We start from the raw sequence: 57,284 nt of genomic DNA, 5'->3' as shown, positions 1-57,284 counted from the left end.
GCGCACCTACGCCGCCGGCAAGATTCCGGGGGGCTTTTTCAAGCGCGAGGGCAAACAGTCCGAGAAGGAAATCCTGACCAGCCGCCTGATCGACCGCCCGATCCGCCCGCTGTTCCCGGAAGGCTTCTACCACGACGTGCAGATCGTCGCCACGGTGATGTCGCTGAACCCGGAAATCGATTCCGACATCCCCTCGATGATCGGCGCTTCCGCTGCGCTGGCGATCTCCGGTCTGCCGTTCAACGGCCCGATCGGCGCCGCCCGCGTCGGCTACGCCAACGGTGACTACATCCTCAACCCGACCAAGACCGAACTGGAAACCTCCCAGCTCGACCTGGTTGTTGCCGGTACCCATCGTGCCGTGCTGATGGTCGAATCCGAAGCCAAGGAACTGCCGGAAGCCGTGATGCTGGGCGCCGTGGTGTTCGGCCACGACCAGATGCAGGCCGCGATCAAGGCCATCAACGAGCTGGCCGACGAAGTCAATCCGGTAATGTGGGACTGGTCCGCCTCGGCCCAGAACAACGAGCTGATCGCCAAGGTGCGTGAAGTGTCGGGCGAGAAAATCGCCAACGCCTTCCGTATCCGCCAGAAGCAGGCGCGTACGCAGGTGCTGGCTGAAGCCTGGGCCGACGTCAAGGCCGCGCTGATCACTGAAGAAACCGACACCCTGACCGCCAACGAGATCAAGGGCATCTTCAAGAGCCTGGAAGCCGAGATCGTGCGCGGCCAGATCCTGGCCGGCGAGCCGCGCATCGACGGCCGCGACACTCGCACCGTGCGCCCGATCGCCATCCGCACCGGCGTGCTGCCGCGTACCCACGGTTCGGCGCTGTTCACTCGTGGTGAAACCCAGGCCATGGTGGTAACCACGCTGGGCACCCAGCGCGACGAGCAGATCATCGACGCGCTGGCCGGCGAGTACACCGACCGCTTCATGCTGCACTACAACTTCCCGCCGTACTCGACCGGTGAAGCCGGTCGCATGGGCCCGCCGAAGCGCCGCGAAATCGGCCATGGCCGTCTGGCCAAGCGTGCCCTGGCGCAGGTGCTGCCGTCCGCCGACGAGTTCGGTTACTCGATGCGCGTGGTGTCGGAAATCACCGAGTCCAACGGCTCCTCGTCGATGGCGTCGGTATGCGGTGGCTGCTTGGCGCTGTTGAACGCCGGCGTGCCGCTGAAGGCGCACGTGGCGGGTATCGCCATGGGCCTGATCCTGGAGGGCAACCGTTTCGCCGTGCTGACCGACATCCTGGGTGACGAAGATCACCTGGGCGACATGGACTTCAAGGTGGCCGGTACTGCCGAAGGCGTGACCGCGCTGCAGATGGATATCAAGATCCAGGGCATCACCAAGGAAATCATGCAGGTCGCACTCGACCAGGCCAAGGAAGGCCGCCTGCACATCCTCGGCCTGATGAAGGAAGCCGTGGAGGGTCCGCAGCAGCTGTCCACCCACGCTCCGCGCCTGTTCGTGATGAAGATCAACCCGGACAAGATCCGTGAAGTGATCGGCAAGGGTGGCGAGACCATCCGCTCGATCACCAAGGATACCGGTACCGAGATCAACATCGAGGAAGACGGTACCATCACCATCGCTTCGGTGACCCAGGAAGGTGCCGATGCCGCCAAGAAGCGCATCGAGGAAATCACCGTCGAAGTCGAAGTGGGCAAGATCTACGAAGGCACCGTGGTGAAGATTCTCGACAACAACGTCGGCGCCATCGTATCGATCCTGCCGGGCAAGGATGGTCTGGTACACATCTCGCAGATCGCCAACGAGCGTATCAAGAACGTGTCCGACTACCTGAAAGAAGGCCAGGTGGTGAAGGTCAAGGCGATCGAGATGGACGACCGCGGCCGTATCCGCCTGTCGATCAAGGCCCTGCTGGAAGACGAAGCCAAGACGGCGCGCGAAACCGCCGACTCCTTCGGTCTGAAGGCCGGCAGCTGAGTCTGATCGCTGCCAGTGAAAAGCCCGCGCATGCGCGGGCTTTTTTGTTGCCTTGGGTGTGAGGGCGCCGCCGTATCGCGCTCAGTCCTCCGCCGGACGGCGCAGGTGCAGCAGCACACCGCCTTCGCTGCCGGTTTCGAAGCGGTACTCGAGTGCGGCATACTCGTCCAGCATCGGGATCAGCGGGCCGGGAAAGTGCGGTAGGATGAAGGAGGCTTCGCCTCCTGCTTGAAGCTCATCGGCCGCATTGAGGATGATTTCGATCGGCCCGGGCGGGGCCATGTTTCTCAGGTCTTGGGCTGGCATGATGGGTCTCTTGGTCGGGTGGTCGGGTCGGTAGGTGCGCTACGGAGAAAATCGATACTTAGCCGGGCTTGCCGTCCTCGCGCCGCTTCAAGTAGGCCGGGATGAACAGCCTACCCCAGCATAGCAGCGTGAGCAGCCAGCCGCCGGCGGCGACCACATACAGCACGCTGGTCAGCCCAGCGGGGAGGAGGTCGGCGAGCACCCGCGCCAGCGCCATCCAGTGGGCGGCGAGGTAAAGCCGCCATATCCCAGGACTGGCTTCCAGCGGCCGCCCTGAATGGCCGAGACTGACCCGTGTCACGAAGGCGATCATCATGGTCAGGAAGAAGCCGGTGGTGATGGCGTGCAGCGGCGCGAGCCCCAGCAGGGGTTGGCCGAAGAGGGCGGCCCCTTCTTGCAGGACGTACAGGGTGAAACCGATCGCCAGCCAGGCAAAGGCCAGGTGCAGCATGCCCAGCAAGCGCACCGACAGGCTGGCACGCAACTGCCAGCGCCACGAGGTGTAGGCCAGCAGCAGGGCGAATGGCAGGTCGGCGGGCAGGGTGGTGACGCCGGCGATGTGCAGCAGGCCGTGGCCGAACGAGCCGGCCAGCAAGGCATAGAGCAGCCAGTTCGGTCGCCATACGGTATAGCCGGCAAGCACGCTCGAGGAAAAGAACGGTACCATGCGATGGCTGACGGTCAGGAAGACCGGCAGCAAAAAGCCCCATAGCGCCAGGTCACGCATCACCGCCCAGCCGAGGGTGTCGCCGCTGAGCAGCCAGTAGAGGGCGGCCATCAGCCCGGCGAGGCCGACGATGAAGGCCAGTTCCACCGCGATGGCGTGGCGCCGGTCAGGTTGTGGACTGGCCAGGATGATCTGGCCGAAGACCAGCACCAGTCCGGAAAAGCCCAGCGCATAACTCAACAGGCCGGCCACGGCCAGGCCCGGGCCCAGCGCCAGGGCGGCGAGCCACAACACCAGGCCGCCCGCCATCAGTGCCGGAATGGCCAGGTAGCGGGCGCGAGACGGTGCATCGACGTTGAGCCAGCGTGGTCCGGCGGTCAGGATGAAGCCGGTCATAAAGAACGGAAAAATGCCGTACAGCATCAGGAAACCGTGCGCCAGCGTGGCGGGGATGGATAGCGGCAGGGCAAAGCCTGTCAGACGGCGGCTCATTTCCAGTGACCAGCCTGCCAAGAGCGTGATGGCGAACACCATGCCGGGCAGGAAGGCCACGCGGTGCGGTGCCTGCAAGAAGGCCGGTAGCGTGACTGCCGGCGATGGTTTTGGAGCCAGGCCGGGGCTGGGAGTGGGGGTGGGGGATAGCGGTCGCATCTTCATACAACTCCGGATGGGGTATTAGGGAGTATCGGACGCACGCCGTCCGAGCTGAATGATCAGAGTCAAGAATCGAGGGAGAAAATCATGTCTGGGCCGTCAACGCACGCCTTTCTCAAGCACATTCCATTGTTCAGCGTTTGCCACGAGGACGAACTGGCAAGGTTGGCCGAAAGGGCGATCGAGCAGCGCTACGAAAAGGGGCAGATGCTGTTCCAGCGTGGCGACCCGTGCCAGGGCATGTACGTGCTGGTGTACGGCCGTATCAAGATCGCCATCGTCGCGCGCCAGGGAACCGAGAAAGTGATCGAAATCATTCACCCTTCGCAAAGCTTCGGCGAAGCCGTGATGTTTCTCGAGCAGCCCTACCCGGTGATGGCGCAGGCGGTGGAAGATTCGCTGGTGCTGTTCATCCCAGCCGAAACCCTGTTTACCGCGCTGGATGACGACAGCCGCCTGGCACGGCGCATGCTGGCGGGCTTGTCGATGCGGCTGCGTACGCTGCTCAAGGATGTCGAGACCTACACGCTGGAGTCGGCCGTGGAGCGCGTGGTGGGCTACCTGCTCAACAGCCTGGAGGACAGCGACGACAATGTGGTCAACCTGCCGGTCAACAAACAGACGCTGGCCTCACGCCTTAACCTGACCCCGGAAACGTTCTCCCGGGTTCTGCAAAAACTCGCCGAGCAAGCCGGGATCGTGGTGGAAGGCCGGGAAATCCGCGTTCCTGACCGTAATAAGCTATCCGAAATGCGCAATCTGGCCTGATTTGCGCTGAATTCACGCTCTTTCGGGCTCCGAGGTTTTTGTAATCGCATGTCGCAAACCGGATATGGGGCTGTTTGCGGATTCGATTAGAATGATTCGGACAATTATCCAAAAGTACCCGTTACTGCACGAAGGAACTATCAAGATGAGCAACGCTGTTACCCGCGCTACCTTCGACCAGGTCATGGTCCCCAACTACTCTCCCGTCGAGTTCATTCCGGTGAAAGGGCTGGGTTCCCGTGTATGGGATCAGCAGGGCAATGAGTACATCGATTTCGCTGGCGGCATCGCCGTCAACTCGCTCGGTCACTGCCACCCGGAGCTGGTGGCCGCGCTGACCGAGCAGGGCAACAAACTGTGGCACCTGTCCAACGTCTTCACCAACGAACCGGCGCTGCAACTGGCGACCCGTCTGACCGAGCTGACCTTTGCCGAGCGTGTGTTCCTGTGCAACTCCGGTGCCGAAGCCAACGAAGCGGCCTTCAAACTGGCCCGCAAGTACGCCACCGATCACTTCGGTGCCGACAAGTACGAAATCATTTCCTGCAAGAACTCGTTCCACGGTCGTACCGTGTTCACCGTCAACGTCGGCGGCCAGCCCAAGTATAGCGAGGGTTTCGGCCCCAATCCGGCTGGTATCACCCACGTCGAGTTCAACAGTATCGAGTCCCTCAAGGCCGCCATCTCCGACAAGACCTGCGCCGTGGTGATCGAGCCGGTGCAAGGCGAGGGCGGCGTGCTGCCGGCCGACAAGGCCTACCTGGAAGCGGCCCGCGAGCTGTGTAACCAGCACAACGCGCTGCTGATCTTCGACGAAGTGCAGACCGGTGTCGGCCGTTGCGGCACGCTCTATGCCTACCAGTCTTACGGTGTGACCCCGGACATCCTGTCCTCGGCCAAGGGCCTGGGCGGCGGCTTCCCGGTTGGTGCCATCCTGACGACCGCTGCCATCGCCAAGAGTCTCGGCGTCGGCACCCACGGCACTACCTACGGCGGTAACCCGCTGGCATCCGCCATCGCCGGCAAGGTAGTCGAGATCATCAGCCGTCCGGAAGTGCTGGAGGGTGTGCGCGCCAAGCATGATCGTTTCGTGGCCGGCCTGAACGCCATCAACGCCAAGTACCACGTGTTCAAGACCGTGCGCGGCATGGGCCTGTTGATCGGCTGCGTGCTGGCCGACGAGTACGCCGGCCGTGCCAAGGACTTCCTCAAGGCCGCCGAGAAAGAACGCCTGATGGTATTGGTCGCAGGGCTGAACGTGGTGCGCCTGGCGCCGTCCCTGGTGGTTGAGGACAAGGACATCGACGAGGGCCTCGCCCGCCTCGATGCCGCCATCGCCAGCCTGGTTAGCGTCCGCTAAACCCGCCCCCTTTTCTTAACAATTGACGTTTTTCACCCGCGACCTGCCCAGCTGAGCAGGTCGTAGGGGACGGCTGCGCCTGAAAAACGTCGTGACAATGATTTGACATGCTTGGGAGGGCTTGCCCATGTTAGTCGTCCGTCCAGTCCGGACCTCCGATCTGCCTGCAATCGAGCGCATGGCAGTGGCCAGCGGCATCGGCGTGACCAGTTTGCCCAATGACCGGGACAAGCTGTTCGAGCGTATCCAGCAATCGGCCAGCGCTTTCGAGCACGAGGCGGTGCCGGATACCGGCCGCGAATTCTATATGTTCGTGCTGGAAGAGCACGGCGAGGTGGTGGGGACCGCCTCGATCAGCGCTTCCGCCGGTTTCGATGAACCGTTCTACAGCTATCGCAGCGAGACCTTCGTGCACGCCTCGCGTCCGCTCAAGGTCAACAACCGCATCCATGTGCTGAATATCTGCCACGACCTGACCGGGATGGTGCAGTTGTGCGGTTTCTATTCCGACCCGGCCTACGGGGAGTTGGGCAGTGAATTGTTGTCTCGTGCCCGTCTGTTGTTCATCGCCGGGCAGCGTGAGCGCTTCGGCAAGCGCATCCTGGCCGAGATGCAGGGCATCCACGACGAGCAGGGACAGTCGCCGTTCTGGAACGCCATCGGCCGGCGCTTCTTCAATATGGATTTCATCCAGGTGGAGCAGGCCTTCGTCTCGCACAGCAAGACCTTCATCGCCGAACTGATGCCGGCCTACCCGATCTACGTGCCCTTGCTGCCGGACGAGGCGCAGAACGCCATCGGCCAGGTCCACCCGGATTTCGAGCGGCCGTTCATGCTGCTGACCAGCGAGGGCTTCGAGGCCGACAACTACCTCGACATCTTCGATGGCGGCGCGGTGCTGACCGCCGACGTCGACCGGCTGTGGACCGTCGAATGCAGCGGTACCTATCCGGTGGAAGTGTCGGCCAGCCTGCCGCCGTCCGCCACCACCATGTTGCTCAGCAATGGCGGCACCGACCGCTTTGCCGCGGTGGCGGCCCGCGTGGCCTTGGTCAACGGGATGGCGCTGATTACCCAGGATGTCGCCCAGGCGCTGGCGCTGTCGAACGGCCAGCCGGTGCGTGTGGTGCCGCTGCACGAGGCCAAGGAGAAACAATCATGATGGTGATCCGTCCCATTACCCGCGATGACCTGCCGGGGCTGATGAAATTGGCGGCCAGTGCCGGCGTGGGCCTGACGTCGCTGCCGATCAACGAGGAACGCCTGGCCAAGCGCATCCTGCGCTCGGTGCGCTCGTTCAGCGGTGAGGCCGAGTTGGCCGAACAAGGCTACGTGTTTGTGCTGGAAGACGGCAGCAACGGCACCGTCGCTGGCATCTGCGCCCTGGAGGCGGCGGTCGGCCTGCACGAGCCTTGGTACAACTACCGTGTCGGCACCATCGTGCACGCCTCGGAAGAGTTGAACGTCTATTCACGCCACGACACCCTGTTCCTGTCCAACGACCACACCGGCTATTCGGAATTGTGCACGCTGTTCCTGCACCCGGATTACCGCGTCAACCGCAACGGTGGCTTGCTGTCGAAGAGCCGCTTCCTGTTCCTGGCTCAGTTCGCCGACCTGTTCGGCAAGATGGTGGTGGCCGAAATGCGCGGGGTCTCGGACAGCGATGGCAAGTCGCCGTTCTGGGAGGCACTGGGCCGGCACTTCTTCTCCATGGAGTTCGCCGAAGCCGACTACCTGACCGGGGTCGGGCAGAAGGCTTTCGTCGCCGAACTGATGCCCAAGCACCCGGTGTACATCGATTTTCTGTCGCCCGAAGCCCGGGCCGTGATCGGGAAGACTCACGAGAACACCCGGCCGGCGGTCGCCATGCTGGAGTCCGAGGGCTTCCGTTACGAGGGCTACGTCGACATTTTCGACGCCGGTCCGACGGTGCAGGCCTATACCAGCGAAATTCGCGCCGTGAAGCAGAGTGTCATGGCCAGCGTCCGCGTCGTGACCGCTCCGGTCGAGGGCGAGCGCAAGAACCTGCTGGTGTCGAACACCCAGTTTGAAGGCTTCCGCGTGATCCTGGCGGAAACCACTGTCGTCGATAACGAGATTCTGCTGACGCCCGAAGAGGCGCACGCCCTGCAAGTGGGCGAAGGTGACCCGGTGCGCTGTGTCACGCTCTCGCCCAAGGAGACTATCTAAATGACAACGCTGTGTATCAATGGAACCTGGCTGGCCGGTGACGGCGAGCCGTTGAAAAAGACCAACCCGGCCACGACCGAGCTGATCTGGGAAGGCAAGGGCGCCTCGCCGGCTCAAATCGACGCCGCCGTTGCCGCCGCTCGCGCCGCCTTCAAGAGTTGGTCGCGCACTTCTTTTGACGAGCGGGTAGCCATTGCCCGTCGTTTCGGCGAGCTTCTGGCCGCCAACAAGAATGCTTTGGCCGAGGTGATCGCAAAGGAAACCGGCAAGCCGATGTGGGAAGCGCTGACCGAGGTGACCACCATGGTCAACAAGGTCGACATCTCGGTCAAATCGTACAACGAGCGCACCGGCGAGCGCGCCGCCCCCATGGGCGACGCTCAGGCGGTATTGCGCCACAAGCCCCACGGCGTGGTGGCGGTGTTCGGTCCGTACAACTTCCCGGGCCACCTGCCCAACGGCCATATCGTGCCGGCACTCTTGGCCGGCAACACCGTGATCTTCAAGCCGTCCGAACTGACGCCGTGGACCGCCGAGGAAACCGTCAAGCTGTGGCAGCAAGCCGGCTTGCCGGCGGGCGTGATCAACCTGGCCCAGGGCGCCAAGGAAACCGGCATCGCCTTGGCCAACCATGCCGGCATCGACGGCCTGTTCTTCACCGGCAGTTCCGCCACCGGCAACCTGCTGCACAAGACCTTCGGCGGCCAGCCGGAGAAGATCCTGGCGCTGGAGATGGGCGGCAACAATCCGCTGATCGTGGGTAAGGTGGCCGAGGTCGATGCCGCCGTGCACCACGTGATCCAGTCTGCCTTCATCTCCGCCGGCCAGCGCTGTACCTGCGCCCGCCGCCTGCTGGTCCCGGCAGGGGAGTGGGGCGATGCCTTCGTCGGACGTTTGGTCGAGGTCGCCGCCAAGCTCAAGGTGGGGCTCTACAACGAAGAACCGGCTCCGTTCATGGGTTCGGTGATTTCCAACACCGCGGCCGATGTGCTGCTCAAGGCGCAGGCCACGTTGCGTGAGAACGGCGGCAAGGTGCTGCTGGAAATGCGCCGCCTGTCCGAGACTGGCGCCATTCTGTCGCCGGGCATCATCGACACCACCGATGCCCAGCGTCCGGATGACGAATTCTTCGGCCCGCTGCTGCAGGTGATCCGCTACACCTCGTTCGACCAGGCCATCGAGATCGCCAACGACACCCGCTTCGGCCTGGCTGGCGGCGTGCTGTCCGACGACCGTGCCGAATACGAGCGCTATCTGCTGGAAAGCCGTGCCGGCGTGGTGAACTGGAACAAGCCGCTGACGGGTGCCTCCAGCGCCGCTCCGTTCGGTGGCATCGGCGCCTCGGGCAATCATCGCCCCAGCGCCTACTATGCAGCCGATTACTGTGCCTGGCCGGTCGCTTCGCTGGAGTGCGACAGCCTGACCGTTCCGACTCAACTTTCTCCGGGGATCGTACTGTGAGCAACGCTTTTGAAGTGAACTTCGACGGCCTGGTTGGCCCGACGCACAACTACAGCGGCCTGTCCTACGGCAACGTCGCTTCCACCGGCAACCAGAACGCCGTGTCCAACCCGAGGCTGGCCGCCAAGCAGGGGCTGGCCAAGATGAAGGCGCTTCACGACCTGGGCTTCAAGCAAGGCGTGCTGGCGCCGCACGAGCGCCCGGATGTGGCGAGCCTGCGTCGCCTCGGCTTTGGCGGCAGCGATGCGCAAGTGATCGAGCGCGCGGCCAAGGAGGCACCGGCCATCCTGGCGGCCGCCTCGTCCGCCTCCTGCATGTGGACCGCCAACGCGGCCACCGTCAGCCCGTCCGGCGACACCGCCGACGGCCGCGTGCACTTTACCCCGGCCAACCTGAACAACAAGTTTCATCGTTCGATCGAGCACCCGACCACACGCCGCATCCTGCAGGCGATGTTTGCCGACCGCGAGCGCTTCATGGTGCACGAGGCGCTGCCGGCGCAGATGCACTTCGGCGACGAAGGCGCAGCCAACCATACCCGTTTCTGCGACCGTTACGACGGAGCCGGTGTGGAGTTCTTCGTGTTTGGTGCCGCTGCTTTCGACAGCCGCTATCCGAAACCGGCCCGGTTCCCGGCACGCCAGACGCTGGAAGCCTGCCAGGCGGTGGCCCGGCTGCACGGCCTGAAGGAGGAGGGCGTGGTCTACGCTCAGCAGGACCCTGACACCATCGATGCCGGCGTGTTCCACAACGACGTGATCTCGGTCGGTAACCGCAACGTGCTGTTCCATCACGAGAAGTCCTTCCTGAATCAGGCCGAGGTGCTGGCCGAGCTGGACCGCAAGCTGGCGGCGGCAGGCGGCAACTTCATCGCCATTGAGGTGCCGCAGGCCGAAGTGTCGGTGGAGGAGGCGGTGAAGAGCTACCTCTTCAATAGTCAGCTGCTGTCCAAGCCGGGCGGCGGCATGATCATCGTGGTGCCGGAAGAGTGCCGCAATATCGAACGTGTCTGGGCCTACCTGGAGAAGCTCAAGGCCTCGGGCGGCCCGATCGACGAGGTGCGCGTGTTCGATCTCAAGCAAAGCATGCAGAACGGCGGCGGGCCGGCCTGCCTGCGTCTGCGCGTGGCCTTGTCCGAGTCGGAAATCGCCGCGGTCAACCCGCGCGTGATGATGTCCGAGCAATTGTTCGGCACGCTGAACGCCTGGGTGGACAAGCATTATCGCGATCGCCTGTCCCCGGAAGACCTCGGTGACCCGCAACTGTTGCTGGAATGCCGCACCGCGCTCGATGAATTGACCCAAATCATGGGACTTGGCGCGGTGTACCCGTTCCAGCTGGTTTGAGTCCGGTTCTGGTGCAAAAAAGGCAGCCCGATGCGGGTTGCCTTTTGTATTTTGTATACAACAAAAATTGCCGTTGCTCGACGCGAGTAGCAACGGAAAGAGCTTGTTTTCACGGCGTTTTCTTGCCAGCCCATCAGAGCTCATGACGGAAAATCGCTATTTGATCGAAAATCTGCAGGAAAATCGTCGGTTCAATCCGGGGCGTGCGATGTTTTGTTCTGGTGCAGTGCAGTGCGTTTCGGTTGTGTTTCGAGATTAATAAAAAAAATACATAAAAAACAATAACTTGCGACGTGTTTGGGAGTCTATTCTTTAGGGGTTTTTGGGGCTCTTGTTAAGATTGACAGTCGATTGTAGACACACGCATAATCCGCCGAAGTTTCCGGATAGTGACAGCAAAAGTCATCAACCGGACGCTAGATGGACGATAACGAAAAGAGGGCCACCCCCGTCGTGTCGTCGGGTCTTCAATCAAAGGAGAATTCCCACCGTGGACATTTTTTTGCAACAGATACTCAATGGCCTCGTGCTGGGTAGCATCTACGCGCTGATCGCGCTGGGCTACACCATGGTGTACGGGATCATGGGGCTGATCAACTTCGCCCATGGCGAAGTCGTCATGATGGGGGCCATGGTCACCATCACCGTCGTGACCTCGCTGATGGGGGCCGGAGTCAACCTTCCGGGGCCGATACTGGTTCTGATTGGTCTCGTTATCGCCATTCCGGCCTGCGCGCTGTTGGGCTACACCATCGAACGCGTCGCCTACCGTCCGCTGCGCAACGCGCCGCGCCTGGCGCCGCTGATCACCGCGATCGGCCTGTCGATCGTGCTGCAGCAGGTGGCGATCCTGATCTGGGGCCGCAACTACATCCCGTTCCCGTCGATCCTGAGTCATGACACCGTCGAGATCTTCGGCGCCAGCATCACCGTGCTGCAGATCATGATCATCGTGCTGTGCCTGGTGATCATGGCTGGTCTGTTGATCATGGTCGAGAAGACCAAGCTCGGCCGCGCCATGCGCGCCACCAGCCAGAACCCGGGCGTGGCCTCGCTGATGGGCGTCAACGTCAACACCATCATCTCCTCCACCTTCATGCTGGGCTCCGCGCTCGGCGCCATCGCCGGCGTGATGGTCGCCACCAACTACGACCAGGCCCACTACTACATGGGCTTCCTGATCGGCCTGAAGGCGTTCACCGCGGCGGTCCTGGGCGGCATCGGCAACCTCGGCGGCGCCGTGGCGGGCGGTATCCTGCTCGGCATCATCGAGAGCCTGGGCGCCGGCTACATCGGCACCCTGACCGGCGGCTTCCTCGGCAGCCACTACCAGGACATCTTCGCCTTCATGGTGCTGATCCTGGTGCTGATCTTCCGTCCGTCCGGCCTGCTGGGCGAAAAAATGGCCGACCGTGCCTGATCGAAGGGGAGAAACAAACATGACCATGGCACTAGAAATGAACAAGCTCGACACCAACAAGAAGGTCGGCCTGTTCCTCGTGTCGGCCATCGTGCTCGCGGTGCTGCCGTTCGTCGTCGGCGGCCTGCTGGGCAACTCGTGGCTGCGCATCATCGACTTCGCGCTGCTGTACGTGATGCTGGCGCTGGGGCTCAACATCGTGGTCGGCTTCGCCGGCCTGCTGGACTTGGGCTTCATCGCCTTCTATGCCGTCGGCGCCTACACCTTTGCGCTGCTGGGTTCGCCGCACTTCGACATCCACCTGCCGTTCTACATCACCATCCCCCTGGGGGCACTGGTGGCAGCGTTCTTCGGCATCCTGCTCGGTACCCCGGTGCTGCGCCTGAAGGGCGACTACCTGGCGATCGTGACGCTGGGCTTCGGTGAGATCGTGCGTATCTTCATGAACAACCTGAACGCACCGATCAACATCACCAACGGCCCGCAGGGTATCAACCTGATCGATCCGGTCAAGATCGGCGGGCTGTCGTTCGGCAAGCCGCTGGAGATCGCCGGCCACAGCTTCAACAGCGTTTATCTTTACTACTACTTCTTCCTGGCGCTGACCGTGCTGGTGGTGATCATGGCCTGGCGCCTGCAGCACTCGCGCATCGGCCGTGCCTGGGTGGCGATGCGCGAAGACTCGATCGCTGCCGCCGCGATGGGGCTCAACATCCGCAACATCAAGCTCTTGGCGTTCTCGCTGGGCGCGCTGTCGGGTGGTGTGGCTGGTGGCCTGTTCGCCTCGTTCCAGGGCTTCATCTCGCCGGAATCGTTCGGTCTGTTGGAGTCGGTAATGATCCTGGCGATGATCGTGCTGGGCGGCATGGGCCACATCCCGGGCGTGATCCTGGGGGCGGTGGTGCTGACCGTGGCGCCGGAAGTGCTGCGCGACGTCATCGGCCCGCTGCAGATGCACACCTTCGGTCGCATGCTGATCGACCCGGAAAACGCCCGCATGCTGATCTTCGGCCTCGCCTTGGTCATCATGATGCTGCTGCGTCCGGAAGGCATGTGGCCGTCCAAGCGCCGCAAGGCCGAGTTCGACGACGCGAAGAAAGGTTAAGCCATGGCACACGCTCTGCTGAAAATCGAAGGCATCAACAAGCGCTTTGGCGGCCTGCATGCCCTGAACAATGTCGGTCTGACCATCAACAAGGGTGAGATCTACGGCCTGATCGGCCCGAACGGCGCCGGCAAGACCACGCTGTTCAACGTGTTGACCGGTCTCTATCAGCCCGACGAAGGTACCTTCACCTTCGACGGCCAGGACCTGTTCCGCGCCAAGCCGCACGTGGTGGTCGGCACCGGCATCGCCCGGACCTTCCAGAACATCCGCCTGTTCGGTGAGATGACCGCGCTGGAGAACGTCATGGTGGGTCGCCACATCCGCTCCAAGGCCAACGCCCTGGGTGCGATCCTGCGCGACAAGAAGACCATGGCCGAAGAGAAGGCGATCGAGGCCAAGGCGTGGGAGCTGCTGGCCTACGTCGGCATCACCGACGTCGCCTTTGAACGCGCCCGCAACCTGTCGTACGGCCACCAGCGCCGCCTGGAGATCGCCCGTGCGCTGGCCACCGAGCCCAAGCTGTTGGCGCTCGACGAACCGGCCGCCGGCATGAACCCGAGCGAAACCGAAGACCTCAAGGTGCTGATGGAAAAGATCCGCAAGGACGGCGTGACCGTGCTGCTGATCGAACACGACGTGAAGCTGATGATGGGCCTGTGCGACCGCATCGCCGTACTCGACTACGGCAAGAAGATCGCCGAAGGCGTGCCGGAAGTGGTGCGCAAGGACCCGAAAGTGATTGAAGCCTACCTGGGAGCGGCCCACGCATGAGTCTCTTGGACGTGAAGAACCTGCAGGTGTCGTACGGCGGCATCCATGCGGTGAAGGGGATCGACCTGCACATCGAGCAGGGCGAACTGGTGACGCTGATCGGCGCCAACGGCGCCGGCAAGACCTCGACGCTGCGCACGCTGGTGGGGATGGAGAAGAAGTCCGGCGGCAGCATCGTCTACGACGGCAAGGAAACCGCCGGGATTCCGGCGCACAACTTCGTGCGCAACGGCCTGGCCATGGTGCCGGAAGGTCGCGGCATCTTCGCCAAGCTGACGGTGGAAGAGAACCTGCTGATGGGCGCGTTCTACCGCGACGACAAGGCGGCGATCCAGAACGAGCTGGAACACGTCTACGAGCTGTTCCCGCGCCTGAAGGAACGCTTCAAACAGCTGGCCGGCACGCTGTCGGGCGGCGAGCAGCAGATGGTGGCGATGGGCCGGGCGATCCTGTCCAAGCCCAAGCTGTTGCTGCTGGACGAACCGTCGATGGGCCTGGCGCCGATCATCGTGCAGAAGATCTTCGAGATCATCCAGATGATCTCGGCGCAGGGCGTGACGATGCTGCTGGTTGAGCAGAACGCCAAGCTGGCGCTGGAGATCAGCCAGCGCGGCTACGTGATGGAGAGCGGCCGCATCACCATGAGCGGCCCGGCGCGCGAGCTGCTGGACGACGAGCGCGTGCGCAACGCCTATCTGGGCGGCTGACCCGAGCTGACAATGAATGCGACTCTTGGCCCCGGCGTGCTGGTTCACCAGCTCCTCGGGGCTTTTTTCTTGCCTCCGCTCAACGTCATCCTGCTTGTCCTACTGGGGCTGTGGCTGAGGCGGCGCCATCCGAGGACGGGGAGTGTGGCCGTTGCGCTCGCGCTGGGCTTGTCGTATGCCCTGGCGACCCCGCAGATGGCGATGTGGCTGAACCGTCCGCTCGAGCGTTTTCCGCTGGTGGCGCTGTCCCAGGTGCGGGAGACCGGTGCCATCGTGGTATTGGGGGGCGGCAAGAAGCCGGCGCCGGAATACGGCCGTAACGAGCCCTCGGCCGACACCCTGATGCGGCTGCGTTATGCCGCCTACCTGGCGCGGCACAGTGGCTGTCCCGTGCTGGTCAGCGGCGGTGCGCCGCTAGGGGGCGAGGCGGAAGCGCCGGTGATGGCCCGCACCTTGGCGAGCGATTACGGCGTGCAGCCGCGTTGGGTCGAGCAGGGCTCGGATACCACGTTCGACAACGCGCGCCTGTCGGCGCAACTCCTCAAGGCCGACGGCGTGCGCTCCATCACGCTGGTCAGCCAGGGCTGGCACCTGGCTCGGGCCGTGCCGCTGTTCGAAGAGCAGGGTCTGAAGGTGCTGCCGGCACCGACCGGACTCGTGCGCTACGATGGTGGCGGCGTGATGTGGTACCTGCCTTCCGGGCGGGCGATGCAGGAGACGCACGCCGCGCTGCGCGAATGGGTGGGGCGGCTGTATTATGCCGTACGCGAGCGGGGTACCGCGTTGCTCGGCTCGGTCTCGCATCTCAAATCCTGACCGCGCCGGAGTACGGCATTGCCGTCAGTGCCGAAGCACCGTCGGCCGGTGGGCGGCGTGCCTCGCCGGGCCGGATGGGGCGCGCAGCAGATTGATTCACGAACACTCTGACAGGAGCCAGTCATGCAGGTAGCAGCCATCATCATCGGCGACGAATTGTTGTCTGGAAAGCGCCAGGACAAGCATTTGCAGGCGCTGATCCGTATCCTGGCCGCGCGCGGCATGCCACTTGTGGCGGCCGAGTACCTCGGAGACGATCCGCGTCGGATCGAGGCGGCGTTGAAGCGTGCCTTCGCCAGTGGCGACCTAGTGTTCAGCTTCGGTGGCATCGGCGCCACCCCGGACGACCATACCCGTGGCTGTGCTGCCCGTGCGCTGGGGGTGGAGCTGGCGGTGCATCCGGAGGCGCGCGCCATTATCGAGGAGCGTTTCGGCGACGAGGCCTATCCGCACCGCATCAACATGGGGGCGTTCCCGCTCGGCGCGCGCCTGATCCCGAACCCGGTCAACCGCATTGCGGGTTTCTCGGTGCATGACGTGCATTTCGTGCCGGGCTTTCCGGCCATGGCGTGGCCGATGATCGAGTGGGTGCTCGATACGCACTACCCGCACCTCCGGAACGATGTGCCGGATGTCGAGCGTAGCGTGATCGCCATCAACGCCCGCGAGGGTGACCTGATCGGGCTGATGGAGGCGTTCAGTGCGCGCTACCCGGCGCTGAAGCTGTCCAGCCTGCCCAACTTCGGCAACGACGCCATCCCACAGATGCACATCGAGTTCGGTTTCAGCGGCCAGCCGGCGCTGGTCGGCATCGCTTTGTCCGAGCTGGAGAAGGAATTGGTCAAGCGCGGCTACGAGGTGCGAAGCACCACATGATTTGCAAGTATTTGTTTTGAAATAAACCATCTATTTAGCATTATTTTAAATTGTTTATATTTGTTTCCTGCGCTTGAGTTGTCCTGAGCGGGCGGGCTAGGGTGGCGGTTTTTTGCCTGCCACCCGCCATGAAACGCTTACTGTTTTTGCTGTTGCCCCTGCTGCTGAGCGCCTGCCTCGGCCATGACCGTCCATCCCCCGTCGCCCGGGACGTTTCCTCGTACACTCCGCCCCCCGCCGAAGCGGTCACGTTGGTATCCGGCAAGCACAGCGTGGGTCACCGCGACTTCAATAACGCCAAGAAAGTGTTGCCGGAGGTCTTTGCCGGCATGGAGGAAGACTTCTACTGTGGCTGCAAGTACAGCGGCAAGGACGTCGATTTCGCTTCCTGTGGGTATCAGCCGCGCAAGAATGCCGCGCGTGCCAGTCGCATCGAGTGGGAGCACGTGGTGCCGGCGTGGGTGCTGGGGCATCAGCGGCAATGCTGGCAGCAGGGCGGGCGCAAGAACTGCGTGGCCACCGACGCGGCGTTCCGCATGGCCGAGGGCGATCTGAACAACCTGGTTCCGGCGGTGGGCGAGGTCAACGGCGATCGCGGCAACCTGTCGTACGGCGCCTGGACGCGCAATCCGACCCCGATGTACGGCCAGTGTCGGACCATCGTCGACTTCAAGAACCGGCGCGTGCAGCCGCGCGAAGAGGTGCGCGGACGCGCCGCGCGCATCACCCTCTACATGCACGACCAGTACGGCCTGCGCATGAGCAGCCAGGATCGTCAGCTGATGTGCGCCTGGGCCAAGACCTACCCGGTGGACGAATGGGAGCGCCAGCGCGAAGCGCGCATCGTGGCGTTGCAGGGCAGCGGCAATCCTTACGTGAGCGACCCGCAGCAGCTGGCCAAACGCTGCGGCTGAGCGCTTGCGAGGTACGATCAGACAGGAGACCGGGCAGGGCGTGACTCTGCTGTGCCGGAGCGGCAGCCCGGCCGTCTCCCTGGATGTACGCAGAGACGGGGGCCGAAAGCGGCCGGGCGGCCTGCTGCTCAGTCGCGGTAGAAGTGCTTGAGGATGCTGGAGAAGTCGAGCTTGCCATGGCCGTCGGCGACGTGCTCCTCGTACAGGTTGCGCGCCAAGGCACCGAGCGGGTTGGCGGCGTGGCAGGCCAGCGCCGCCTGCTCGGCCAGACCCAGGTCCTTCAGCATCAGTTCCGCCATGAAGCCGCCGCTGTAGCCGCGGCTGGCCGGCACGTTTTCCATCACCCCTGGCCAGGGGTTGTACAGCTCCAGCGCCCAGTTGCGGCCGGAGCTCTTGGCCATGATCTCGGACAGCACCTTGGGGTCGAGTCCGCTCTTGACCCCCAGCGCCAGCGCCTCGGCGGTGCCGGCCATCAGGATGCCGAGCATCATGTTGTTGCAGATCTTGGCGCTCTGGCCGGCGCCGTGGCCACCGGCGAGGAACACGTTCTTGCCCATGGCCTCGAACAGCGGGCGGGCCTGTTCCAGGTCGGCCGCTTCGCCGCCGACGATGAAGGTCAGGGTGCCGGCGGCGGCGCCGGCGGTGCCGCCCGATACCGGCGCGTCGAGCATGCGCAGGCCGGCGGCGAGCGCAGCCTCGGCCACCTTGATGGCGCTGGCGGCGGCGATGGTGCTGCAGTCGATTACCAGCGTGCCCTTGGGCAGTTGGGCGAGCAGGCCGTTTTCACCCAGGTACAGGCCCTCGACGTGGTGGCTGGCGGGCAGCATCGACAGCACGATGTCGGCTCCGGCGACGCAATCGGCGGCGCTGGTGGCGACCGTGGCGCCGGCTTCGGCCAACCTTTGCATGGCCTCGGCGGAGAGGTCGAAGACCTTGATGGCAAAGCCCTTGCGGAGGAGATTGAGGGCCATCGGCCCGCCCATGTTGCCGAGGCCGATGAAAGCGGTGTGAGTCATGGTTGTCTCCTGAGGTGCCCATTTCATTTGAGTGTAGGCAGGCTGCGTGCGAATTTTTCGCTGGGCAAATCCGTGCGTGCCAAACTTCGATCGGTTCAGCGAGAGAGTTGCACGCAGTCATCCGCTCGGCGATACGGAATCCTCATGGACTACGTGTCCATTCCGGATTCTGTGTGCTGGCGGCACCCAATCTGCGTTGGCTCGCTCGCCTACTGAAACGGGCTCTCGTCTTTAAGTTGGTAACTCAGCCCAGTGCCGCCAGCGGGTGTTCGCCATCCCCCCACGGCGTGGTGAAGTGGCTGTCGACCCAGGCCTGGTCGACTTCGGCCAACGTCTTGCGGCTCCACTGCGGCTGGCGGTCCTTGTCCACCAGCAGCGCGCGCACGCCTTCGCGGAAGTCCGGCTTGCTGCAGAAGTTGACCGACAGGGTCAGCTCCATGCGCAACGCCTCGGCCAGCGACAGGTGCTTGGCGCGGCGGTAGATTTCCCAGGTGACCGCAGCCGAGCTCGGGCTGCCGTGGGCGAAGCTGTGCGCCGCCGCCTGCAGCCAGGGGTCGTCGAAATGGCCGTCGGCCAGCGCCTGCGCCACGGCGGCGAGGCTGCCGCGGTTCATCAGGCGGTGGATGGCTACCAGCTGGCGCTCGACGTTGGACATCGGCAAGGAGGCGTGGGTAGCGCATTCCATGTCGTTAAGCAGGGCGGTGACGGCGGCGTGGTTGGCCGAAGCGGTATCGGACCAGGCGGTGTCGGTCAGACGTGCCAGCAGTTCGGGGTAGCCGTCCAGCGCGACGACATGGTCGGCCAGGTTGACGATCAGCGCGTCGTGGGCGTTGAGCGGGGCGCCGGTCAGGCCGAGGAACAGCCCGAGCTTGGCCGGCATGCGCTGCAGGAACCAGCTGCCGGCCACGTCCGGGTACAGGCCGATGGTGATTTCCGGCATGGCGATGCGCGTGGCCGGCGTGGCGACACGGTGGCTGGCGCCGACCATCAGGCCGAGCCCGCCGCCCATGACGATGCCGTGCCCCCAGACGATGACCGGTTTGGGGAAGGTGTGCAGACGGTGGTCGAGGGTGTATTCCTCGCGGAAGAACGTCACCACCTCGGGAATCGGACCGTCGCCGTGGTGGGCCAGGATGGCGTCGCGCACCGCGCGCACGTCGCCGCCGGCGCAGAACGCCCGTTCGCCGGCCCCGCGCAACAGCACGCAGGCGATGGTGTCGTCGGCGGCCCAGCGCTGAAATTGCGCGTCGAGCAGGCGGATCATGCCCAGCGTCAGCGCGTTGAGCGATTTCTCGGCGTTGAGCGTGGCCACGCCGATGCGCCGGCCGTTGCTGCTGGCCAGTTCTTCAAACAGGACTTCGTCGTTCATGGTGTTCCTTTCGGCCAACTAGTCAGAATCGACTTACGGTCTCGCGGAGCGTTCCCGATCGGGGTTCAGGTGTGCCGCGTGCGAATCTTTGCGGGTCTCCGCGGAAGATCGGCACGCAGCGATACGCTCGCGACGGATCGTGAGCCGGCTCTCAGGCATTCTTCCACTGCGGCGGACGCTTTTCCAGGAAGGCGCCGACGCCTTCCTTCTGATCCTCGGTGTCGAACAGCTTGATGAAGCGCTCGCGCTCGTGGATCAGATTGTACGACGGCGGCTCGACACGGGCGCGCTGCACCAGCGTCTTGCATGCCGCCACCGACGACGGCGACTGGCGTGCCACCTTCTCCGCCAGCGCCAGCGCGGCGGCGCGCGCCTGCCCCTTGCCGACCACTTCTTCCACCAGCCCGATGCGCAGCGCGGTGGCGGCGTCCACGCGCTCGCCGCACAGGATCATGCGCTTGGCCCAGCCTTCGCCCACCAGCCAGGGCAACAGCTGGGTGCCGCCGGCGCAGGGCAGCAGGCCGACGGCCGCTTCCGGCAGCGCCATCTGAGCTTGTTCCTCGGCGATGCGGATGTCGCAGGCCAGGGCGCATTCCAGCCCGCCGCCCATGGCGTAGCCGTTGACGGCGGCGATGCTGACGCCACGGAACGCCGAGAGCGCCTCGAAGGCCTCGCCGAACAGCATGGTCATCTCGGTGGCGACGGTCTTGTTGCCGTCGGCGAACAGCGTCAGGTCGGCGCCGGCCGAGAAGAACTTCTCGCCGTCGCCGGTGATGACCAGGGCGTAGATGTCGCGCTCGGCGTTGAGGTCGGCCACCAGCGCCTTGAGGGCGGAGAGGCTCTCCCGGTTCCAGGTGTTGGCGGGCGGGTTGGCGATGGTTACCAGCGCGGTGTGGCCGTGTTTTTCGACGTTGAGATGGGCGTAGCTTGGCAAAATGTTCTCCTTGTTGTGTGGCCTGTCCTGGCCGTTGTTGAGCGGGGAGGAGGGACGAAACCTATCGCCATGATTGGAAGCGATGTGTCGTGTTTCAACCCTCCCGACCCCTAGTTCGGCCTGGCGTTCAGCGCAGTGTGTCGAGCGCGCCGTCCTTCAGCAGGTGGCGCGCCACGATCATGCGCATCACCTCGTTGGTGCCTTCCAGGATCTGGTGCACGCGCAGGTCGCGCACGTGGCGCTCGAGCGGGAAATCCTTCAGGTAGCCGTAGCCGCCAAAGAGCTGCAGCGCCTGGTTGGCGACGTTGAAGGCGAGATCGGTGGCGAGGCGCTTGGCCATGGCGCAGTAGGCGGTGGCGTCGGGGCTGCCGCTGTCGAGCTTCCACGCCGCCAGGCGCACCATCTGGCGCGCGGCGACGAGCTCGGTCAGCATGTCGGCGAGCTTGAACTGCACGGTCTGGAAGTCGGCCAGCGCATGGCCGAATTGCTGGCGCTCCTGCACGTAGCGCTGCGCGGCAGCGAGCGCGGCCTGGGCGGTGCCGACGGCGCAGGTGGCGATGTTGATGCGCCCGCCGTCCAGCCCCTTCATGGCGAAGGTGAAGCCCTGGCCTTCCTCGCCGAGCAGGTTGGCGGCCGGAATCTCGACGTTGTCGAAGGTGACGGCGCGCGTGGGCTGGCTGTTCCAGCCCATCTTCTTTTCCTTCTTGCCGTACTGCACGCCCGGTGCGTCGGCCGGCACCACGAAGGCCGACACGCCTTTGGGGCCGGGGCCACCGGTGCGCGCCATCACGACCAGCACCTCGGTGCTGCCGGCGCCGGAGATGAACATCTTGGAGCCGTTGAGCAGGTAAACGTCGCCCTTCTTCTCGGCGTGGGTCTTGAGCGAGGCGGCGTCGGAGCCGGCGCCCGGTTCGGTCAGGCAGTAGCTGCCGAGCTTGGCGCCCGTCACCATCTGCGGCACCCAGTGCTCGGCCACCTCGGGCTTGGCGAAGCTGGCGATCATCCAGCTCACCATGTTGTGGATGGTGAGGTAGGCGGCGGTGGAGGTGCAGCCGGCGGCCAGTTCCTCGAACACGATGGCGGCGTCGAGGCGGCTGAGTCCCAGCCCGCCGTAGGCTTCCGGCGTGTACAGGCTGAGAAAGCCCATCTCGCCGGCGCGGCGGATGACGTCGAGCGGAAACTCCTCGCGTTCGTCCCATTCCGCGGCATGCGGCGCCAGTTCGTGCGTGGCGAAGGCGCGCGCGGCGTCCTGGAAGGCGATCTGTTGTTCAGTCAGGGCAAAGTCCATGTTTTCAGCCAATCTTGTCAGCCCCGCCGGGTCGGCGGGAGGATGTCGATATGCGGCGCGTCCGGGTTGGATGGGCGCGCCGCGCCTGATGATGCGTCAGTGCAGCGCAATGGTGGTGTTGACCTTGCCGCTCGAGGCGGCGTCGTCGAACCAGCGGCTGGTGACGGTCTTGGTCTGGGTGTAGAACAGGATCACCTGCTTGCCGTACGGTCCCAGGTCGCCCAGTTTGGAACCGCGCGAACCGGTGAACGAGAACAAGGGCACCGGCACCGGGATCGGCACGTTGATGCCCACCTGGCCGACGTCGATCTCCTCCTGGAATTTGCGCGCCGCGGCGCCGCTCTGGGTGAAGATGGCGGTGCCGTTGCCGTGCGGATTGGCGTTGATGAGTTCGATGGCCTCGTCGAGGCTATCCACCCCCACCAGGCACAGCACCGGCCCGAAGATTTCCTGGTCGTAGATCGCCATGCCGGGCTTCACGCCGCTGAAGAGGGTTGGGCCGACGAAGTTGCCGTGCTCGTGGCCGGGCACCTGCACGGCGCGGCCGTCCAGCTCCAGCTTGGCGCCCTGTTCGATGCCCTTGGCGATCAGTCCCGTGACGCGCGCCCGCGACCGGGGGGAAATCAGCGGCCCGAGGTCCGGGTTGTCCCGGCCGGGCCCCACCTTGAGCGCCCGGGCCTTGGCCACCAGCTCGGGAATCCAGCCCTGCGCCTCGCCCACCAGTACCGCCACCGAGATCGCCATGCAACGCTGGCCGGCGGCGCCGAATCCGGCGCCGACCAGCTGGTTGAGCGCCTGTTCCTTGTTGGCGTCGGGCAGCACGATGGCGTGGTTCTTGGCGCCCATCATGCACTGCACGCGCTTGCCGGCCTGGCTCGCGCGCTGGTAGACGTGGGTGCCGACCGGTGTGGAGCCGACGAAGGACAAGGCCTTGATGTCGGGGTGGTCGCACAGCGCGTTGACCACCTCGGGCCCGCCGTGCACCACGTTGAGCACGCCGGGCGGAATGCCGGCCTCGATCGCCAGTTCCACCAGCCGCATCGTCACCATCGGGTCCTGCTCGGACGGCTTGAGCACGAAGGTGTTGCCGCAGGCGATGGCCATCGGGAACATCCACAGCGGGATCATGGCCGGGAAGTTGAACGGCGTGATGCCGGCGCACACCCCGAGCGGTTGCTGCACGGTGTAGGTGTCGACGCCGCTGGCGACGTTCTCGGCGTGCTCGCCCAGCTGCAGGTTGCCGATGTTGGCGGCGTGTTCGACCACTTCCAGGCCGCGGAACACGTCGCCCTCGGCGTCGGCCAGGGTCTTGCCTTGCTCGGCGGTGAGGATGGCCGCCAGCTCCTTCATGTTGTCGCGGATCAGCTGCTGATACTTGAGGAAGAGGCGGGCGCGGGCGCCGATCGGCGTCTTCTTCCAGCTCTTGAAGGCTTCCTTGGCCGCCGCTACGGCGGCGTCGACTTCCTCCGGCGTTGCCATCGGTACCCGCGCCAGCACGTGCTGCGTGGCCGGGTTGACCACGTCGCGCCAGTCGCTGGTGTTGGACTCGACGAATTCGCCGTTGATCAGCAGTTTGATGGTGGGGACGGCAGTGCTCATCGTGGTTTCTCCTCCGCGTGGCCGGACAGGAGCCGGTGTTCGATGCTGCCCGGCGCGGGCCGGCAGCGCATGGAAACCCTCTGCGCCGGGCCCGCGATCCGGTATGGCTCCCGCGACGGGTATGAACAGGGGCTTCGGCCAACCTTTATCATGTTCTGTTTAGACCATGCGCCGGGTGCGTGTGCTCCCCGTGTCGTCAGTCGTAGCGGTAGAAGCCGTGCCCGCTCTTGCGCCCGAGCCGGCCGGCCGCCACCAGTTGCGCCAGCAGCGGGCAGGCGCGGTACTTGCTGTCGCGGAATTCGTCGTGAAGGATGTCCATGATGGCAAGGCAGGTGTCCAGGCCGATCAGGTCGGCCAACGCCAGCGGGCCGATCGGGTGGTTCATGCCGAGCTTCATCACGGTGTCGATGTCCTCGGCGCTGGCCAGGTTCTCGTACAGCGCGAACGCCGCCTCGTTGATCATCGGCATCAGCACGCGGTTGGAGACGAAACCCGGGCCGTCCTTCACCGTTACCGGGGTCTTGCCGATTTCCACCGCCAGCGTGTGCACCGCCTGGTGGGTGGCATCGTCGGTCTGCAGCGCGCGGATGATCTCCACCAGCGGCATCAGCGGCACCGGGTTCATGAAGTGCATGCCGATCACCCGCTCCGGGCACTCCACCCAGGCCGCGATGCGGGTCAGCGAGATCGACGAGGTGTTGGACGCCAGGATGGCGTCGGTGGGCAAGGTGCGCGCCAGCTCGCGGAAAATCTTTTCCTTGATCGCGGGGTTCTCGGTGGCGGCCTCCACCACCAGCTGGCAGCCGGTCAGGGCGGCCAGCGTGTCGGCGGTGGTGATGTTGGAGAGGGTCAGCTCGACGTCGGCGGGGCTCAGCAGCGCCTTCTTTTCCAGCTTGGCGAGGCTCGTCTGGATGGTGGCGAGCCCCTTTTCCAGCGCCGCGGCCGAGGTGTCGACCAGAGTGACCTGAAAGCCGTGGCGGGCGAAGGTCTGGGCGATGCCGTTGCCCATGGTGCCGGCGCCGATAACGCCGATGCGGGTGATTGCCATGATGTCTCCTTGTGCACTGATTCCGTGAACATAAGGTAACGTTTACGTAAACGTCAATATGCGACGCCGCAAAACATTCGAATCCTTCCCTGTCATTCCCGTCAATTATAGTCCGGCACACCGCGAAACCCGGCGCGGTTCCCCGGCAAGACGGGCCGGGTAGGGGGCGTCGCGGCGTTCCGCCATCAGGCTCCGCCGGCGGACTGTTTCTGGCGGATCGCCAGCAGCGCCTGATTGCGCAGCGCCTTCAGCAGGTTCAGCGTTTCCGCGTCGGGCTTCAGGCTATGGGCATGCCTGCGTTCGCCGTACAGACAGCCGATCGGCTTGTTCTCCAGTACCAGCGGCAGGATCAGGAAGGTCTCCGCCGGCGTGGCTCGGCGCAGCCAGTTGGGGATGCGGCTGGCGATATTCGGCGCGTTGACGTCCTCGATCAGGATGTCGGCGTTGTGCTCCAGCGCCACGCAGAACACGTTGGCGGGCTCCTGTAGGCTGAAGCGGAAGGCTGGGATCATCGCACCGATCCGCTCGCCAAAACCGGAACGCGCCACCATCTGTCCCAGCCGCGGGTCGCGCGTGCACAGCAGCACGTGCTCGAACGGGGTGGCGCGAAACAGCGTTTCCAGTACGGTCTGCAGCAGCTCGTTCAGGTTGAACGGGCCGAGCAGGGCGTGGGTGAGCTCCTGCATGCCGGCGCTCAAGCGGCGCGCGCTGCTGTCTTCGCAGGGCTCTGGCATGGCGGCGAAATCCAGCATCAGGTCGAGCTCCAGCTCTTGCGGCCGGGCTGCCTGGATGGCTTGGGCGAGCGGCGGAGGGCGAACGCCCGGACGCGTCGAGCCGGCGAGCAGCGCTGAGCCGCGCAGCCGCGCCAGGAAGCTGTCGGGACGGGCGCTGACCCCGATCGGCTCGACGTGCTCGTCGAACGCCCGCAGCGCGGCACGCACGTGCTCTATCGCCTGCTCCGCGTTCAGCGGCAACACGCGTTGATAGCGTTCCAGTAGCGTCTCCAGCGGCTGGCGCGGGGTGCTGCCGGGGTCTTGTGTCAGTTGCGTCAGCTCGGCGGCCAGGTTGGCCAGGATGCACAGCCGCGCCGCGGCACTGGCTGGCGGGCGGATCGGCCCGGCCGGCAGCAGCTCCATGCTCTGCACGATGCGTGCCGGGAAGCTCCAGTGCTCGGCCACGCTCATGCCCAGCGCGGCGAAATCCAGCCCCAGGGTATGGATGGTGGCCTGGGTGAGGGTGAGCCCGTTCTCGACCTTGAGGTCGATCAGCCGGCTTTCTTCGCGGAAATAGAAGCGGCACAGGAGTTCGCCCAGGTGGTGGAACATGCCGCAGATCAGCGCTTCCTCGCTGTCCCCGGCGGCACCGTGCTGCGCCAGTTCGCGCGTCAGCAGGCCGCAGAAGAAGGTGCGCAGCGCGGTGTCCTTCAAGGTGGCCGCGTGCGCCTTGTTGTGCATGTGTTCGAACAGCAGCAGCGTGATCGCCAGGTTGCGGATGGTGTCGAAACCGAGGATGACGATGGCGCGCGACACCGTGCTCACCGCGCCGCCGAAGTGGCTGTAATGCACCGAGTTCACCACCCGCAGCAGCTTGTTGGTGAGGGAGAAGTCCTGCAGGATGATTTCCGCCAGCTCTTGCACCCGGCCGGTATGGTCCTCGCTCACCTGGTTGATGGCCTGGATCGCCTGCGACAGGGCGGGAAAGTCGGCCGAATAGCGCATGCGCTCCAGCAGGCTGTCCCAGGCGGTCGGGCTGGCGCTGCCCTTGATGAAGCGGTGCTGGGTGGTGAGCCAGGCCTGCAGCGCCGCCAGCAGCGAGGCGGCGTCGGCAAAACCCTGTCCCGGCGTCGTGTCGAGGGCGCTCGCCATGATGGCGTCCAGTTCGTCATCGATCAGCGGGTTCAATTGCCGCAGCGGCGTGCTGCCAGGCGGCTGGCCGGTCAGCAACTGGTGCAGGATGCCGGCCAGCGCGGCGAGGTCGCGCTGGCGCATGCGGGACAGGGCATTCGCCGGCGGTGCCGGCAACAGCCCGAGCCCGAGCAGGTGCGGCGTGCGCTCGTCGTCGAGCAGGATATGGTCCAGGCTCAGCCAGCCGTGCGCCACGCCCTGGGCGTGGGCGTACATCAGCGCGCCCAGCAGGTCGCAGCACAGCCCCACCGCCTCCTTGGCCGGGAGCACCCCCGAGAGCGCCAGCAGGCTGGCCAGCGGATGCCAGGCCGGCAGGTCGTAATGCCAAAGGCAGAGCCCGTCGCGCAGTTCCTGCTCCCTGGGCGGGACGATGCCGGGATGTTTCAGCCGGGCGGCGGGAAAGGTGGCGACGGTCAGTTTCTGCGGCAACGACAGGGTATGGCGGAGCGTGCCGCCGGGGGCGGAAACCGGCAAGCCGGCCGGTGGCTGGGCGGCGTCGTGGCTCAGGATCGGTGCGGCGTGTGTTGTCATTCTTTTTCTCCCCCGCTGACTATATAAGCAATCTCCCGACTCCGGACAACTTTATCCTCGCCGTGGGAGACCGGGCCGCCATCGGGGGCGCCGCTATATGTCTGGTTAGATAGTTTTTTGCTTCCAATAGCGCATATTGATATATCCATTCGGTTTTGCCTGGCTAGGGGGCTTCCGGTAGATTGGCGTCAAATGGCAGGCGGGTGTGCCGCCTGCTGGCAGGAACAGAACTGGCCACGTGCCAATAGCGGGCGGAGCAAGATGACTATCAGTGAAGCAAGACTGACTCACCTCAAACAACTGGAAGCAGAGTCGATCCATATCATTCGCGAAGTGGCGGCGGAATTCGAGAACCCGGTGATGCTGTACTCCATCGGCAAGGACTCGGCGGTGATGCTGCACCTCGCGCTCAAGGCGTTCTACCCGGGCAAGCCGCCGTTCCCCCTGCTGCATGTCGACACCACCTGGAAGTTCCGCGACATGATCGCGTTCCGCGACCGCATGGCGGCCAAGGTCGGCATGGAACTGCTGGTGCACACCAACGAAGAAGGGCGGGCGGCCAATATCAATCCGTTCGACCACGGCAGCGCCAAGTACACCGACGTGATGAAGACCGAGGCGCTGAAGCAGGCGCTGAACAAGTACCAGTTCGACGCCGCCTTCGGCGGGGCGCGCCGCGACGAGGAAAAGTCGCGCGCCAAGGAGCGTGTTTATTCCTTCCGCGACAAGAACCATCGCTGGGACCCGAAAAACCAGCGTCCGGAACTCTGGAACATCTACAACAGCAAGATCAACAAGGGCGAGAGCATCCGCGTGTTCCCGCTGTCCAACTGGACCGAGCTCGACATCTGGCAGTACATCTACCTCGAAAACATCGAGATCGTGCCGCTCTATTTCGCTAAGCCGCGCCCGGTGGTCAACCGCGACGGCATGCTGGTGATGGTCGACGACGAACGCCTGCCGCTCAAGGAAGGCGAAGTGCCGGAAATGCGCAGCGTGCGTTTCCGCACCTTGGGCTGTTACCCGCTGACCGGCGCGGTCGAGTCGGAAGCGGCCACGCTGCCGGAGATCATCCAGGAAATGCTGCTCACCACCACTTCCGAGCGCCAGGGCCGCCTGATCGACCACGACCAGGCCGGCTCGATGGAGAAAAAGAAGATGGAAGGCTATTTCTAAGCCTGTCCTGACGAGCTTGTCGCGAATACCGCGTGCCGACGTGAACGCCCCCGGGCTCACGTTGGCCGAAGATGACGGAATACCACCATGTCTCACCAATCCGAACTGATCGCCAGCGATATCCTGGCCTACCTGAAACAGCACGAAAACAAGGATCTGCTGCGCTTCATAACCTGCGGCAACGTCGACGACGGCAAATCCACGCTGATCGGCCGGCTGCTGCACGATTCCAAGCTGATCTTCGAAGACCAGCTGGCCGCGATCCAGAAAGACAGCAAGAAGTACAACACCACCGACGAGGACATCGATCTGGCCTTGCTGGTCGACGGCCTGCAGGCCGAGCGCGAGCAGGGCATCACCATCGACGTGGCCTACCGCTACTTCTCCACCGAGAAGCGCAAGTTCATCATCGCCGACTGCCCGGGCCACGAGCAGTACACCCGCAACATGGCCACCGGCGCCTCCACCTCGGACCTGGCGGTGATCCTGATCGACGCCCGCCGCGGCGTGCAGACCCAGACCCGCCGCCACAGCTACATCGTCAGCCAGCTCGGCATCCGCCACGTCATCGTGGCGATCAACAAGATGGACCTGGTCGACTTCAGCCAGGAGGTGTTCGACAAGATCCGTGACGATTACCTCGCCTTCGCCGAACACCTGGCGATTCCGGACATCCGCTTTGTGCCGATCTCGGCGCTGCGCGGTGACAACGTGGTGAAGCCGAGCGAACGCGCGCCGTGGTACGACGGTGCCACCTTCATGCAGCTGCTGGAATCGGTCGAGCTGTCGCACGACGCCGCGCTCGACGCCTTCCGCCTGCCGGTGCAGTACGTCAACCGCCCGCACCTGGACTTCCGCGGCTTCTGCGGCACCATCGCCTCCGGCCGCGTGCATCCGGGCGACCAGATTATGGTGTTGCCGTCGGGCAAGACCAGCAAGGTCAAGGCCATCGTCACCGCCGACGGCGATCTGGCCAGTGCCCACGTTGGCCAGGCCGTCACGCTGACGCTGGAAGACGAGATCGACTGCTCGCGCGGCGACATGATCGTGCGTAGTGGCGAGGTGGAACCCCAGGTCTCGGCGGCGTTCGATGCCCACATCGTGTGGATGAACGAGGTGCCGTTGCAGGTGGGCAAGGAGTACGCCTTCAAGCTGGCCGGCAAGAACGTGTTCGGCCGTGTCGAGCACATCCTGCACCGCGTCGACGTCAACACCATGGAGCAGTATGCCGCCGACGAGCTCAAGCTCAACGAGTTCGGCCTGTGCCGCGTCGTCGTCAATGCGCCGGTGGTGTTCGACGCCTACCGCCAGTGCCGTGGCAGCGGCAACCTGATCGTGATCGATCGCTTGTCCAACGCCACCGCCGGCGCCGGCATGATCACCGGCGCCGCGCAGAGCGACAGCAGTGCCCAGGATGCCAACGAACTGGCCCGCCTGCGTGCCTTCGAGCTGGAGTTCAACGCGCTGGTGCGCAAGCACTTCCCGCACTGGGAAGCCAAGGACATCAGCCAGCTGTTGAAGTAAGCACGGCCAAAGCCCGCCGCCGGTTCAATGCCAGTCAGTCGATCTGACTGGCATTTTTGTTTTGTCGGGGCGCCGCAAGGAAAGAGTGTGTCGGTCGGGCGGGCATCTGGCGTGGCCCGGTGGCCACGTTGGCAGTGCGGCTGCTTTGGCGGGCAGTGCAAAATATGCTATTGTTCTGAATTTTGCGGCGATGGCAGCCGGAATGGTGCTGGTCGCCGGCCCCGGCGGGGCTTCTTCTGCATCAAATTACAATTAGTAACAAACAGATACCTGTTCCGCTACGGATTGTGACGTCTTCTTTGTTATGATGTAACAAATCGTAATGTCAGCGGGTCGACTCCACTGGCCAACGTCCAATTCCTGCCTCACCCGCTAGTTGCAACTACCTACCCGATGACAATGAATCGCATCCTGTCCCTTGCCATGGGCCTGCTTATCGCCCTGACATCCACCCTGACCCTGGCGGCGTCCCAGCTGCAGATACTGGGCTATCACGAAATCACCGATAAAGAACAGGCGCTGATTCCGCAGTACGCCATCAGCCCGGCCACCTTCCTGGCCCAGATGCAGTGGTTCAAGAGCAACGGTTATCACTTCGTCAGCGTCGACGACGTGCTGGCGGATCGCGCCGGCAAGAAGCCGCTGCCGCCCAAGGCCGTGCTGCTGTCGTTCGACGACGGCTACGAGGATGTCTACAGCCAGGTTTTCCCGATTCTGAAGCAGTTCAACGCGCCGGCCCAGATCGCTCTGGTCGGCAGTTGGCTGGAGCCGCAGGACGGCATGGTCAACTTCGCCGGCCAGGCGGTGCCGCGCAGTCGCTTCCTGTCGCAAAGCCAGATCAGGGAAATGGTGAAAAGCGGGCTGGTGGAAGTCGCCAGTCACACCTATGGTCTGCATGAAGGCGTGGTGGCCAATCCCCAGGGCAACACCCAGCCGGCCGCCACCACCCGCATTTTCCGGGATGGCCGCTATGAAACCGAGAAGGAATACCGCGCCCGGGTGGCGGCCGACCTGCGCCATAACAACGCCTTCCTGCGTCGCTACACCGGCCAGACCCCGCGCATCATGGTGTGGCCGTACGGCAGCTATAACCAGTCGCTGGTCGAGATTGCCGCCAAGCTGGGGCTGGTGGTCGACCTGACGCTGGACGATGGCCCCAATACCGGCCGCATCGCGCTGACCGGGCTGCGCCGCATCCTACTGGAAAGCGATACCAGTCTCAGCGATCTGGCCACCGATCTGGCCCTGCGTGCCGGGCCTCACGAGATCATCACGCTGCCCGGCAAGATCATGCATGTCGCGATCGACGACATCTACGACCCGGACCCAGATCGCCAGAATCAGAACCTCGGCAATCTGCTCGAGCGCATCGTCGCCAGCGGGATCAATACCGTTTACCTGAAGGCGTTCGCCGATCATGACGGCAACGGCACCGCCGATGCCGTGTACTTCCCCTCGCGGCGTCTGCCGATGCGGGCCGACCTGCTCAACCGCGTGGTCTGGCAAATCAAGACCCGTACCTCGGTGCAGGCGGTGTACGCCTGGGGGCCGTTGCTGGTCAGCGCGGCCGCCTCGGGCGCGGTCGAGCGTCCGGGCGCCGTCACGGCGCGGCTGTCGCCGTTCAGCGCGCGCGGGCGCCAGCTGCTGCGCCAGCTCTACGAAGAGATGGCGTTGGCCGGGCCGATCGACGGTTTGCTGTTCAGCGAGGAACCGGCGTCTGGCGACGCGGCAAGCGGCCGCCAAGAACCGGGCATGACCGGGCAGTGGGACCGCTTTGCCCTGGAACTGGCCGCCATCGTGCGGCGCGAGCACCCCGACCTCAAGACGGCGCGAACCCTTTACCGCGCCCCGCTGCTGAGCGCCCAGGGGGCGAACCAGTACGCCCAGGTGTTCCGGCAGATGCTGTCCAGTTACGATTTCACCGTCGCCGCGGTGGCGCCTGCCGAGGATGGCTGCGTGCCGGAGCGTGCCCTGCACGAGGTGGTGCGCCTGGCGGCCAACCATCCGGGCGGCCTGACCAAGACCGTGTTCGATCTGGCGGCGCCGGGGTGTGACCGTTTTGCCACGCTGCCGGGCGAGCCGATGGCCAAGACGGTGAGCCAGCTCTACAGCCGGGGCGTGCAGCACATCGCCTTCTACCCCGCGCCGCTGGCGGGCGACCAGCAGGCCACGGCGGCGCTGGCGCAGGTATTCGCCATCAAGGGCAACATGATCGGTGCCAAGCCCCGCGCCACCGTGACGCAGTGAACCCTGGCCCGCTTGCGCACCGAGCCGACAGCAAAAAGCCCACGAAAGTGGGCTTTTTGTCGTGCGGAAACAGATAAGGTTGGCCGAAGCCTCAGTTCTCGTGCTGCTCCAGCGTGAAGCCGGCTCCCTTGTCGAGCGCCAGCACCTCGACCAGGTACGGCATCACCTGCTGCAGCGTGGCGTGTAGCGTCCACGGCGGGTTGAGGATGAACATGCCGCTGCCGTGCATGCCGAAGCCATCCTTGGAGGGGCTTTGCACCGACAGCGTGACGTTGAGCCAGCTCTTCACCGGCAGCTTCTTCAGCTGCTGCGGCAGCTCCTTCGCTTCCTGGCGTTGCAGGCAGGGATACCACACCGCGTAGGTGCCGGTGGCGAAACGCTTCAGCCCTTCCTTGAGCGCCGTCACCACGTGCTGGTAGTCGCGCTTGTCCTCGTACGGCGGATCGATCAGCACCAGGGCGCGGCGTGGCGGCGGCGGCAGGATCGCCTTGATGCCTTCGAAGCCGTTGGCGGCCTGCACCTGCACCCGGCGCCCGGCGTCGGCAAAGTTGTTCTGCAGGATCTGGCTGTCGGTGGGGTGCAGTTCGAACAGGCGCAGCTTGTCGCCGGCCGGCATCACCTCGCTAGCCACCAGGGGCGAGCCCGGGTAGAGCCGCAGCCGGCCGTCCGGATTGAGACGGCGCACCACCTCGACGTAGCCGGCCAGCGCCTCGGGCAGGTCGTCGCGCTGCCACAGCCGCGCGATGCCGCTCTCGAATTCGGCGTTCTTGGTGGCGTAGCCTTCTTCCAGCGAGTAGCAGCCGGCGCCGGCGTGGGTGTCGACGTACCAGTAGGGCTTGTCCTTCTGCCCGAGGTAGCGCAGCAGTTCGACTTCGACAAAGTGCTTGAGCACGTCGGCGTGGTTGCCGGCGTGAAAGGCGTGACGGTAACTCAGCATGAATCGGTCTTTCTTCGGTCAGGCGCAGATTGTAGCCGATGGCCGGCGACGCCGCTGCCAGAACCTGGCCGCGCCAGGCGGCACATGCCGGTGCACAGCGGCGGCCACACGGCACCCCGCTCGGACGCGGAGCGCCGCGGACGCCTGCTCAAAGGTTGGCCGAAGCCGCGCTTCCCAGCCACGCGGACGGCAGCGCGTCCTCCCAGCCCAGGGCGCGCACCACGCCGGCAAAATCGTCGGCCAGCGGCGCGGTCAGGGTCACGGTTTCGCCGCTGACCGGGTGGGCAAAGCGCATTTCCATGCAGGCCAGCAGCAGGCGCTGGCTGCCGAACAGTTCGCCGAACAGCCGGTTGTGCCGGCCCTTGCCGTAGGTGGCGTCGCCGATGATGGGATGGGCGATGTGCTTGAGGTGGCGGCGCAGCTGGTGGCGCCGGCCGGTTTCCGGCGTCAGCTCGACCAGCGCGTAGCGGCTTTGCGGGTACTTGTCGACGGCGTACGGCAGCTCCACTGTGGCCAAGCGGCGAAACCGCGTCAGCGCCGCCTGCGGCGCGGTGTCGACCTTTTCGCCCACCCATTCCAGATCGTCCGGGCGGCGCGTCAGCGCGTGCTCGATCTCGCCCTGTTCATCCGGCCAGCCGCGTACCACCGCCAGGTAGCGCTTGTCGACCTGCTGGCGCTCGAACTGCCAGCTCATCTCGCGTCCCATGTCGCGGTCGAGCGCGAACAACAGCACGCCCGAGGTGCCCTTGTCGAGACGGTGCACCGGGTAGACGCGCTGGCCGATCTGGTCGCGCAGCAGCTGGATGGCGAAGCGGGTTTCGTGACGGTCGAGCACGGTGCGGTGCACCAGCAGGCCGGAAGGCTTGTGGATGGCGATCAGGCGTTCGTCGCGGTAAAGAATCGGCAGCATGGGGCGGGCCAGAGGCGAAAGAGCCGGCATTATGCGCGCCGATGTCGTACCGGGAAAGGCCCACCCCGGCGTTGTGCGGCGGCAAAGTGTTCTATGGTGGTAATACGTGAAATGACGTTGGAGAACGCCATGGCCCTGGGTGCAGCGCAGAGTTTCCTGCCTTCCTGGCCTCTGCCGGTCGGTGGTGTGTTCTGGATCGCGGTGACGCTGGTGTTGACCGGGCTGGCCGGCGAGTGGTGTTACCGGCGCCTGGGTTTTCCGCGCATCGTGGCGTATTCCGCCACCGGCATGGCGATCCGCCTGGCCGGAGTGGAGCCCATGCTCCGGGTGGACGATTCCGGGTTGCGCGTGGTGCTGGACCTGGCGTTGGCGCTGCTGCTGTTCGAGCTGGGCGCCCGCGTCGACGTGCGCTGGTTGCGGCGCAACCCCTGGCTCTTGGCCAGCAGCGTCGCCGAGGCGGGCTTGAGCTTCGTCGTGGTGGGCTCCCTGCTGTCCTGGTGGGGCGTTTCGCCGCCGGTGGCGCTGAGTGTGGCCGCCATCGCCATGGCGGCATCGCCGGCCATCGTCAGCCGGGTGGTCAGCGAGTTCCAGTCAGTAGGGCAGGTCACCGAGCGCCTGCTGCTCATGACCACGCTCAACAGCATCTACGCCATCCTGCTGGTCAAGCTGCTCACCGGCTGGATGCACAGTGCCGCCGGCAACCCGCTGTTGGCGATCAGCGTGCCGCTGTACGTGCTGACCGGGTCGCTGCTGGTGGCCTTGCTGCTGGCGGGGGGTGTGGAGCGGCTGTCGCGCAGTATGGACGTGCAGAGCGAGGCGGCCACCGTGCTGCTGTTCGGCCTGATTCTGCTCGCCACCGCCTTGCTGCAGATACTGAACCTCTCCACCTTGCTGGCACCGCTGCTGGCCGGAGTGGTGTTCCGCAGCCGGCGGCTGCGGCCCTGGGTCTGCCCCGATCATTTCAGCGCCGCTGGCAGCCTGCTGGTGGTGGTGCTGTTCGTGGTGAGCGGCATGATGCTATCGCCAGGACAGTTGCTGAGCGGTGCCGTGATGGCGGTGATTCTGCTGTCGGGTCGCTTCGTGGCCAAACTGGTCGGGGTGCTGGCGTTTGCCCGGCTGAGCGGGCTCAGCCTGCGTCAGGGCGTGACGCTGTCGCTGGCGCTGACGCCGCTATCGATCGTGGCCTTCGTGCTGGCGACGGATCTGGGGTTCTCCTTCCCCACGCTGCGCCAGGAGCTGAACTCGGTCTTGCTCGGTGCCGTGGTGCTGATGGAGCTGGCCGGGCCGCTGCTGGTGAAATGGGCGCTGGAGCGCAGCGCGGAGATCAAATCATGAGCCTGGAACGTTTTGCCCCGTCCCGCCCTCTGACCATGGGAGTGGAACTGGAACTTCAGGTGGTCAACCGTCACGACTACGACCTCGCCCCCAGCGTGGAAGACCTGCTGCGTCTGATGAAAGGGGTCGATGTCCCGGGCGAGGTCAAACCGGAAATCACGGACTGCATGATCGAGCTGTCGACCGGCATCTGCAACAGCTACCAGGAACTGATCGACCAGCTCGAGCTGATCCGCAACGAGTTGCTGCGCGCGGCCGACAAGCTCAACCTCGGCCTGTGCGGCGGCGGCACCCATCCGTTTCAGCAGTGGACCCAGCGCCAGATCTTCGAAACGCCGCGGTTTCGGCATTTGAGCGATTTGTACGGTTATTTGTCCAAGCAGTTCACCGTGTTCGGCCAACATGTGCACATCGGCTGTCCCGGCCCCGATGAAGCGCTGTGCATGCTGCACGCCTTGTCGCGCTACATTCCGCATTTCATCGCGCTGTCGGCCTCCTCGCCGTACGTGCAGGGAGTGGATACCGGTTTCGATTCGGCCCGCATCAATTCGGTAACGGCCTTTCCGCTCTCGGGTCGGGCACCGTTCCTGCTCTGCTGGGACGATTTTACGCGCTACTTCGAGCACATGACGCGGACCGGCGTGGTCGAAAGCATGAAAGACTTCTATTGGGATATCCGGCCCAAGCCTGAATACGGCACCATCGAGGTGCGCGTGATGGATACGCCGTTGAGCGTCGAGAAGGCAGCCCGCATTGCTGCCTACATCCAGGCCATCGTGCGCCGCCAGCTGGTGGAAAAACCCGACCGGCCGCTCGAGGACGATTACCTAGTGTACAGCTTCAACCGTTTCCAGGCCTGCCGTTTCGGCTTCGACGGCGTGTTTGTCGATCCGCGCACGCTGGAGCATCGCACCATCCGCGACGACATCCTGTTGACGCTCGATATGCTGGAGCCGCACGCCATCGAGCTGGGCAGCGACGGCGCCTGCCGAGAGTTGCGCCTCGATGCTCTGAATCGCGGCAACGATGCCGGCTGGATACGCGCGCTGCAGCGCCAGGAAAACCTGCTGCCCGAGGTGGTGCGGCAGCAGTGCCTGCGTTGGAGCCAGTAAAGCACAGACCTATGGAAAAGAGACCCCTCAAGATAGGGCTATCGGCACGGCTGATGCATACCCCGCCCAAGGAGCTGGGGTTCCGCAACAAGGTGCTCCAGTACATCGAGCAGTCCATCGCGCACTGGGTGATGGCACACGGCGCGCTGGCCTTCATGGTGCCGACCCTCGAGACGGGCGGGGAAGTGCAGCGCTCCAGTCTGTCGATCAAGAGCGTGGTACACGAACTCGACGCCCTGCTGCTGCAGGGCGGGTCCGACGTCTGCCCGCTGAGCTACGGCGAGGAGGCATTGCGGCCGGAGTGGTCGGGCGACCGCATCCGCGACCTCTACGAAATCGAGCTGTTCTGGGAATTCGTGTTCCAGCGCAAGCCGGTGCTGGGCATCTGTCGCGGGGCCCAACTGATCAACGTCGCCATGGGCGGGACGCTGTATCAGGACATCCTGACCCAGCATCCGGACGCCCATCCGCATGTCGATGCCGACCTCTACGACAAGTATTCCCACCGCATCGAAATCCTGCCGGAGTCTCACTTGGCGCAACTGTATCCCGAGTATGCTGCGGCCTATGTCAACAGCATTCATCACCAGGCGGTGAAGGACTTGGGGAACGACCTGGCGATCGAGGCGGTGTCGGCGCAGGACCGCATCGTTGAAGCCATCCGTTGGAAGGGAGAGGGTTTTGTCGCCGGTTTTCAGTGGCACCCGGAGTTTCACGGCAGCAATCGCAACCTGCTCGATAGCGCGCCGGCGTTGCTGGATTTCCTGTTTGCTGCCGAACAGCAGCGCGATAGCCGATGATGCATATTGGTTTTTATTTGTTATTTGAGTTTCAATTGGAATTATAAGAATTTTTACGAATATCGCGATGTCGAATCCGCCGCTATAGTGACGACCTATCAAGCACTGAATGTGAACCGGCGCTTTCGCCCCGGCGAATCCGGTTCGGGCGCTGCACGCTTTTTGGGGAGTTTCGGCTGTCTTGACGTCGCGCCTTCTCCGATTTCAGGTTTGCTTCGATATTGGTAATTGGTCCCTTGTCCGGGTCCGCCAGCGGCGGGCCCGGTTTTTTTTTACCGCCTTGAGCGGACCGTCGACGCCCTGCCGCGCGCATGCCGTCATGGCCTCCGCCCGCCTTATCTCCTACAATACGTGCCAGATCAACCGGGCGGCCATGCAGCCGCTTTTTTCTTTCAGGATGTGCCATGGAACCCGTACGCCTTTCTAAACGTCTCGCCGAGCTTGGCATCTGTTCGCGCCGCGAAGCCGACAGCTACATTGAGCAGGGCTGGGTGAAAGTGGACGGCCAGGTGGCGGTGCTCGGCTTCAAGGTGCTGCCGCATCAACACATCGAACTCGACCCGCGCGCGAAGAAGGCGCAGTTGGAGCGCGTCACCATCCTGCTCAACAAACCGGTGGGCTATGTCTCGGGCCAGGCGGAAAAGGGCTACAAGCCCGCCGCCATGCTGGCGGTACCGGCCAATCACTGGGAGGGAGACAAGAGCGGCATCCGCTTCAGCCCCAACCACCTCAAGGGATTGGCGCCGGCCGGCCGGCTCGATATCGATTCGGTCGGCCTCCTGGTGCTGACCCAGGACGGCGTGGTGGCTAAACGGCTGATCGGCGAGAATTCCACCGTGGAAAAGGAGTACCTGGTACGCGTCACCGGCGAGCTGAGCCCCGAAGGCCTGAAACTGCTCAACCACGGCCTGTCGCTCGACGGCCAGTCGCTGCGCCCGGCCAAGGTCAGCTGGCAGAACGAAGACCAGCTGCGTTTCATCCTGCGCGAAGGCAAGAAGCGCCAGATCCGTCGCATGTGCGAGCAGGTCGGCCTGTACGTGGTGGGGCTGAAGCGAGTGCGTATCGGCAACGTCATGCTGGGCGATCTGCCGACTGGCCAATGGCGCTACCTGCGCGAAGACGAGCAGTTCTGACGCGCCGTCCAACCCGTCCTCTTTCACTTGGCAATTCCGTATGCTGAAGCGACTGGTCGACCTGTTCCTGAGCCCCCGTCACGGTTCAGCCAAGCCACGGCGGCAGCTGCAGGCCGAACTGGAGAGGGTGGTGGAGATAGTCGAGCCGCGCCTGCGCCTGGTCACCGGCTATCCGCGCGTGTTGCTGCGGGGCATGGCGCGCACGCTGGATTTTGCCGAGCAGCTGACGCAGGATCTGCCGGAGGTGCTGGAGCTGTCCTGGCGCGGCTTCACCAGCGACCGTCGCCTGGGCATGTTCTTTTCCTCGCCCGCCAGTCTGCTCGATCTGCTACATACCAGTTCCGAACTGGACGCCTTCTTCGCCCGGCCCGGCAACGGCGATGTGGCTTTCTGCCTGCTCATCATGCAGCGTAGCGACAACCAGCGCCTTGGCATGGTCAGCCAGAACGGCGAGGTGGTCGCCGAGGTGCCGCAACTGGTGGTCAGCTTCGACAACCACCGCCTGACCCTGCCCAGCGCCACGCTCGATGAATTTGTCCCGCGCCTGGCCGAGCGGGGGGTAGAGCGCCTCACCGAGGTGATCGCCCGTCGCTTGCGCGACAAGGAGGCACAGCGGGTCGAGCTGGAAAGCGAGCTGCTGCGCGTCGAGCTGAAACTGAAGACCCTGCGCGCTCCCGGCCAGCTCGTGGTGGATGCCATGGCGGACCAGGGGCCGGCTTTGCCCGATTCACCGCTGGCGCTGCAAAGCCGTTTCGAGGCGGTGCGTACCGACTTGGCGGCACTCAAGGCCGAGCTGACCCTGGACGGCAAGCTGCGCGAGGTGCGGCAGATCCTGGAGCATCCGGCCGATTATTTCAGCAGCCGCAGCGTCACGCTCAACCTTGACCGCATGGGGGTGTTGCTGCCGGATGATGAGTCGGACAATGGTCACCCGATCTGCTTCGAAGAGGTACTTTTGGGCGAGATGCCGCCGGTACGCCGTGTGGTGGTGCCCGCCAGGGTTACCCGGCAAGCGATCCGCGAGCTGGAAGAGAATTTCGGCACAGGCTGAACCCAGGCGGTTCAGCCTTTTTTTTCGTGGTCCCGGGGCTGGTCGGCAAGGGCTTCCGACTCGGTCTGTATCCGTGGCCACAGCCGTTCGGCCTCGGCGGCGTCGTAATCGTGATGCTTGCGCTTGACCACGCCGTACTCTGACAACACCACGTGCCGGTCGGCGCTGACCCCGGCGTTGGCGAGACAGGCCTTGACGCAGGCCAGCGGACAGCCGTCCAGTGCCAGCACCGGCCGGCCGGAGCGGGCCATCCGCACCAGCGCCGGCACGCCGCCCCCGACTCCCGAGATGCAGGACATCTCGGCCAAGCCTTCGCGGGTCAGCTTCAGGGCAAAATCGTTGGCCATCTGGGCGGCGCTGGAACAGCCGGAGCAGGCGTAGACGAGAGGGAGGGTAGTCTTCGCTTTCATAGCCTTACGTTACGACGGAGGCCAGCCGGATACCATCCCCCCATTAGGGTAGGGGAGCCTAGTCCATGCGGCCTAGCGGCCGTGGAACACGATCAGCGGCACCGTCATCTCCGCCGCGCTGACGCCGGCGTGCACGCCGGGGAGGTAGTAGGGCTTTTCGCCGGGCACGAGGTCGCGCAGGGTCCAGTCGTCCTTCATGATCAGCACCGCTTCGCCGATGCGTTGCGCCAGTTCCGCATGCTGCGGGCCGGGGCCGAAAACGCCTTGCTCCAGCAGCACCCGGCTTTCCAGGCACCAAGCGGCGTGGCCGAGCCGGTGCCGGGCGTTGGCGAGAAAGGCCTCGCAGCGGCCCGGCCGCACGTGGCAGAACGCCACGCGCCGCTCGCCGGACAAGGGGGCGCGCAGATCGGCCACCAGTTCGGAATAGTCTTCCAGATCGATCTGCCGCTCCAGCGGCGCATCGATGAAGCCGTGATCGGCGGTGACCAGCACGGTGACATCCTGGCCACGCAGTGATTCGGTAAATTGCCGGAACGCCTGGTCGATCTGGGCGAACAACTGCCGCACCGGCTCGGCTTGCGTGCCGTGGGCGTGCATCGTGCTGTCGAGCTGCGGCAGGTAGCCGTAGACAAAACTCGGGCCACCGTCGGCGTGCATGATCTGCTGCAGCTGGCCGAACACGTCTTCGATGCCGCGATAGGGTAGGCGCCGGGCCTGCCCCGAGTGCTGGCGGCTGTAAGGCGAGTCGCTGATGTAGGCCGGGTGCAGCACCGTGGCCGGGCGGTCGAAGCGGTCGAATAGAGCGGGTGTCTCGAACAGGGTCTCGGCTAGGGTGGCGGCATCGCTGGTGTCGTCTTCCGGCCAGCGCACCGTCAGCGGCAGGGCGGCAACAATGCGCTCCGGGTTGTTCTGGTAAACGTGCCAGCCCGTCAGCCCATGCCGCACCGGTGGCTCGCCGGTCATCAGCGTGGTGATGGCTGCGGCCGTGGTGGGAGGGAAGACCGAGGTCAGCATGCCGTGCTGGTGCCGGCGCAGAGCGCTCTCCGGCCCGAGCGCCTGCAGCTGCTGTTCTCCCAGCCCGTCGATCACCAGCAGTACCACGTGGTGGCGTGCCGCCAGCCCGGCCAGGGCCGGGTGTCGCAGCGGAGGGTGGCCGATGGGGCAGCCGAGGGCTTCGGCCAACGTGGCGGTGAGATTGAGCAGGCTGTGGCCGCGGTAGTCGGGCCAGTTGGAGCCGGGGCAATGCTGTTGCATGGTGTCGTCTCGCCGTGAGTGTGGGGGGATAAGCGCTGTTGCGCGTTCCCATACCGGTCTCGCGCCGCTGTCGGTGCGTCGCCAAGCTTCTACCGTTGGCCTGAATTTGCCCACAGTAACGTCATTCGCCCATGCCGAGGGTTGCCGCGGGAAGGGCATGAAGGCATTATCCGCCAGAAAACCGAACCGTATTCCACTTTGCCTTGGAAGCGATAACGTTGCCGGTGGCGTTACCTGGACCGCGTGCGAATTTTTGGTCCGCTCGGTGGACCCTTGCCGTGCTGTCTGCCGCGCTGCGCACTGGCCTTCGCGTTCTCATTGCCACGGCTTTTTGGAACTAGCCTGCATCTGGAGCTTCCTTCGTGACGGACCGCCTGCACAATACCTGTCTTTCCTGTGGCGCCTGCTGCGCCGCCTTCCGCGTTACCTTCCACCGTTCCGAGCTCGACTGCGAGCCGGGAGGGCGTGTGCCGGAGCGGCTGGCCGACGAGGAAACCGCCTCCCTGGTGCGGTTGCGTGGCACCGATTACGCCCGGCCGCGCTGCATCGCGCTGGTCGGCAAGATCGGTGAGGAAGTTCGCTGCGGTATCTACGAACATCGGCCGTCACCCTGTCGCGAATTCGCCATGCGTGCCGGTATTGGCGTGTTCGAGGAGGCCTGCAACCGGGCGCGCGCTCAGCATGGCCTGTCGCCGCTGCCTTTGGGATGAAGCCGCTGCAGAGTGATTGATTTTACGTTGACGTTAACGTAATGTAATCGAATCAACGTTCCCTTTATCGAGGTGCAGCATGCAGAACCAGTCTATCGTGATCGTCGGAATGGCCAGGACCCCGATGGGAGGGCTGCAGGGCAGCCTGTCGCCGCTGACGGCGAGCGAACTCGGTGCGGTGGCGATGGCGGCGGCGGTCGAGCGCGCCGGTATCGACGCTGCCAGCGTCGACGAGGTGATCATGGGCTGCGTGCTGCCCGCCGGACAGGGCCAGGCGCCGGCCAGGCAGGCCAGTCTCAAGGCCGGGCTGCCGCTGGCGACTGGTTGCACCACCATCAACAAGATGTGCGGCTCGGGCATGAAGGCGGTGATGCTGGCGCACGATCTGCTGCTGGCCGGCTCGGCCAAGGTGATGGTGGCGGGCGGCATGGAAAGCATGTCCAACGCGCCTTACCTGATCCCGAAGGCCCGTGGCGGCCTGCGCCTCGGGCATGGCGAACTCAAGGATCACATGTTCCTCGACGGGCTGGAAGACGCCTACGACAAGGGTAAGCTGATGGGGGTGTTCGCCGAGCTTTGCGCCGAGCGCTTCGGTTTCAGCCGGGTCGCCCAGGACGAGTTCGCGCTGAGCTCGCTGGCGCGCGCGGTGGCGGCGATCGAAAGCGGTGCCTTCGCCGGCGAGATCGCCGCTGTCAAGTTGCCCGCCAGGTCGGGCGAGACCGTGGTCGATACCGACGAGCAGCCGCTCAAGGCCCGCCCGGACAAGATTCCTTCCCTGAAACCCGCCTTCAAGCCGGACGGCACCGTTACGGCGGCCAACGCCAGCTCGATCTCCGATGGTGCCGCGGCGCTGGTGTTGATGAGTGAGGACGAGGCACGCGCACGTGGGCTCACGCCGCTCGCCCGCATTGTCGGCCATAGCACCTTTGCCCAGGAGCCGTCCTGGTTCACCACGGCGCCGGTCGGCGCCATGCGCCAGCTGTTTGCCAAGACCGGCTGGCAGGCCGACGAGGTCGACCTGTTCGAAATCAACGAAGCTTTCGCCGTGGTCACCATGGCCGCGATGCAGGAACTGGGCTTGCCGCACGACAAGGTCAACGTCAACGGCGGCGCCTGCGCGCTGGGACACCCGATCGGGGCTTCCGGGGCGCGTATCCTGGTCACGCTGATCGCAGCGTTGCAGCGCCGAGGCGGCAAGAAGGGCGTGGCCAGCCTGTGTATCGGCGGCGGCGAGGCCACCGCGCTGGCGCTAGAGCTGGTATGAGGTGAGGGATGACAACAGGCCGGACGGTGTTCCGGCCTGTTGTTTTCAGCGGTGTTCCGGCTTCGCTTCGGCCTCTTCGTCGTTGTTGAGCCAGAACTGGAACAGCGTGAAGCCGATCGCCAGCAGGGTGGGGCCGATGAACAGGCCGATGATGCCCCAGGCCAGCAGGCCGCCGATGACGCCGAGGAAAATCAGTGACAGCGGCAGTTTGGCGCCCTGGCTGATCAGCAGGGGCTTGAGTACGTTGTCGATGGTGTTGACCAGCAGGAAGCCCCACAGCAGCAGGAACACGCCCATCCCGGTGGCGCCGGTATAGAACACCCAGCCGGCCGCCGGCAGCCAGACCAGCAGGGTTGGCAGTTGGGCCACCGCGATCACGAAACACAGAAAGCCGAGCGCCAGCGCGCCGGGTACCCCGGCAATCAGCAGCCCGATCACGCACAGGATGGTCTGGGCCAGGGCGGTGCCGACCACGCCGGTGGTGACGCCGCGTATCGTGCGTGCCACCACTTGAGGCAGCTCGCTGGCCGAGGCTCCGCCCAGCTTGTTAATGACGCGCTCGGCGATGCGCCACAGCGCCTCGCCGTTGGCCAGCAGCAGCCCGGCCACGATGATGGCCATGACGATTTCCAGCAGGCTGATCCCCAGCATTGCCCCGCGTCCCAACAGCCACAGGGCCCCCTGGTTGATCCACGGCTTGAGCCGGGCGAGCAGGCCGGGTAGATCGGTCTGCGCCGTGACCCAGTACTGGGTGAGCGCTTCACCCGTCAGCGGAATCTTGCCGAGCCAGGCGGGAGGGGGTGGCAAGGTGAAGTTGGCCAGACCGTGGGCGATGCCGTTCAGGTGGGGCAAGGTATCCGTCAGCGTCAGTACCATCAGCCCCAGGGGGACGGCCAGCGCCAGGCCAAGCAGGAGAACCACCAGCAAGGCCGCGAGATTGCCGCGCCCGCGTAGGCACTGGGTCAGGCGCTGGTACAGCGGCCAGGCGGAAATGGCGATGATCACAGCCCAGGTCAGCGCCCCGAGAAAGGGCAGGATGACCTGCAGGCAGGCCCAGACCAGGAGTGCAACGATGGCGACTCGTAGCACGGCCATGACGCCGATTCCGGCAAAACCCTTGTCCAGCATGAATGAACCCCGTCGGGTAAGAGACAAGCCGTCATTCTAGCCGGGAGGAACAGGCTTGTCCGGCGGGCACGGCAGTCGACGCGGCTTAAGGCGCCAGTTTTTGCAGGTTCGTAGGATGGGCGACGCGCGGCAGAACCCATCCGTTGCGATGGGCTACGGCGCTGACTGAGCGAGGCAAGCGTCGCGAAGGAATAGTGCCTACCCCCATCCTACGTTGCGGCATGTGGGGTGAGCAGGGGCTTAGCGCGCCAGCTTTTGCAGCCGCGCCAGGAACGGCTCGGCTTCCATGAAGCCGATGATACGATCGGCCTCGCGGCCCTGACCGTTGAACAGAATGATGCCGGGAGGACCGAACAGGCCGAAGCGCTTGAGCAGAGCCTGCTGTTCGGCGCTGTTGGCGGTGACGTCGGCACGGATCAGAACAAACTGGTTCAGCTTGTTGGCGACGCGGGCGTTGCCGAAGGTGGACTCGTCCATTTCCTTGCAGGAGACGCACCAGTCGGCGTAGAAGTCGAGCAGCAGCGGTTTGCCGCCGGCACTGGCCAGTTTCGCATCGAGTTCGGCCAGGTTGCCGACGCGCTGGAATACCGGGGTGATGCTGCGTGCCTGGGCGTTGCTGCCGCTCAGCCATTTCAGCGGGTAACGTGGATTGGTCTCGCCACCCAGCACCCCGATCAGCTGGGCGGCACCGATCAGGAACAGCGCGAGGCCGATGGCCTTGCCGATCTTCGCCACCGGATGGGCGTTGCCGGGCAGGTTCTCGAAGGTTTTGAGGAAGACTGCCGAGCCGATGCCCAGCGCCGCCCACAGCAGCATGACCAGCGGGCCGGACAGGAACGGGGTGGCAAGCCAGATCGACAGGCCCAGCATGACCACGCCGAAGACGCCCTTGACGCCGCGCATCCAGGCACCGGCCCGGGGCAGGATATGACCGCCGTAGGTGCCGATCAGGATCAGCGGCAGGCCGAGGCCCAGCGCCATGGCGTATAGCGCCGCGCCGCCCAGCACGGCGTCGCCGGTGGTGCCGATATAGCCCAGCGCCAACGCCAGCGGGGGGGCCACGCAGGGGCCGATGATCAGCGCGGAGAGCGTTCCCATGCCGAATACGGTGGCGACCTTGCCGCCGCTGAGACGGTTGGAGGTTTCGCTCAAGCGCGTCTGCCAGCTGCTGGGCAGCTGGATCGAGAATACGTCGAACATCGACAGCGCGAAGACTACCAGCAGGGCGCTGGCGGTGAGCACCACGGCCGGTTGCTGCAGCCACACCGTGAGCAGCGACCCGGTCAGGCCGGCCACCACGCCGACGGCGGTATAGGTCAGGGCGAGGCCCTGCACGTAGGTCAGCGACAGCTGGAAGCCGCGGCGGCGGGTGAGAGTGTTGCCCTGGCCGGCGATCAGCGAGGACACGATGGGCAGCAGCGGGTACATGCAGGCGGTGAACGCCATGCCGAGCCCGGCCAGGAAGAACGTGCCGAGAGTCGTCAGCCAGCCCTGGCCGGCGAGCCGGATAGCATCGCTCTGGCCGCTGACGGTGCCTGCTACTGCGGTACTGGTCAGCCAGGAGGGCAGGGTCGAGGCGGCCTGGCCGCCCACGGTGAGGGTCTGGGTCAGCGGGGGGTAGCAGACGCCGACGTCGGCGCAGCCCTGGGCGGTGACTTTGAGCTTGAGCCCGTCTGCGGATGCCGTCGTGAGCGGCACGGTGATGGCGATTTGCTTGTGGTAGACGTTCTGCTTGCCGAAGAACGGATCGTTTTTCACGTCGGCAGTGGGGAAGACCGGCTCGCCGATCTGCCCGGCGGGGTCCGAGACGATGTGGGTGCGGTCGCGGTAGAGGTAGTAGCCGTCGGCGATCTCGAAGATCACCCGCAGGTCGTTGCCGTTTTGTTCGAGGCGGGCGGGAAAGGCCTTTTCCGGCGGCAGCAGGTCTTCCTGCGCCACCGCCAGGGCGAGCGTCGAGGCGCACAACAAAGCCAGCAGCAGGGTCAGGCGCTGCCAGAGGGAAAGCGAAGCAGATCGGGTCACGGTCAACATAACGGCATCGTTCTAGGGGCTAGCTGAAGGACCACGGCACGCGGCCCAGGTTCCGCGACGGACGTTTTTGGGAACCCACGTCGCCGGGAAAGCGGAACCGTATGATAGCGCAGCCATCACTCAAATTATCTGACACGAATCAGGGGCAAGGCAAAAACATGAGGGAGATTATTCATTTCGCCCACGCCAACAGTTTTCCGGCGAGCGTGTACCGCAAATTTCTCGCTACCTTGGCCGAACAGTACCAGATCGGCTATCTCGACGCGGTGGGGCACGATCCCGCCTATCCGGTGACCGACGGCTGGCCGTATCTGGTGGACGAGTGCATTCGCCACATCGAACAGTATGGCCGGCCGGTGATCGGGGTCGGCCATTCCCTGGGCGGGGTGTTGCTGCTGTATGCCGCCATGCGCCGGCCGGAACTGTTTCGCGCGCTGGTGATCCTGGACTCACCGCTGTTCGGCCCCTTGCGTTCGCGCACCGTCTGGCTTGCGAAGCGCCTGGGGTTCATCCAGAAGATCACGCCGGGCGGCAATCCGCTGCGCCGGCGTGACAGCTGGCCCAGCGTGCAGCGGGTGCGCGAGTATTTTGCCCGCAAACCGGCATTCGCCCGATTCGATCCGGATTGCTTGGCCGACTACGCCGAACACGGCACCGTGCCCGACGCGCAGGGCGGGCGCCGCCTCAAGTTCCGTCCCTTGGTCGAATACCAGGTATTCGAAGGTTTACCGCATGATTTGCCTCGTTACCGCGGTCGTCTCACGGTGCCGACGCTGTTGGTGGTGGGGCAGCAGTCGGGGGTACTGAAACCGGCCGACCTGGCTTTTGCCCGGCGTCATTTCGGCATGCAGATCACGCAACAGGCCGGCTCGCACCTGTTCCCGTTGGAGCATCCGGTGGAAACCGCGCAGCGCATCATGGAGCGGCTGCCGGCGCTGCTGTCGCCGCACGCAGCAGCCGGTCCCTAGCCATACTGCCCTGGCGTGGCGCACAAACAAAAGCGGCATCCCTCGGGGATGCCGCCTGGCTTGCTACGGTAGCGTTCAGCCCTGGCGCTTGTCGCGCTCGATCAGTGCGTAGGCCGAGTGGTTGTGGATGGATTCGAAGTTTTCTGATTCCACCACGTAGGCGTGGATGCGCTCGTCGCGGTCCATCGCGGCGGCGACGTCGCGCACCATGTCCTCGACGAATTTCGGGTTTTCGTAGGCGCGCTCGGTGACGAATTTTTCGTCGGGGCGCTTGAGCAGGCCGTACAGTTCGCACGAGGCCTGGTCTTCGGCGATATCGATCAGCTCTTCGATCCAGACGTGCTCGTGGGTGCTGGCGGTCAGCGTGACGTGCGAGCGCTGGTTGTGCGCGCCGTACTGCGAGATTTTCTTCGAGCACGGGCACAGGCTGGTCACCGGGACCACCACTTTCATGGTGAAGTGGTACTCGCCGTCGCGCAATTCGCCAACGTAGGTGACTTCGTAATCGAGCAGACTCTGCACCCCGGAAACCGGAGCGGTCTTGTTGACGAAGTAGGGGAAGCTCATCTCGACGTAGCCGGACACGGCCTCGAGGCGCTGCACCATCTCGCGCACGATCTGCTCGAACGAGGCCACTGAAATTTCGCGCTCGTGCTGGTTGAGAATCTCGACGAAGCGCGACATGTGCGTACCCTTGAAATGGGCCGGCAGGTGCACGTACATGTTGAACAGACCGATGGTGTGCTGCACGCCGTTGTCGCGCTCGGCCACCTTGATTGGGTGGCGGATGGATTTGATACCCACCTTGTTGATGGGAATATTGCGGCTGTCGTGCGAGCTTTGCACGTCAGGAATGGTGGTTTGGTTCATTGCGTTATTGTGTAACACACGAGATGGGTACTTGGCGAGTATAACGCCAGAGTAATAGTTGAGTAAAGAAGTCGGAATTGGCCGCTCGTCAAGCGACGCCGGTGCCGAGCAAGAGGAGCCCGCCCAGCATGCCCGCCCCGGAAAGGATGAAGGTCGGCAGGCAGCGCCAGGCCAGGGTGCGTCCGCCCAGGCTTGCGATCAGCCCGAATTTGAACAGGTTGTTGGCGAACACGGCAAGCACCACGCTGATGATGACCTGATGAATGTCCAGACGGTGCTCGCCGAACAGGTTGAGCACGGTGAGGGTGATGGGGTCGACATCGTTGACGCCGGAAATCAGCGCCACGGCGTAGATGCCGCGGCTGCCGTAGAGGTCGTGCAGCCAGGCCGAGCACAGCACCACCACGGCGAACATCAGGGCAAAGCCCAGTGCCAGCTTGAGTTCGGTGGGGTTGGACAGAGTCAGTTCCGGATGGCCGTCCTGGTTCTGGTCGTGGCGAAAGCGCAAGAAGACGGTGATCAGCCCCAGCCCCAGCGCCGGCAGCATCACCATCGCCATGGCGCCCAGCGCCGCCGGCACCAGGATGGCGGCGAGCACGATGAGCCGCAGGAAAAGCACGATGTTGGCGAGCAGGATCACCGAGGTGGCGAAACTCAGCGATCCCGGGTTGCTGCGTGCCTCGCGGGCGTAGACCAGGCTGGTGGCGGTGGACGACACCATGCCGCCAAGCAGGCCGAGCCAGGGGCCGCTGGCGCGTCCGCCCAGCAGCCGCACCGCGAGGTAGCCGGTCAGGCTGACGCCGACGATCAGCACCACCATGAGCCAGATCTTGTGCGGGTTGAGTGCAAGATAGGGGCCCATGGCGCGGTTGGGCAGGATGGGCAGGATGATGAAGGTGAGGGTGGCGAACTGCAGCAGCGACAGCAGGTCGCGCCGCTCCAGCTTGCGGGCGATGCCGGTGAGTTCGGGTTTGAGGTAGAGCAGTGCCGTGGCGAGAATGGCGGTGGCGATGGCCAGTTCGCTCTGGTTGTACCACACCAGGGCGCCCAGGCCGTAGGCCAGCATCAGGCTGACCAGGGTGGTGGTGCGCGGCTCCTGCACCTCGGCTTCCTGGTGTCCCTCGGGCAGAAAGCCCAGCGCGATCACCCCGGCGAGCCCGACGGCGACCAGTGCCGGGGTGGCGGTCATCTGCCCCAGCATGGTGAGCATGGTGCCCAGCATGGCGGCGAGCGGGAAGGTGCGGATGCCGGCCAGCGGGTGCTGCTTGCGTTCGCGCTCCACCCCCAGCAGCAGGCCGATGGCGAGGCTGGTGACGAAGCGCGGCAGCACTGCGAACGGCGTGCCTTCCAGGTTCAGCCATGCCTCCACGCCGATGCCGCTCATGCCGGCTCCTTAGTCGGTTTATCGCGATGCCAGACGGGCTGCGATGCTCGCTTCGATGCCTTTGGCGTCGAGGCCGCAGTCGGCCAGCAGCAGGGCAGGGTCTCCATGTTCAACATAGTCGTCGGGCAGGCCCAACTGCAAGACAGGGGCGGTGATGCCCTGGGCCTCGATGGCTTCGACGCAGGCCGAGCCGGCACCGCCCATGACGACGTTTTCTTCCACGGTGACGATCAGCTCATGGCTTTCGGCCAGGCTCTTGATCAGCCCGGTGTCCAGCGGTTTGACGAAGCGCATGTCGGCCACGGTGGCGTCGAAGGCTTCGGCGGCCTGCAAGGCCGGCGTCACCATGCTGCCGAAGGCGAGGATGGCGACACGGCCCTGGCCCTGGCGGCGGATGTGGCCGCGGCCGATCGGCAGCGCGCTCATCTCGTGCTGGATGTGCGCGCCGGGGCCGGTGCCGCGCGGGTAGCGCACGGCGGTCGGGGTGTCGAGCGTGAACGCGGTGTACAGCATCTGGCGGCATTCGTTCTCGTCGGACGGCGCCATCACCGTCATGTTGGGAATGCAGCGCAGGTAGGAGATGTCGAAGGCGCCGGCGTGGGTCGGGCCGTCGGCGCCGACCAGGCCGGCGCGGTCGATGGCGAACACCACCGGCAGGTTCTGCAGCGCCACGTCGTGGATCAGCTGGTCGTAGCCGCGCTGCAGGAAGGTGGAGTAGATCGCCACCACCGGCTTCATGCCGTCGCAGGCCAGCCCCGCCGCGAAGGTGACGGCGTGCTGTTCGGCGATGGCGACGTCGAAGTAGCGGTCCGGATGTTCTTTCTCGAAGCGCACCAGGCCGGAGCCTTCGCGCATCGCCGGGGTGATGCCGACCAGGCGCGTGTCGTGCTTGGCCATGTCGCAGATCCAGTCGCCGAAGATCTGCGTGTAGCTCGGCTTGCTGCTGCCCGATTTGCCGCCGGACAGGCCGTTGGCGGGGTCGAACTTGGTGACGCCGTGATACGCCACCGGGTCGTTTTCGGCCAACTTGTAGCCCTGACCCTTCTTGGTGACGATGTGCAGGAACTGCGGCCCTTTCAGGCTCTTGATGTTCTTCAGCGTGTCGACCAGCACGTCGAGGTCGTGGCCGTCGATCGGGCCGATGTAGTTGAAGCCGAATTCCTCGAACAGGGTGCCCGGGGTGAACATGCCCTTGACGTGTTCTTCGACCTTGCTGGCGATCTCGCGCAGCGGCGGGGCGATGCCCAGCACCTTGCTCGAGCCCTGCTTCATCGCGGCGTAGAAGCGGCCGGACATCAGCTTGGCGAGGTAGTTGTTGAGCGCGCCGACGTTGGGCGAGATCGACATGTCGTTGTCGTTGAGGACCACCAGCATGTCGAGGTCCATCGCCCCGGCGTTGTTGAGTGCCTCGAAGGCCTGGCCGGCGGTCATGGCGCCGTCGCCGATGATGGCCACGCTCTTGCGCTCGATGCCCTGCGCCTTGGCCGCCGCCGCCATGCCCAGCGCGGCGCTGATCGAGGTGGAGGAGTGACCGACGCCGAAGGTGTCGTATTCCGATTCCTCGCGCTTGGGGAAGCCCGCCAGGCCGCCTTTCTGGCGCATGGTGTGCATCATGCCGCGGCGTCCGGTGAGAATCTTGTGCGGGTAGGTCTGATGGCCCACGTCCCACACCAGGCGGTCGTGCGGGGTGTCGAAGACGTAGTGGAGCGCGATGGTCAGTTCGATGCTGCCGAGGTTGGAAGCGAAGTGACCGCCGGTCTTGCTCACCGACTCCACCAGGAACTGGCGCAGTTCGCCTGCCAGCTGCGGCAGTTCGTGGCGCGCCAGGCGCTTCAGGTCGGCCGGATAGTTGATCGTGTCGAGCAGCGGGTACATGTGTGCGTGTGTGTGCTGTTTTAGAAGGAGCGGGCGACGATGTAGTCGGCCAGGTCCTTGAGTCGTTGGGCCGCGGGGCCGAATCCGTCCAGTGCGGCGAAGGCTTCGTCGCGCAGTTCGCGGGCGAAGGCGCGCGCTTCGGCCAGGCCCATCAGGCTGACGTAGGTCGGCTTGTCGTTGGCGGCGTCCTTGCCGGCGGTCTTGCCGAGGGTGGCGGTGTCGGCATCGACGTCGAGCACGTCGTCGACCACCTGGAAGGCGAGCCCGATGCGCTTGGCGAAGTGGTCGAGCCGCTCGGTTTCCTCGGCCGACAGCGGAGTGCCGGCGAGCGCGCCCAGTAGCACCGCGGCGCGGATCAGGGCACCGGTCTTGAGGCAGTGCATGTATTCCAGCTCGGGCAGCGACAGCGTCTGGCCGACGCTGGCCAGATCGATGGCCTGGCCGCCGGCCATGCCGCCGTGACCCGAGGCGCGCGCCAGGGTGCGCACCATCTCCAGCTGGGCGGCGGCAGCGACGCCGTCCAGCGGCGTGGCCAGCACGTCGAAGGCCAGGGTCTGCAGTGCGTCGCCGACCAGGAGCGCGGTGGCGTCGTCGAAGGCGACGTGACAGGTAGGCTTGCCGCGGCGCAGGACGTCGTCGTCCATGCACGGCATGTCGTCGTGCACCAGCGAGTAGGCATGGATCATTTCCACCGCCGCGCCGATGCGTGCCAGGTGCTCGGGGTTGGCCGAAACCAGTTCGCCGGCGGCGTGCACCAAGAGCGGGCGCACGCGCTTGCCGCCGTCCAGCGTGCTGTAGCGCATCGCCTCGTGCAGGCGTTGCGGGGCGGACTCGGGGTTGGGCAGGAGGCGCGCGAGCGCGTCTTCCATGGTTTGCTGGATGCCGGTCATCCAGCCGATGAATTTGTCATTGGCCATTCGGCAGATCCAGCGTTTTGAGTTCGTTGTTTTCGAGGATTTTCAGCTGCTGCTCGGCGTCGGCCAGCTTGCCTTGGCAGAACTTGATCAGCTCGACCCCCTGCTTGTACGAGGTCAGGGCTGTCTCCAGCGGCATGTCGCCGCTTTCCATCGCCTGGATGATGTCCTCCAGCTGGGCCAGCGAGGCTTCGAAACTGGCCGGGGCTTTGGTGGATTTGGCCATGGCGGTCCTTCCATGTTCTTGGAGTAAGACCGCCATTTTACGGGGTTTGCCCCTCGCCTGTCAGCGCGGGGGAAGCGAATTGTTGACGTGGTTGCCCTCGGCGCGCTGCCGACCGGCGCCGCGCTCAGGGGTTGGTCACGTTGAAGGCGATCGAGATACGCTCGCCCGTCCCCTCGAACGGCTCGACGCGGTGTTCGAGCCAGGCCGGGAACAGCAGCAACTGGCCGGTGGCCGGCGTGAACGGCAGGCCGAGGCCGTTGCCGACCCACGGCAGATCGATGCCGGGGGTTTCGTACATGGCGACGGCCGGGCCGCGCGGGTCACGGAATACGATTTCACCACCCTGAGCCGGCTGGGGAACGCGCACGTAGTAGACGGCCGAGAGGAAGCTACCCGGATGGCAGTGCAGCACGTTGAAGTCGCCCGCCCGGTTGACGTTGATCCAGCCTTCCAGCCGGAAGAAGTCCTGTTTCTTGCGCTCGGCAGGGCGGAAGTGGTTGAGGAAGGCCCGCACGTGCTGTTCCATATCGCCGCGGAACACCTCGACCACTGGCTCGTTCAGCCGGAACAGGTCGCTGGCGTAGTGCCAGCCGCCGGTATTGGTGCGGTGGCCGGCGTTGCGCTCGTCCTGCATCAGGCGGTGGGCGAGTGCTTCCAGCGGTTCGTTTAGGTGGCGCGGTCCTTCTTCGCAGCAGTAGACCCAGGTCGAGAACAGAGGCATCACGCCGACCTTGATCTGCCGGGAGGGGGCATCGGCCGAGCGTTCTTCCGTGCCGGCGGGCGGAGGGATGGTAACGGTGTTCATGGGCGGCTCCTGGGAGAGGGTGGGATGGACGCTTACCACCACGACCAGAATTCGACGCGCAGGGTGCTGATCAGATCGTGTCCCAGCACCGCGATCAGCGGCCGGTCGTCGGCCTCGATCTTGGCGACGCCCGTCATGTCGGACTTGAGCTGGCCCTCTGCGTTGTCGATCACAGTCCGGACGCGTACCACTTTCGAGCCGGAGGGGCGGTCGGATACCGCGGTCGCCGGCGAGATGCCGGTCACCGTGCCTTCGAAGGTCTCGCCGGCAAAGGCGCGGGCCTTGAGCTGCACCGGTTGGCCGACCCGGACGTCGGCGATGTCCAGTTCGGGCACGGCGATCTCGGCGGTCACCTTGTGCAGGTCGTGGACCTTGGCGATGAAGCCACCCTTGGCGACGTGCTGCCCCACCATTTCCTCCAGTCGCGGCGTGGTGATCACCCCGGCATGGGGGGCCCGGATTTCGGCGCGCAGGATCTGGTCGCGCAGGTTGGCGCGGCGCGCCTGGAGGCTGGCGACCTCGGCCTCGCCGGCTTCGATTTCTTCGGGGCGGCTGCCGGCCTGCAAGCGTTGCAGCTCACGCTCCGCTTCCAGGCGGTTGGCCGTGGCCAGTGCCATGTCCTGGCGGCGTTCCTCCAGGTTCTGGGAGCGCACGTATTGTAGCGTGGCCTGGGCTTCTTCCAGTGCCTTGCGCCGGATCACGACGTCGGATTCGGCTTCCTTGAGTTCCAGCGGCGAGATGGCGCCGCTGCCCTCCAGTGGCTTCATCTGCACGAATTTCTCTTCGGCCAACTTGAGTTGCTCCGCCGCCTTGCCGCTGCCGGCCTGGACGGCGGCCAGGCGTGCCGCATGCAGCTGGACTTCTTCGGCATAGCGTCGTTTGGTTTCGAGTTCGCGCGTGCCGGCGGTGGCCAGCCGTTGTCGCAGCAGCGCGATGTCTTCGCTGCGAGCGCCGAGGCGCAGCATTTTCAGTCGGGCCTGCCGCTCCTGGATGGCCGCGTCGAGCTGGTCGAGTGCGGACTGGCGGTCGCGGTTGGACAAGCGGACGATCAGCGCGCCTTTCTCGACCCGGTCACCCTCCTTGACGTAGATCGCCTCGATGACGCCGTCCACGTCGGGGCGGATATCGGCGTTTTGGGCCGGCAGCACGGTGAAGCTGCCCGAAACCTTCATCGGCACCGGCAGCACGGCGATCAGCGCCAGGATGGCGGGCACCGCGATGCGGAGGCGCCGCTTTGACGAGTCGGAGCCGGCGAGCCCCGAGCGCAGGCGCTCGGGCAGCAGGTGCAGCGACTCTTTGAGTGGATGTCGGAAGATCATGATGAGCAGTCCCATGAAGATCAGAAAGCCCAGCCCCCGGAAACGCTCGACGAGGGACTGGCCGAGCCAGGCGAAGACGTAGCCCAGGAGCAGCACGGAATAGATGCCGGCGAACACGCCGTAGGCGATGAAGACGCGTTTCTCGCGTGCCGTCGGTGTATCGGCGATGGCCGGGGCTCCCCACAGCCGGCGCCACAGCCCGCCCAGGTAGCGGAAGGCGCGAAAGCGCAGGTTGTGGATTTCGACCAGGTCGGCCAGGAAGTAATAGGCGTCGAGCTTGATCAGCGGGTTCAGGTTGAGCAGGGTGCGGGCCACGGTGGTGATCATCACCACCAGCGCGGTGAAATGAATGCCGCTGTCGGGGTCGGTCACGCGCCAGACAAGGGTGGCGATCGCCCACAGCAGCATGTCCAGGTACGGCCCGGCGGCGGCCACCCAGAGCCGCTGCGATTTCTTGGTGAACAGCCAGGCATCGTTGACGTTGCAATACACCGCGGGCTGCAAATAGATCAGCATGAACCCCATCTCGCGCACTTGCCCGCCGAAGTGCTTGCAAGTCAATCCGTGGGCGTATTCGTGGCCGGCCATCGTCGCCAGCAGGGTGAGCCAGGCGTAGGCGAGGGCGTGGAAGTGGTAGAGCTGGGAAAATTCCTCGTGGATGTCCGCAACGTTGCCGACGGTGATGGCCGACGCCATCAGCCCCAGCAGTGCGCTGCAGATGACGAAGCCGCGCGTGAAGCAGAAGCCGAGCCTGGGCAGCAGCCACTCCAGCTGCCGGTCCGGGTCGATGGCCTTGAGCCGCAGGTAGAGCGGGTTGCCGCGGACCCGCCCGCGTGGCGCTGGGGTGGGGACCGGTTCGGCGGTGGCTTCGTCCAGCAGCCCGATGTGGCGGGCCTGGTTCAGGAATTTTTCCAGCACCTCGGCCGGCAGGGGGCTGCCGAACCGGCTTTCGGCGCGGCGGCAGATCTCCTCGGGGGAGGTGGCGCCGTCGAGCTGGCTGGCGATGAAGTATTCCGACTCGCCGAAGCGGAAGAAGCGTCCGCCCTCCGGCGTGCCGATGACGTAGACGGTGCCCTCGCGCGTGTTCTGCTCGCTGATGCGCAGATCGTGACGCAGCCGCGGATACGCCTCGGGCGATGCGCGGGAGGATTCGTTTGGCGATTTGCGGAGTGGGGCCGCCGTATCCATGGTCACTCAACCTGGCGAAAAAAACCGCTTTCGCCTCTCCCTTGCGGGTGAACGCAGCGGTTTGCGGAAGTCGACAGACGGCCTCACGTCTGCTGCCTCGCCTGACCTTCCGTCCCAGGTGCACCTGGTTGCGGCGGAGGATGATGCGGCAGCCTCGTGAGGCCGTACCGTTCCTTCGATGGAGTTGCAACAGCTACTTACCCGACGGAGGCGTCGTCAGTTACGCCCCGCCTTGGTTCCCTGGTTGACCTTCGTAACCCAGCAGGCCGTTCCCTTGGTTGCCCGGCTGGCCTTCGTAGCCCAGTTGGCCGACTGCCGTCGGGGCGATCCGCTCTTCCAGCTCTTCGATTTTCAGGTCGAGCGTGTCTACCGTTTGATCAGATTTGCTCATAGCGAAACTCCTTTTTCTCCACTGATACCGGTTACAGCCGTGTCCTCACGTCGTGATGGCGTTTGGATGGAGTAGCCGCAACCCTCATTGCGCCGATTGGGTTTGCGATTGCTCGCAACCGACACAATCTTGCAGGCCTCGCCGGCGGCATTGCCGGCCCATGCCTGAAAACCTGTTCTTGCTGGTGGGTCCCTGAGCGGGGCTGGTGCGTGGTTCTTGCGCCGGGAAAGGCAGTTCGGAACCCATCCTCCGCGGTCTGTGCGTCACGGGCCGTGAATGGGTTCTTGAAACACAAAACCGATACACCCCTCTCCTTTGGTTTCAACCGCATACCAGCTGTTGCTACCTCAGTAAGGGTCTATGTATCGGACCTTCTTTTGGTAGTTGAAGTCTAGGCGGCGGGATGGCCGGGCGCAGGAGGGGCTTGTCCCAATTTGCCGGGGACAGTTGTACCGAATATGGGGGTGGGGTGATGGGACAAACGTCCCTATTGTGGTGGGTAAGGGGGTAGATCAACCTGGAGGCTGTCCCAACCCGTATTGGTTGGCGTAGGCGAACAGGTCGAGGCGGTTCGCCACGTCCAGCTTGCTGTAGATCCGAGACAGGCGGTTGCGCAGCGTGTGCTCGCTGATGTAGAGCAGGCCCGCCAGCTCGCGGCTGCGGGCCCCAGGGTGGTTGACCACGGCGGCGATGATGTCGCGCTCCCGTGGCGTCAGCGTCGCCTGTCGCTGGGCCTCCGGGTCGGGCGAGCCGTTGCCGGCCAATTCCTCGATCAGGTTGCCGGTGGTCATGCGGTCGAGCCAGAACTCGCCTTCATGCACCCTTTCGATGGCCTTGACGATTGCTTCCACCGGCTCTTCCTTGCGCAGGATGCCGTGCGCGCCGTTGAGCACGGCACGTTCCAGCACCTGTTTGTCGCTGACCCCGCTGAGGATCAGCACCTGCCCGTGCGCGTCGTGCAGCAGGCCGGGAATGAGGTCGACGTTGCTCTCGCCGCCCAGCTCCAGGTGCAGCAGGGTCACGTCGGGGTGGTGCCTTTCGGTCAGGCTCAACAGCTCTGCGTTGCTGATGGCCTTGGCGATGACCCTCATGCGCGGCATCTCGGCGTTGATCAGTTTTTCGAGGCCCCACAGGATGATCTGGCGGTCGTTGGCCAGCAGCACGCGGATGGTGTGGGCGCCGGGGCGCCTGAAAAATGTGCCGTTGCGGAGGGGGGCGGCACCGCTCGGCGGCTCGTCTTCTTGGGCGCCAGGCTGCTTGCCGGCCAGCCGGAAAGACCACCGTGCCGGCTCGGAGAGGGTAGGGACAGGGC

Annotated in this window: 49 protein-coding genes (1 of these 49 running past the window's edge); 25 read left to right on the top strand and 24 right to left on the bottom strand. The window is 64.9% G+C overall.

Features of this window, described 5'->3' with window-relative positions; translation table 11 throughout:
- Positions 1-1,954: the 3' portion of a polyribonucleotide nucleotidyltransferase gene (gene pnp, locus AC3WG5_RS01750; protein WP_492567569.1), read on the top strand. 194 nt of this gene lie to the left of the window's left edge; only the last 1,954 of its 2,148 coding nucleotides appear in the window; the start codon falls outside the window, past its left edge; its stop codon occupies positions 1,952-1,954.
- A gap of 81 nt (positions 1,955-2,035) precedes the next feature.
- Here the strand turns inward: pnp and AC3WG5_RS01745 are convergent, their stop codons facing one another.
- A complete protein-coding gene (locus AC3WG5_RS01745) occupies positions 2,036-2,260 on the bottom strand; it encodes a DUF2249 domain-containing protein (protein WP_008954496.1) in 225 nt (74 codons plus the stop codon).
- A gap of 58 nt (positions 2,261-2,318) precedes the next feature.
- The gene (locus AC3WG5_RS01740) at positions 2,319-3,584 is read right to left on the bottom strand and encodes an NnrS family protein (protein WP_492567568.1); all 1,266 of its coding nucleotides are present in this window, start codon (positions 3,582-3,584) and stop codon (positions 2,319-2,321) included.
- An 84-nt stretch (positions 3,585-3,668) separates the two neighbouring features.
- Between AC3WG5_RS01740 and AC3WG5_RS01735 the strand changes: the two genes are divergently transcribed.
- The 13 genes from AC3WG5_RS01735 (at position 3,669) to AC3WG5_RS01675 (ending at position 17,321) form a co-directional block, all read left to right on the top strand.
- Entirely contained in the window at positions 3,669-4,349 is a 681-nt protein-coding gene (locus AC3WG5_RS01735; RefSeq protein ID WP_014087847.1) for a Crp/Fnr family transcriptional regulator, read from the top strand.
- 145 nt (positions 4,350-4,494) lie between these two features.
- The gene (locus AC3WG5_RS01730) at positions 4,495-5,709 is read left to right on the top strand and encodes an aspartate aminotransferase family protein (protein WP_014087846.1); all 1,215 of its coding nucleotides are present in this window, start codon (positions 4,495-4,497) and stop codon (positions 5,707-5,709) included.
- Between the two features lie 127 nt (positions 5,710-5,836).
- Positions 5,837-6,871, top strand: a complete 1,035-nt coding sequence (gene aruF, locus AC3WG5_RS01725) for an arginine/ornithine succinyltransferase subunit alpha (RefSeq protein WP_492567567.1) — start codon at positions 5,837-5,839, stop codon at positions 6,869-6,871.
- The gene (gene astA, locus AC3WG5_RS01720) at positions 6,868-7,902 is read left to right on the top strand and encodes an arginine N-succinyltransferase (RefSeq protein WP_008954501.1); all 1,035 of its coding nucleotides are present in this window, start codon (positions 6,868-6,870) and stop codon (positions 7,900-7,902) included. Before aruF ends, astA begins: the two co-directional genes overlap by 4 nt.
- Entirely contained in the window at positions 7,903-9,363 is a 1,461-nt protein-coding gene (gene astD, locus AC3WG5_RS01715; protein WP_492567566.1) for a succinylglutamate-semialdehyde dehydrogenase, read from the top strand. It begins immediately after the preceding gene.
- On the top strand, positions 9,360-10,709 hold the full coding sequence (astB, locus tag AC3WG5_RS01710) for an N-succinylarginine dihydrolase (RefSeq protein WP_492567565.1): 1,350 nt from the start codon (positions 9,360-9,362) through the stop codon (positions 10,707-10,709). Before astD ends, astB begins: the two co-directional genes overlap by 4 nt.
- A gap of 490 nt (positions 10,710-11,199) precedes the next feature.
- Positions 11,200-12,129: a branched-chain amino acid ABC transporter permease gene (locus AC3WG5_RS01705; protein WP_008954504.1), complete on the top strand. Its 930-nt coding sequence runs from the start codon at positions 11,200-11,202 to the stop codon at positions 12,127-12,129.
- 19 nt (positions 12,130-12,148) lie between these two features.
- Positions 12,149-13,234, top strand: a complete 1,086-nt coding sequence (locus AC3WG5_RS01700; RefSeq protein WP_008954505.1) for an ABC transporter permease subunit — start codon at positions 12,149-12,151, stop codon at positions 13,232-13,234.
- Between the two features lie 3 nt (positions 13,235-13,237).
- Positions 13,238-14,008, top strand: a complete 771-nt coding sequence (locus AC3WG5_RS01695) for an ABC transporter ATP-binding protein (protein WP_008954506.1) — start codon at positions 13,238-13,240, stop codon at positions 14,006-14,008.
- Positions 14,005-14,715 (top strand): ABC transporter ATP-binding protein, encoded by a 711-nt coding sequence (locus tag AC3WG5_RS01690; protein ID WP_492567564.1) that lies wholly within the window; start codon positions 14,005-14,007, stop codon positions 14,713-14,715. The genes AC3WG5_RS01695 and AC3WG5_RS01690 overlap by 4 nt, the downstream gene beginning before the upstream one ends.
- A gap of 144 nt (positions 14,716-14,859) precedes the next feature.
- A complete protein-coding gene (locus tag AC3WG5_RS01685) occupies positions 14,860-15,531 on the top strand; it encodes a YdcF family protein (protein ID WP_492567563.1) in 672 nt (223 codons plus the stop codon).
- Positions 15,532-15,654: 123 nt separating this feature from the next.
- Positions 15,655-16,407 carry a competence/damage-inducible protein A gene (locus AC3WG5_RS01680; RefSeq protein ID WP_492567562.1) on the top strand — a complete coding sequence of 251 codons (753 nt, stop codon included), beginning with the start codon at positions 15,655-15,657 and terminating at the stop codon, positions 16,405-16,407.
- 128 nt (positions 16,408-16,535) lie between these two features.
- Positions 16,536-17,321 (top strand): endonuclease, encoded by a 786-nt coding sequence (locus tag AC3WG5_RS01675; RefSeq protein ID WP_492567561.1) that lies wholly within the window; start codon positions 16,536-16,538, stop codon positions 17,319-17,321.
- Positions 17,322-17,449: 128 nt separating this feature from the next.
- On the opposite strand, the gene mmsB is transcribed toward AC3WG5_RS01675, so the two are convergent.
- The 7 genes from mmsB to AC3WG5_RS01640 form a co-directional block, all read right to left on the bottom strand.
- On the bottom strand, positions 17,450-18,337 hold the full coding sequence (mmsB, locus tag AC3WG5_RS01670) for a 3-hydroxyisobutyrate dehydrogenase (protein ID WP_008954511.1): 888 nt from the start codon (positions 18,335-18,337) through the stop codon (positions 17,450-17,452).
- A gap of 244 nt (positions 18,338-18,581) precedes the next feature.
- Complete coding sequence (locus AC3WG5_RS01665) at positions 18,582-19,706, bottom strand: enoyl-CoA hydratase/isomerase family protein (RefSeq protein WP_492567560.1); 1,125 nt, start codon at positions 19,704-19,706, stop codon at positions 18,582-18,584.
- A 151-nt stretch (positions 19,707-19,857) separates the two neighbouring features.
- Positions 19,858-20,640, bottom strand: coding sequence for an enoyl-CoA hydratase (locus AC3WG5_RS01660; RefSeq protein WP_008954513.1), 783 nt, complete (start codon positions 20,638-20,640; stop codon positions 19,858-19,860).
- Between the two features lie 127 nt (positions 20,641-20,767).
- Positions 20,768-21,928 (bottom strand): acyl-CoA dehydrogenase family protein, encoded by a 1,161-nt coding sequence (locus AC3WG5_RS01655; protein WP_492567559.1) that lies wholly within the window; start codon positions 21,926-21,928, stop codon positions 20,768-20,770.
- A 96-nt stretch (positions 21,929-22,024) separates the two neighbouring features.
- On the bottom strand, positions 22,025-23,527 hold the full coding sequence (locus AC3WG5_RS01650) for a CoA-acylating methylmalonate-semialdehyde dehydrogenase (protein WP_492567558.1): 1,503 nt from the start codon (positions 23,525-23,527) through the stop codon (positions 22,025-22,027).
- Positions 23,528-23,723: 196 nt separating this feature from the next.
- Entirely contained in the window at positions 23,724-24,575 is an 852-nt protein-coding gene (locus tag AC3WG5_RS01645) for a 3-hydroxybutyryl-CoA dehydrogenase (protein ID WP_492567557.1), read from the bottom strand.
- 185 nt (positions 24,576-24,760) lie between these two features.
- Entirely contained in the window at positions 24,761-27,010 is a 2,250-nt protein-coding gene (locus AC3WG5_RS01640; protein WP_492567556.1) for an HDOD domain-containing protein, read from the bottom strand.
- Between the two features lie 261 nt (positions 27,011-27,271).
- Between AC3WG5_RS01640 and cysD the strand changes: the two genes are divergently transcribed.
- The 3 genes from cysD to pgaB all read left to right on the top strand — a co-directional run bounded on the left by cysD (position 27,272) and on the right by pgaB (position 31,957).
- Entirely contained in the window at positions 27,272-28,186 is a 915-nt protein-coding gene (gene cysD, locus AC3WG5_RS01635) for a sulfate adenylyltransferase subunit CysD (protein ID WP_492567555.1), read from the top strand.
- Positions 28,187-28,273: 87 nt separating this feature from the next.
- The gene (cysN, locus tag AC3WG5_RS01630) at positions 28,274-29,710 is read left to right on the top strand and encodes a sulfate adenylyltransferase subunit CysN (RefSeq protein WP_008954519.1); all 1,437 of its coding nucleotides are present in this window, start codon (positions 28,274-28,276) and stop codon (positions 29,708-29,710) included.
- A 393-nt stretch (positions 29,711-30,103) separates the two neighbouring features.
- A complete protein-coding gene (gene pgaB, locus AC3WG5_RS01625) occupies positions 30,104-31,957 on the top strand; it encodes a poly-beta-1,6-N-acetyl-D-glucosamine N-deacetylase PgaB (RefSeq protein ID WP_492567554.1) in 1,854 nt (617 codons plus the stop codon).
- A 91-nt stretch (positions 31,958-32,048) separates the two neighbouring features.
- On the opposite strand, the gene AC3WG5_RS01620 is transcribed toward pgaB, so the two are convergent.
- Together AC3WG5_RS01620 and AC3WG5_RS01615 are read right to left on the bottom strand one after the other, a co-directional pair.
- On the bottom strand, positions 32,049-32,894 hold the full coding sequence (locus tag AC3WG5_RS01620; RefSeq protein ID WP_492567553.1) for a 23S rRNA (adenine(2030)-N(6))-methyltransferase RlmJ: 846 nt from the start codon (positions 32,892-32,894) through the stop codon (positions 32,049-32,051).
- Positions 32,895-33,042: 148 nt separating this feature from the next.
- Positions 33,043-33,804: a tRNA pseudouridine(65) synthase TruC gene (locus AC3WG5_RS01615; protein ID WP_492567552.1), complete on the bottom strand. Its 762-nt coding sequence runs from the start codon at positions 33,802-33,804 to the stop codon at positions 33,043-33,045.
- Between the two features lie 129 nt (positions 33,805-33,933).
- Between AC3WG5_RS01615 and AC3WG5_RS01610 the strand changes: the two genes are divergently transcribed.
- The 5 genes from AC3WG5_RS01610 to AC3WG5_RS01590 all read left to right on the top strand — a co-directional run bounded on the left by AC3WG5_RS01610 (position 33,934) and on the right by AC3WG5_RS01590 (position 39,235).
- Positions 33,934-35,139, top strand: a complete 1,206-nt coding sequence (locus tag AC3WG5_RS01610; protein WP_492567551.1) for a cation:proton antiporter — start codon at positions 33,934-33,936, stop codon at positions 35,137-35,139.
- Positions 35,136-36,251: a YbdK family carboxylate-amine ligase gene (locus tag AC3WG5_RS01605; RefSeq protein WP_492567550.1), complete on the top strand. Its 1,116-nt coding sequence runs from the start codon at positions 35,136-35,138 to the stop codon at positions 36,249-36,251. Before AC3WG5_RS01610 ends, AC3WG5_RS01605 begins: the two co-directional genes overlap by 4 nt.
- 11 nt (positions 36,252-36,262) lie before the next feature.
- Positions 36,263-37,051: a gamma-glutamyl-gamma-aminobutyrate hydrolase family protein gene (locus tag AC3WG5_RS01600; protein WP_492567549.1), complete on the top strand. Its 789-nt coding sequence runs from the start codon at positions 36,263-36,265 to the stop codon at positions 37,049-37,051.
- Between the two features lie 404 nt (positions 37,052-37,455).
- Entirely contained in the window at positions 37,456-38,184 is a 729-nt protein-coding gene (locus AC3WG5_RS01595; RefSeq protein WP_492567548.1) for a pseudouridine synthase, read from the top strand.
- A 40-nt stretch (positions 38,185-38,224) separates the two neighbouring features.
- Positions 38,225-39,235, top strand: a complete 1,011-nt coding sequence (locus tag AC3WG5_RS01590; protein ID WP_492567547.1) for a hypothetical protein — start codon at positions 38,225-38,227, stop codon at positions 39,233-39,235.
- 11 nt (positions 39,236-39,246) lie between these two features.
- Here the strand turns inward: AC3WG5_RS01590 and AC3WG5_RS01585 are convergent, their stop codons facing one another.
- Both AC3WG5_RS01585 and AC3WG5_RS01580 read right to left on the bottom strand, forming a co-directional pair.
- Positions 39,247-39,645: a putative zinc-binding protein gene (locus tag AC3WG5_RS01585; RefSeq protein ID WP_492567546.1), complete on the bottom strand. Its 399-nt coding sequence runs from the start codon at positions 39,643-39,645 to the stop codon at positions 39,247-39,249.
- Between the two features lie 72 nt (positions 39,646-39,717).
- Positions 39,718-40,899, bottom strand: a complete 1,182-nt coding sequence (locus AC3WG5_RS01580) for an alkaline phosphatase family protein (protein WP_492567545.1) — start codon at positions 40,897-40,899, stop codon at positions 39,718-39,720.
- Positions 40,900-41,261: 362 nt separating this feature from the next.
- Between AC3WG5_RS01580 and AC3WG5_RS01575 the strand changes: the two genes are divergently transcribed.
- Complete coding sequence (locus tag AC3WG5_RS01575) at positions 41,262-41,609, top strand: YkgJ family cysteine cluster protein (protein WP_482580851.1); 348 nt, start codon at positions 41,262-41,264, stop codon at positions 41,607-41,609.
- Positions 41,610-41,688: 79 nt separating this feature from the next.
- Positions 41,689-42,873 carry an acetyl-CoA C-acyltransferase gene (locus AC3WG5_RS01570; RefSeq protein ID WP_492567544.1) on the top strand — a complete coding sequence of 395 codons (1,185 nt, stop codon included), beginning with the start codon at positions 41,689-41,691 and terminating at the stop codon, positions 42,871-42,873.
- A gap of 45 nt (positions 42,874-42,918) precedes the next feature.
- Here AC3WG5_RS01570 and AC3WG5_RS01565 read toward each other — a convergent pair whose 3' ends face one another.
- The gene (locus AC3WG5_RS01565) at positions 42,919-43,968 is read right to left on the bottom strand and encodes an AI-2E family transporter (protein ID WP_492567543.1); all 1,050 of its coding nucleotides are present in this window, start codon (positions 43,966-43,968) and stop codon (positions 42,919-42,921) included.
- A 273-nt stretch (positions 43,969-44,241) separates the two neighbouring features.
- A complete protein-coding gene (gene dsbD, locus AC3WG5_RS01560; protein ID WP_492567542.1) occupies positions 44,242-46,032 on the bottom strand; it encodes a protein-disulfide reductase DsbD in 1,791 nt (596 codons plus the stop codon).
- A 158-nt stretch (positions 46,033-46,190) separates the two neighbouring features.
- Here dsbD and AC3WG5_RS01555 point away from each other — a divergent pair, with 158 nt between their 5' ends.
- Positions 46,191-47,000: an alpha/beta fold hydrolase gene (locus AC3WG5_RS01555; protein WP_492567541.1), complete on the top strand. Its 810-nt coding sequence runs from the start codon at positions 46,191-46,193 to the stop codon at positions 46,998-47,000.
- Between the two features lie 75 nt (positions 47,001-47,075).
- On the opposite strand, the gene folE2 is transcribed toward AC3WG5_RS01555, so the two are convergent.
- The 9 genes from folE2 to AC3WG5_RS01510 form a co-directional block, all read right to left on the bottom strand.
- A complete protein-coding gene (folE2, locus tag AC3WG5_RS01550) occupies positions 47,076-47,870 on the bottom strand; it encodes a GTP cyclohydrolase FolE2 (RefSeq protein WP_008954535.1) in 795 nt (264 codons plus the stop codon).
- Between the two features lie 88 nt (positions 47,871-47,958).
- Positions 47,959-49,254: an MgtC/SapB family protein gene (locus AC3WG5_RS01545; protein ID WP_492567540.1), complete on the bottom strand. Its 1,296-nt coding sequence runs from the start codon at positions 49,252-49,254 to the stop codon at positions 47,959-47,961.
- 18 nt (positions 49,255-49,272) lie between these two features.
- A complete protein-coding gene (gene dxs / locus AC3WG5_RS01540; protein ID WP_492567539.1) occupies positions 49,273-51,129 on the bottom strand; it encodes a 1-deoxy-D-xylulose-5-phosphate synthase in 1,857 nt (618 codons plus the stop codon).
- A gap of 20 nt (positions 51,130-51,149) precedes the next feature.
- Positions 51,150-52,046: a polyprenyl synthetase family protein gene (locus tag AC3WG5_RS01535; RefSeq protein WP_492567538.1), complete on the bottom strand. Its 897-nt coding sequence runs from the start codon at positions 52,044-52,046 to the stop codon at positions 51,150-51,152.
- A complete protein-coding gene (locus tag AC3WG5_RS01530) occupies positions 52,036-52,269 on the bottom strand; it encodes an exodeoxyribonuclease VII small subunit (RefSeq protein ID WP_014087782.1) in 234 nt (77 codons plus the stop codon). Before AC3WG5_RS01530 ends, AC3WG5_RS01535 begins: the two co-directional genes overlap by 11 nt.
- 124 nt (positions 52,270-52,393) lie before the next feature.
- Positions 52,394-53,074 (bottom strand): TIGR02466 family protein, encoded by a 681-nt coding sequence (locus AC3WG5_RS01525; protein ID WP_492567537.1) that lies wholly within the window; start codon positions 53,072-53,074, stop codon positions 52,394-52,396.
- 32 nt (positions 53,075-53,106) lie between these two features.
- Positions 53,107-55,581, bottom strand: a complete 2,475-nt coding sequence (locus AC3WG5_RS01520) for a hypothetical protein (protein WP_492567536.1) — start codon at positions 55,579-55,581, stop codon at positions 53,107-53,109.
- A gap of 220 nt (positions 55,582-55,801) precedes the next feature.
- On the bottom strand, positions 55,802-55,972 hold the full coding sequence (locus AC3WG5_RS01515; protein ID WP_492567535.1) for a hypothetical protein: 171 nt from the start codon (positions 55,970-55,972) through the stop codon (positions 55,802-55,804).
- Positions 55,973-56,484: 512 nt separating this feature from the next.
- Positions 56,485-57,284 (bottom strand): response regulator transcription factor (locus AC3WG5_RS01510; RefSeq protein ID WP_492567534.1); only part of this gene is annotated, 800 nt, incomplete at its 5' end.

This window comes from Pseudogulbenkiania sp. FW507-F1 (genome assembly GCF_058781125.1).
This window is presented reverse-complemented; position numbering and strand designations above follow the sequence as displayed.

Bases quoted from the DNA above. Each gene is read 5' to 3' on its own strand.
- AC3WG5_RS01535 (WP_492567538.1), bottom strand. From the start codon at position 52,046: ATGGCCAATGACAAATTCATCGGCTGGATGACCGGCATCCAGCAAACC.
- AC3WG5_RS01610 (WP_492567551.1), top strand. From the start codon at position 33,934: ATGGCCCTGGGTGCAGCGCAGAGTTTCCTGCCTTCCTGGCCTCTGCCG.
- astA (WP_008954501.1), top strand. From the start codon at position 6,868: ATGATGGTGATCCGTCCCATTACCCGCGATGACCTGCCGGGGCTGATG.
- AC3WG5_RS01620 (WP_492567553.1), bottom strand. From the start codon at position 32,894: ATGCTGAGTTACCGTCACGCCTTTCACGCCGGCAACCACGCCGACGTG.
- AC3WG5_RS01530 (WP_014087782.1), bottom strand. From the start codon at position 52,269: ATGGCCAAATCCACCAAAGCCCCGGCCAGTTTCGAAGCCTCGCTGGCC.
- AC3WG5_RS01600 (WP_492567549.1), top strand. From the start codon at position 36,263: ATGGAAAAGAGACCCCTCAAGATAGGGCTATCGGCACGGCTGATGCAT.
- AC3WG5_RS01665 (WP_492567560.1), bottom strand. From the start codon at position 19,706: ATGAACGACGAAGTCCTGTTTGAAGAACTGGCCAGCAGCAACGGCCGG.
- AC3WG5_RS01640 (WP_492567556.1), bottom strand. From the start codon at position 27,010: ATGACAACACACGCCGCACCGATCCTGAGCCACGACGCCGCCCAGCCA.
- aruF (WP_492567567.1), top strand. From the start codon at position 5,837: ATGTTAGTCGTCCGTCCAGTCCGGACCTCCGATCTGCCTGCAATCGAG.
- cysN (WP_008954519.1), top strand. From the start codon at position 28,274: ATGTCTCACCAATCCGAACTGATCGCCAGCGATATCCTGGCCTACCTG.
- AC3WG5_RS01555 (WP_492567541.1), top strand. From the start codon at position 46,191: ATGAGGGAGATTATTCATTTCGCCCACGCCAACAGTTTTCCGGCGAGC.
- mmsB (WP_008954511.1), bottom strand. From the start codon at position 18,337: ATGACTCACACCGCTTTCATCGGCCTCGGCAACATGGGCGGGCCGATG.
- AC3WG5_RS01585 (WP_492567546.1), bottom strand. From the start codon at position 39,645: ATGAAAGCGAAGACTACCCTCCCTCTCGTCTACGCCTGCTCCGGCTGT.
- AC3WG5_RS01650 (WP_492567558.1), bottom strand. From the start codon at position 23,527: ATGAGCACTGCCGTCCCCACCATCAAACTGCTGATCAACGGCGAATTC.
- AC3WG5_RS01695 (WP_008954506.1), top strand. From the start codon at position 13,238: ATGGCACACGCTCTGCTGAAAATCGAAGGCATCAACAAGCGCTTTGGC.
- AC3WG5_RS01565 (WP_492567543.1), bottom strand. From the start codon at position 43,968: ATGGCCGTGCTACGAGTCGCCATCGTTGCACTCCTGGTCTGGGCCTGC.
- AC3WG5_RS01645 (WP_492567557.1), bottom strand. From the start codon at position 24,575: ATGGCAATCACCCGCATCGGCGTTATCGGCGCCGGCACCATGGGCAAC.
- AC3WG5_RS01545 (WP_492567540.1), bottom strand. From the start codon at position 49,254: ATGAGCGGCATCGGCGTGGAGGCATGGCTGAACCTGGAAGGCACGCCG.
- pgaB (WP_492567554.1), top strand. From the start codon at position 30,104: ATGACAATGAATCGCATCCTGTCCCTTGCCATGGGCCTGCTTATCGCC.
- AC3WG5_RS01655 (WP_492567559.1), bottom strand. From the start codon at position 21,928: ATGGACTTTGCCCTGACTGAACAACAGATCGCCTTCCAGGACGCCGCG.
- AC3WG5_RS01525 (WP_492567537.1), bottom strand. From the start codon at position 53,074: ATGAACACCGTTACCATCCCTCCGCCCGCCGGCACGGAAGAACGCTCG.
- AC3WG5_RS01730 (WP_014087846.1), top strand. From the start codon at position 4,495: ATGAGCAACGCTGTTACCCGCGCTACCTTCGACCAGGTCATGGTCCCC.
- AC3WG5_RS01735 (WP_014087847.1), top strand. From the start codon at position 3,669: ATGTCTGGGCCGTCAACGCACGCCTTTCTCAAGCACATTCCATTGTTC.
- cysD (WP_492567555.1), top strand. From the start codon at position 27,272: ATGACTATCAGTGAAGCAAGACTGACTCACCTCAAACAACTGGAAGCA.
- astD (WP_492567566.1), top strand. From the start codon at position 7,903: ATGACAACGCTGTGTATCAATGGAACCTGGCTGGCCGGTGACGGCGAG.
- dxs (WP_492567539.1), bottom strand. From the start codon at position 51,129: ATGTACCCGCTGCTCGACACGATCAACTATCCGGCCGACCTGAAGCGC.
- AC3WG5_RS01520 (WP_492567536.1), bottom strand. From the start codon at position 55,581: ATGGATACGGCGGCCCCACTCCGCAAATCGCCAAACGAATCCTCCCGC.
- AC3WG5_RS01615 (WP_492567552.1), bottom strand. From the start codon at position 33,804: ATGCTGCCGATTCTTTACCGCGACGAACGCCTGATCGCCATCCACAAG.
- AC3WG5_RS01690 (WP_492567564.1), top strand. From the start codon at position 14,005: ATGAGTCTCTTGGACGTGAAGAACCTGCAGGTGTCGTACGGCGGCATC.
- AC3WG5_RS01580 (WP_492567545.1), bottom strand. From the start codon at position 40,899: ATGCAACAGCATTGCCCCGGCTCCAACTGGCCCGACTACCGCGGCCAC.
- AC3WG5_RS01740 (WP_492567568.1), bottom strand. From the start codon at position 3,584: ATGAAGATGCGACCGCTATCCCCCACCCCCACTCCCAGCCCCGGCCTG.
- AC3WG5_RS01570 (WP_492567544.1), top strand. From the start codon at position 41,689: ATGCAGAACCAGTCTATCGTGATCGTCGGAATGGCCAGGACCCCGATG.
- AC3WG5_RS01605 (WP_492567550.1), top strand. From the start codon at position 35,136: ATGAGCCTGGAACGTTTTGCCCCGTCCCGCCCTCTGACCATGGGAGTG.
- AC3WG5_RS01515 (WP_492567535.1), bottom strand. From the start codon at position 55,972: ATGAGCAAATCTGATCAAACGGTAGACACGCTCGACCTGAAAATCGAA.
- AC3WG5_RS01745 (WP_008954496.1), bottom strand. From the start codon at position 2,260: ATGCCAGCCCAAGACCTGAGAAACATGGCCCCGCCCGGGCCGATCGAA.
- AC3WG5_RS01680 (WP_492567562.1), top strand. From the start codon at position 15,655: ATGCAGGTAGCAGCCATCATCATCGGCGACGAATTGTTGTCTGGAAAG.
- dsbD (WP_492567542.1), bottom strand. From the start codon at position 46,032: ATGTTGACCGTGACCCGATCTGCTTCGCTTTCCCTCTGGCAGCGCCTG.
- AC3WG5_RS01675 (WP_492567561.1), top strand. From the start codon at position 16,536: ATGAAACGCTTACTGTTTTTGCTGTTGCCCCTGCTGCTGAGCGCCTGC.
- AC3WG5_RS01595 (WP_492567548.1), top strand. From the start codon at position 37,456: ATGGAACCCGTACGCCTTTCTAAACGTCTCGCCGAGCTTGGCATCTGT.
- AC3WG5_RS01590 (WP_492567547.1), top strand. From the start codon at position 38,225: ATGCTGAAGCGACTGGTCGACCTGTTCCTGAGCCCCCGTCACGGTTCA.
- folE2 (WP_008954535.1), bottom strand. From the start codon at position 47,870: ATGAACCAAACCACCATTCCTGACGTGCAAAGCTCGCACGACAGCCGC.
- AC3WG5_RS01700 (WP_008954505.1), top strand. From the start codon at position 12,149: ATGACCATGGCACTAGAAATGAACAAGCTCGACACCAACAAGAAGGTC.